This window comes from Photobacterium gaetbulicola (assembly GCF_003025515.1).
GTDB classification, from domain to species: Bacteria; Pseudomonadota; Gammaproteobacteria; order Enterobacterales; family Vibrionaceae; genus Photobacterium; species Photobacterium gaetbulicola.
Map to the genome: position 1 here is coordinate 1 of NZ_PYME01000036.1, position 53,895 is coordinate 53,895.

44 protein-coding genes, 1 tRNA gene, 1 other RNA gene and 1 pseudogene are annotated in these 53,895 nt (G+C 45.9%); 27 read left to right on the plus strand and 20 right to left on the minus strand.

Translation table 11 applies throughout. From position 1 onward, the window contains the following. Positions 1-126 precede the first annotated feature (126 nt). Positions 127-1,500: pseudogene (gene nagE, locus C9J03_RS23065) on the minus strand (N-acetylglucosamine-specific PTS transporter subunit IIBC); the annotation flags it as partial. A 234-nt stretch (positions 1,501-1,734) separates the two neighbouring features. On the opposite strand from nagE, the gene C9J03_RS23070 reads away from it, so the two are divergent. Both C9J03_RS23070 and C9J03_RS23075 read left to right on the plus strand, forming a co-directional pair. Continuing rightward, positions 1,735-2,628: a LysR substrate-binding domain-containing protein gene (locus C9J03_RS23070; protein WP_044621825.1), complete on the plus strand. Its 894-nt coding sequence runs from the start codon at positions 1,735-1,737 to the stop codon at positions 2,626-2,628. Positions 2,629-3,052: 424 nt separating this feature from the next. Beyond that, positions 3,053-4,582 carry a hypothetical protein gene (locus C9J03_RS23075; protein ID WP_044620651.1) on the plus strand — a complete coding sequence of 510 codons (1,530 nt, stop codon included), beginning with the start codon at positions 3,053-3,055 and terminating at the stop codon, positions 4,580-4,582. Positions 4,583-4,723: 141 nt separating this feature from the next. Here the strand turns inward: C9J03_RS23075 and C9J03_RS23080 are convergent, their stop codons facing one another. Beyond that, a complete protein-coding gene (locus C9J03_RS23080; RefSeq protein WP_044620652.1) occupies positions 4,724-5,620 on the minus strand; it encodes a LysR family transcriptional regulator in 897 nt (298 codons plus the stop codon). Between the two features lie 158 nt (positions 5,621-5,778). On the opposite strand from C9J03_RS23080, the gene C9J03_RS23085 reads away from it, so the two are divergent. Then, on the plus strand, positions 5,779-7,035 hold the full coding sequence (locus C9J03_RS23085) for a D-amino acid dehydrogenase (protein WP_044620653.1): 1,257 nt from the start codon (positions 5,779-5,781) through the stop codon (positions 7,033-7,035). Between the two features lie 287 nt (positions 7,036-7,322). Here the strand turns inward: C9J03_RS23085 and C9J03_RS23090 are convergent, their stop codons facing one another. The 3 genes from C9J03_RS23090 to C9J03_RS23100 all read right to left on the minus strand — a co-directional run bounded on the left by C9J03_RS23090 (position 7,323) and on the right by C9J03_RS23100 (position 10,224). Next, positions 7,323-7,505 (minus strand): hypothetical protein, encoded by a 183-nt coding sequence (locus C9J03_RS23090; RefSeq protein ID WP_044620654.1) that lies wholly within the window; start codon positions 7,503-7,505, stop codon positions 7,323-7,325. A gap of 186 nt (positions 7,506-7,691) precedes the next feature. After that, the gene (gene aguA / locus C9J03_RS23095; protein WP_044620655.1) at positions 7,692-8,783 is read right to left on the minus strand and encodes an agmatine deiminase; all 1,092 of its coding nucleotides are present in this window, start codon (positions 8,781-8,783) and stop codon (positions 7,692-7,694) included. Between the two features lie 16 nt (positions 8,784-8,799). After that, positions 8,800-10,224, minus strand: coding sequence for an APC family permease (locus C9J03_RS23100; protein ID WP_044620656.1), 1,425 nt, complete (start codon positions 10,222-10,224; stop codon positions 8,800-8,802). A 276-nt stretch (positions 10,225-10,500) separates the two neighbouring features. Between C9J03_RS23100 and arcC the strand changes: the two genes are divergently transcribed. The 5 genes from arcC (at position 10,501) to C9J03_RS23125 (ending at position 15,474) form a co-directional block, all read left to right on the plus strand. After that, positions 10,501-11,415, plus strand: coding sequence for a carbamate kinase (gene arcC, locus C9J03_RS23105; protein ID WP_044620657.1), 915 nt, complete (start codon positions 10,501-10,503; stop codon positions 11,413-11,415). An 8-nt stretch (positions 11,416-11,423) separates the two neighbouring features. After that, on the plus strand, positions 11,424-12,038 hold the full coding sequence (locus C9J03_RS23110) for a TetR/AcrR family transcriptional regulator (protein WP_044620658.1): 615 nt from the start codon (positions 11,424-11,426) through the stop codon (positions 12,036-12,038). A 285-nt stretch (positions 12,039-12,323) separates the two neighbouring features. Continuing rightward, positions 12,324-13,370: a putrescine carbamoyltransferase gene (ptcA, locus tag C9J03_RS23115; protein ID WP_044620659.1), complete on the plus strand. Its 1,047-nt coding sequence runs from the start codon at positions 12,324-12,326 to the stop codon at positions 13,368-13,370. A gap of 153 nt (positions 13,371-13,523) precedes the next feature. Next, positions 13,524-14,081, plus strand: a complete 558-nt coding sequence (locus C9J03_RS23120; RefSeq protein ID WP_044620660.1) for a hypothetical protein — start codon at positions 13,524-13,526, stop codon at positions 14,079-14,081. A 214-nt stretch (positions 14,082-14,295) separates the two neighbouring features. Next, on the plus strand, positions 14,296-15,474 hold the full coding sequence (locus tag C9J03_RS23125) for a patatin-like phospholipase family protein (RefSeq protein ID WP_052829569.1): 1,179 nt from the start codon (positions 14,296-14,298) through the stop codon (positions 15,472-15,474). Here the strand turns inward: C9J03_RS23125 and C9J03_RS23130 are convergent. From C9J03_RS23130 to C9J03_RS23150, 5 genes are read right to left on the minus strand one after another with little or no spacing between them, the layout of a single operon-like run. Then, a complete protein-coding gene (locus tag C9J03_RS23130) occupies positions 15,471-15,809 on the minus strand; it encodes a cytochrome C oxidase subunit IV family protein (RefSeq protein WP_044620661.1) in 339 nt (112 codons plus the stop codon). The genes C9J03_RS23125 and C9J03_RS23130 overlap by 4 nt on opposite strands. A 25-nt stretch (positions 15,810-15,834) precedes the next feature. Next, the gene (locus C9J03_RS23135; protein ID WP_044620662.1) at positions 15,835-16,533 is read right to left on the minus strand and encodes a heme-copper oxidase subunit III family protein; all 699 of its coding nucleotides are present in this window, start codon (positions 16,531-16,533) and stop codon (positions 15,835-15,837) included. 15 nt (positions 16,534-16,548) lie between these two features. After that, positions 16,549-17,139 (minus strand): cytochrome c oxidase subunit 3, encoded by a 591-nt coding sequence (locus C9J03_RS23140; protein WP_052829570.1) that lies wholly within the window; start codon positions 17,137-17,139, stop codon positions 16,549-16,551. Beyond that, the gene (gene ctaD / locus C9J03_RS23145; protein ID WP_044620663.1) at positions 17,136-18,920 is read right to left on the minus strand and encodes a cytochrome c oxidase subunit I; all 1,785 of its coding nucleotides are present in this window, start codon (positions 18,918-18,920) and stop codon (positions 17,136-17,138) included. Before ctaD ends, C9J03_RS23140 begins: the two co-directional genes overlap by 4 nt. Beyond that, a complete protein-coding gene (locus C9J03_RS23150; RefSeq protein WP_044620664.1) occupies positions 18,920-20,053 on the minus strand; it encodes a cytochrome c oxidase subunit II in 1,134 nt (377 codons plus the stop codon). The genes ctaD and C9J03_RS23150 overlap by 1 nt, the downstream gene beginning before the upstream one ends. Positions 20,054-20,343: 290 nt before the next feature. On the opposite strand from C9J03_RS23150, the gene C9J03_RS23155 reads away from it, so the two are divergent. Continuing rightward, positions 20,344-21,258, plus strand: a complete 915-nt coding sequence (locus C9J03_RS23155; RefSeq protein ID WP_044620665.1) for a DUF808 domain-containing protein — start codon at positions 20,344-20,346, stop codon at positions 21,256-21,258. A 57-nt stretch (positions 21,259-21,315) separates the two neighbouring features. Here the strand turns inward: C9J03_RS23155 and C9J03_RS23160 are convergent, their stop codons facing one another. After that, the gene (locus tag C9J03_RS23160; protein WP_052829571.1) at positions 21,316-24,927 is read right to left on the minus strand and encodes an ImpA family metalloprotease; all 3,612 of its coding nucleotides are present in this window, start codon (positions 24,925-24,927) and stop codon (positions 21,316-21,318) included. Positions 24,928-25,306: 379 nt separating this feature from the next. On the opposite strand from C9J03_RS23160, the gene C9J03_RS23165 reads away from it, so the two are divergent. From C9J03_RS23165 to C9J03_RS23180, 4 genes are all read left to right on the plus strand, one after another. Continuing rightward, positions 25,307-25,397, plus strand: a tRNA-Ser gene (locus tag C9J03_RS23165). Positions 25,398-25,444: 47 nt separating this feature from the next. Continuing rightward, a non-coding RNA gene (locus C9J03_RS23170) (RtT sRNA) lies at positions 25,445-25,574 on the plus strand. A gap of 555 nt (positions 25,575-26,129) precedes the next feature. After that, positions 26,130-26,747, plus strand: coding sequence for a homoserine/homoserine lactone efflux protein (rhtB, locus tag C9J03_RS23175; protein WP_044621829.1), 618 nt, complete (start codon positions 26,130-26,132; stop codon positions 26,745-26,747). A gap of 198 nt (positions 26,748-26,945) precedes the next feature. Further along, positions 26,946-27,272 carry a hypothetical protein gene (locus C9J03_RS23180; RefSeq protein WP_044620666.1) on the plus strand — a complete coding sequence of 109 codons (327 nt, stop codon included), beginning with the start codon at positions 26,946-26,948 and terminating at the stop codon, positions 27,270-27,272. Positions 27,273-27,354: 82 nt separating this feature from the next. Here the strand turns inward: C9J03_RS23180 and C9J03_RS23185 are convergent, their stop codons facing one another. From C9J03_RS23185 to C9J03_RS23195, 3 genes are all read right to left on the minus strand, one after another. Further along, positions 27,355-28,341, minus strand: coding sequence for a sensor domain-containing diguanylate cyclase (locus tag C9J03_RS23185; protein WP_044620667.1), 987 nt, complete (start codon positions 28,339-28,341; stop codon positions 27,355-27,357). 219 nt (positions 28,342-28,560) lie between these two features. Continuing rightward, the gene (locus C9J03_RS23190; protein WP_044620668.1) at positions 28,561-29,409 is read right to left on the minus strand and encodes a hypothetical protein; all 849 of its coding nucleotides are present in this window, start codon (positions 29,407-29,409) and stop codon (positions 28,561-28,563) included. A gap of 176 nt (positions 29,410-29,585) precedes the next feature. Beyond that, positions 29,586-30,194, minus strand: coding sequence for a LysE family translocator (locus tag C9J03_RS23195; protein WP_044620669.1), 609 nt, complete (start codon positions 30,192-30,194; stop codon positions 29,586-29,588). 92 nt (positions 30,195-30,286) lie between these two features. On the opposite strand from C9J03_RS23195, the gene C9J03_RS23200 reads away from it, so the two are divergent. The 3 genes from C9J03_RS23200 to C9J03_RS23210 all read left to right on the plus strand — a co-directional run bounded on the left by C9J03_RS23200 (position 30,287) and on the right by C9J03_RS23210 (position 33,958). Then, positions 30,287-31,348, plus strand: coding sequence for a GlxA family transcriptional regulator (locus tag C9J03_RS23200; protein ID WP_231580614.1), 1,062 nt, complete (start codon positions 30,287-30,289; stop codon positions 31,346-31,348). 537 nt (positions 31,349-31,885) lie between these two features. Then, the gene (locus C9J03_RS23205) at positions 31,886-32,623 is read left to right on the plus strand and encodes a glycerophosphoryl diester phosphodiesterase (protein WP_044620671.1); all 738 of its coding nucleotides are present in this window, start codon (positions 31,886-31,888) and stop codon (positions 32,621-32,623) included. A gap of 39 nt (positions 32,624-32,662) precedes the next feature. After that, the gene (locus C9J03_RS23210; RefSeq protein WP_044620672.1) at positions 32,663-33,958 is read left to right on the plus strand and encodes an MFS transporter; all 1,296 of its coding nucleotides are present in this window, start codon (positions 32,663-32,665) and stop codon (positions 33,956-33,958) included. A gap of 152 nt (positions 33,959-34,110) precedes the next feature. Here C9J03_RS23210 and C9J03_RS26535 read toward each other — a convergent pair whose 3' ends face one another. From C9J03_RS26535 to C9J03_RS23230, 5 genes are all read right to left on the minus strand, one after another. After that, on the minus strand, positions 34,111-34,299 hold the full coding sequence (locus C9J03_RS26535; RefSeq protein ID WP_146149106.1) for a hypothetical protein: 189 nt from the start codon (positions 34,297-34,299) through the stop codon (positions 34,111-34,113). 542 nt (positions 34,300-34,841) lie between these two features. Next, positions 34,842-36,398: a cryptochrome/photolyase family protein gene (locus C9J03_RS23215; protein WP_044621830.1), complete on the minus strand. Its 1,557-nt coding sequence runs from the start codon at positions 36,396-36,398 to the stop codon at positions 34,842-34,844. A gap of 30 nt (positions 36,399-36,428) precedes the next feature. After that, the gene (locus tag C9J03_RS23220) at positions 36,429-37,742 is read right to left on the minus strand and encodes a DASH family cryptochrome (RefSeq protein ID WP_044620673.1); all 1,314 of its coding nucleotides are present in this window, start codon (positions 37,740-37,742) and stop codon (positions 36,429-36,431) included. Between the two features lie 111 nt (positions 37,743-37,853). Further along, positions 37,854-38,399 (minus strand): sugar O-acetyltransferase, encoded by a 546-nt coding sequence (locus tag C9J03_RS23225; RefSeq protein WP_044620674.1) that lies wholly within the window; start codon positions 38,397-38,399, stop codon positions 37,854-37,856. A gap of 19 nt (positions 38,400-38,418) precedes the next feature. Next, entirely contained in the window at positions 38,419-39,141 is a 723-nt protein-coding gene (locus tag C9J03_RS23230; RefSeq protein WP_197078564.1) for a GntR family transcriptional regulator, read from the minus strand. 508 nt (positions 39,142-39,649) lie between these two features. Between C9J03_RS23230 and C9J03_RS27220 the strand changes: the two genes are divergently transcribed. From C9J03_RS27220 to leuA, 9 genes are all read left to right on the plus strand, one after another. Further along, entirely contained in the window at positions 39,650-39,817 is a 168-nt protein-coding gene (locus C9J03_RS27220; RefSeq protein WP_338064708.1) for a hypothetical protein, read from the plus strand. Positions 39,818-40,169: 352 nt separating this feature from the next. After that, positions 40,170-41,324, plus strand: a complete 1,155-nt coding sequence (locus tag C9J03_RS23240) for a pyridoxal-phosphate-dependent aminotransferase family protein (protein ID WP_044620676.1) — start codon at positions 40,170-40,172, stop codon at positions 41,322-41,324. Positions 41,325-41,376: 52 nt separating this feature from the next. Then, entirely contained in the window at positions 41,377-42,276 is a 900-nt protein-coding gene (gene dapA, locus C9J03_RS23245) for a 4-hydroxy-tetrahydrodipicolinate synthase (RefSeq protein WP_044620677.1), read from the plus strand. A gap of 15 nt (positions 42,277-42,291) precedes the next feature. Then, positions 42,292-42,693 (plus strand): cupin domain-containing protein, encoded by a 402-nt coding sequence (locus C9J03_RS23250; protein WP_044620678.1) that lies wholly within the window; start codon positions 42,292-42,294, stop codon positions 42,691-42,693. Further along, complete coding sequence (locus C9J03_RS23255) at positions 42,683-43,948, plus strand: hypothetical protein (RefSeq protein ID WP_044620679.1); 1,266 nt, start codon at positions 42,683-42,685, stop codon at positions 43,946-43,948. The genes C9J03_RS23250 and C9J03_RS23255 overlap by 11 nt, the downstream gene beginning before the upstream one ends. Beyond that, complete coding sequence (locus C9J03_RS23260; RefSeq protein WP_044620680.1) at positions 43,945-44,382, plus strand: VOC family protein; 438 nt, start codon at positions 43,945-43,947, stop codon at positions 44,380-44,382. The genes C9J03_RS23255 and C9J03_RS23260 overlap by 4 nt, the downstream gene beginning before the upstream one ends. A 63-nt stretch (positions 44,383-44,445) precedes the next feature. Beyond that, positions 44,446-45,618, plus strand: a complete 1,173-nt coding sequence (locus tag C9J03_RS23265; RefSeq protein WP_044620681.1) for a hypothetical protein — start codon at positions 44,446-44,448, stop codon at positions 45,616-45,618. Positions 45,619-45,621: 3 nt separating this feature from the next. Further along, a complete protein-coding gene (locus C9J03_RS23270) occupies positions 45,622-46,704 on the plus strand; it encodes an oxidoreductase (protein WP_052829572.1) in 1,083 nt (360 codons plus the stop codon). Positions 46,705-46,847: 143 nt separating this feature from the next. Beyond that, a complete protein-coding gene (gene leuA, locus C9J03_RS23275; protein WP_044621832.1) occupies positions 46,848-48,548 on the plus strand; it encodes a 2-isopropylmalate synthase in 1,701 nt (566 codons plus the stop codon). 89 nt (positions 48,549-48,637) lie between these two features. Here leuA and C9J03_RS23280 read toward each other — a convergent pair whose 3' ends face one another. Beyond that, the gene (locus tag C9J03_RS23280; RefSeq protein WP_044620682.1) at positions 48,638-50,851 is read right to left on the minus strand and encodes a glucosidase family protein; all 2,214 of its coding nucleotides are present in this window, start codon (positions 50,849-50,851) and stop codon (positions 48,638-48,640) included. Between the two features lie 334 nt (positions 50,852-51,185). Between C9J03_RS23280 and C9J03_RS23285 the strand changes: the two genes are divergently transcribed. Both C9J03_RS23285 and C9J03_RS23290 read left to right on the plus strand, forming a co-directional pair. Continuing rightward, complete coding sequence (locus C9J03_RS23285; RefSeq protein ID WP_044620683.1) at positions 51,186-52,736, plus strand: MFS transporter; 1,551 nt, start codon at positions 51,186-51,188, stop codon at positions 52,734-52,736. 184 nt (positions 52,737-52,920) lie between these two features. Then, on the plus strand, positions 52,921-53,895 hold a 975-nt coding region (locus C9J03_RS23290; RefSeq protein WP_107291754.1), incomplete at its 3' end, for a glycoside hydrolase family 117 protein.

The window sequence follows — 53,895 nt, forward strand, 5'->3', positions numbered from 1 at the left end:
CCCCCACTCATCAATCGGATACCTAACCCCCTCTGAATTTGCAGTACTAACACGTTCAGGGCTAAACAACAGCAATGTAACTGACATTACTAAAGAGGTGCTGGATTAGTTATTGGGGGCAGGTCAGATGGTCACCACACCGGCAGCGCCTAGTGCTTTTATGGCTTCTTTGTCCGCAATGGAAGAGTCTTTTACCGTCAAGCGTAGGCGGGTAATGCAGTTATCTACCTCTAGGATATTCTCCTTACCGCCGATAGCCGCGATGTAGGCATTGGCCAGTTCGCCCATATCATCCTTGTTGATACCTGTTTGCTCAACTTCGCCACGTCCCGGTGTCATCAGGTTGAATTTGGTGATAGTCACGCGGAATACGCTGTAGTAAAGACCAAAGAACACAAGACCTTGAACAATCAGCATATACCACTTGGTTGCTAGCGGGTTCTGGCTCGATAGAACCAGGTCGACAAGGCCTGCTGAGAAGCCGAAACCTGCCATCCATTCCATACTTGCTGCGATGTACATCGAGATACCGGTTAGAACTGCATGGATCAGGTAGAGCACAGGGGCAACGAACATGAAGCTGAATTCAAGTGGCTCTGTGATACCAGTAAAGAAGGAGGCCATCGCCGCAGCCAGCATAATAGAGAAGACTTTGTCCTTATTTTGCTTGTCGGCACAGTGATAGATAGCCAATGCAGCACCCGGTAGACCAAACATCATAATAGGGAAGAAGCCCGCTTGGTACATACCGGTTTGGCCGACGACGGCTGTACCATTGGCAATAGATTGTGCACCGCCAAGGAAGTTCGGGATGTCATTGATACCGACAACATCAAACCAGAACACAGGATACAAGGCATGGTGCATGCCAATAGTCAGCATCAGGCGGTTGAAGAAGCCGAACAAGCCTGCGCCCAGCGCACCCATGGATTGAAGTTGGGTACCAAACGCAATTAGCGCATCATAAATAACCGGCCAAACGAATAGCAACACGCTGGCAAGTATGATACCGGCAATAGAGGTGAGGATCGGAACCAGGCGTTTGCCGCTGAAGAAAGCCAGTGCTTTTGGCAGTTCGACTTCATGGAATCGATTATAGATTTCAGCCGAGACGATACCAACAAGGATACCTACAAACTGATTGGCAACCTTATCGAAAGCCGCAGGTACGGTATCGGCAGGGATCCCTTGAAGCTGGGCAACGACTGCCGGGGAAAGTAGGGTTGTAAGCACCATAAAGCAGACATAACCGGACAATGCAGCGGCACCGCTTTTATCTCGACTAAGGCCAAAGGCAACACCAATAGCAAAGAGCACTGCCATGTTATCTATTATGGCTGCGCCTGATTTAATAAGTAATGCTGCCGCGACGCTTTCAGAACCCCAGCCGACAGGGTCCATCCAATAACCAATTCCCATTAGGATAGCAGCAGCAGGTAGGGTTGCTACTGGTACCATCAGGGCCTTACCGACCTTTTGTAGATATCCAAGTATATTCATGATTTACCTTGTTATTTTGTGAGATAAAGAAACTTTTTCAGGCAGCACAATCGCATCCTGCAGTCCACTTGCCAGAGATGAACCGTGAATTTATGGGGTGTAATAGTCGGAAAATTCTGGGCAGCGGACAAACGAAAAGTGCAGTACAATGCATTAAAATATTTAATAGATAGATGTGGCAGGAATGGTGGACGGGTGGAAAAAGTAGAACGAAAACAACAGTTACTGGCCAACATGCATTCATTTAGCGTGGTGGCTAAGTACCTGAGTTTTACCAAAGCGGCCCAGGAGCTGAACTTAACCCAAGGGGCGGTAAGTCATCGGATTAAAAACCTAGAAAAGCAGTTGGGCTTTCCGTTGTTTGTAAGGTTGACCCGCCGAATGGAATTGACGCCGGAAGGGGAAAGGTTGCTTCTGACCTTGAATCAGTCGTTTGAGAGTATTTTCAGCGAACTTGAAGACATCATCAGTAATGATTTGAGTGGTGAGCTCTATATCGGTACATCTCCTGCGTTTGCCACTAGCTGGTTAATGCCGCGAATTGGCAAGTTCCGCGAGCAGTATCCGCAGCTCAATTTGCGGCTGAAGGTAAAAGGCTACCGACCTGATTTTAAGTATGAACCGCTCGATGCCGCTATTTTTTACAGCAGTGGACATTATCCAGACTGTTACAGTTCTCGGTTGTTTGATGAACGACGTATCCCCGTATGCTCGCCTCACTATGCGCGGCAGTTTGAACTGAATAACGGTGATATATCCCAGTTGGAGGAGGTGACCTTTATCCATGGCGAACGCTCGCAAATTTGGTCCCGTTGGTTTGAAAAGATGGGGAAGGATATTAATTGTTACCGTAAGACATGCACCTTTAATCTCTATGAGCACGACATTATGGCGGCGAGGCAGTCACTCGGTGTCGCAATGGGGCGTCTTCGCTTTGTCTTGCCCTATTTGAAATCGGGTGAGCTTGTTGCGCCATTTGAGTCGATAAATAACGGTTTAGGCTATGACTTGGTGTGCCCGGAAGGTATGCAGAGGCGACCTAAATTCCAGGCTTTTGCCCGTTGGCTTGCTGAGGAAGTCGAGCAAGAAAATCACTTTGATCTCGATAGCGCGGACATACCCAGATAAACTGCAATTTGAACATATAAATATGTCCAAATGTTAAATTGATTAGCGCATCACAGATTGTTTCCGTTTGTGAAAGGGGCACACTTACTTGTGAAATTATGCACTAGAAGTCTTTGGTGGGTGGTCAAATTTATTTACTTACTAAAAATAAAGGGCTTTTTCTCAACCTAAGGACAATATCTAACAGGGTGTAGTTTCATATAAATAAAACCTAACCGTTTTTACTTAAACAGTAACGATTGAATTGCACTGTAACACTTTTGATGTAGTGATAGCCGTTTTAGTTATTCCACAATATGCTAGGGCTCCAAACGTTGTTTGGTGCCTTTTTTTTGAGCGCAAGGTTCAATGAGCAAGCAAGGATGCTTACAGGTAAATAAGTCTAATTACCGCTTATTTATGAGCGGCTTTATTTGGAGTTTTGATGGAAAACTTATCCTATCTAGTGGCTTTCAATCACTTGTTTTTCTCCATGGTTGCTGTAGTTATCATGGTTTTACTTGCACGTACCGTCGTTGCGGGCACTAAGTACTCAGCAGTATTGATGATCGTAGTTTTCGGCCTGCTGATGGGTACGCTATTTGTGGAAAGTGGGCTTGCTCAACCTGGTTTGAGTGATTTTCCTGTTATTGTGCTGCTGGGGCAGACCACAGTGATTGCGCTTATTGCGTCCTTCTTTGTGGGGGGACAGGAAATCCGCCGCTTGTTGATGAAGCAACTGGGCTCTGTTGAAAGCTTAGTTGAACCGGGCAAACATGAAGTCTTTGTTGGTACGACGAGTACACAGTTGGTTTATGTGATCCGTGCTTTCGTGCTGCTGATGAGTATCGAAATGGTTTCTGCGCTGATCTCTGGTCGCAGTGGCTCGCACCCTCTCGGTGAGTCTTACATGGCGCTTGCATATGTCGGCATGACGATCTCTCTGATCCTGATTGATAGCAAAGCGAAAATTGCCAACAGGCGCAGTTACCTAACGCGCGGTGTGGTTGAAGTTATTGCCATTATTGCGGTATTGATTGTTTCGCTACGTATTTCGCAGTTGGTTTCGGGCTTTATCGGCCTGCCACAGATTTTCTTTGCGATGGTACTTTCTTCAGGGCTAGGTATGGCAATGCCCAAGTGGAAGTTGGGCCCAACCATGAACGCGCTACTCTTTGCCGGTATTCCAGTGGTGCTAACCGGTAGCTTCCTCGTGGGCGGCTCGCACATGATGGAAGCGTTTAATATCCCTGGCCTACAAAGCGTGATTGTATACGGTTTTGCTGGTCAGATGTTCTGGATGTTCGGTGGTCTGGCTATCCTTATTTTCCTAGCGAAAGCAAATCACGTTCGTAACCTGGCACCAGGTATGGCCGGGGGCCTATCGCACTCAGGTTTGACCGGCGCGTGTACAGCGGGCGACCTTGGTGCCACCGCGGCAGGTCGAGCTCCGATCATGATTAACGTGCCTTTCCTTGGCCATATCTTTGTATTTACTATCCTGGCCGCGAGCGCTGAAAGCGGCGTTCTTCTGGTGCAATGGGTGATACCTCTCGTTCTTGTTGGTCTGGGCTGTGTATATCTTGCAACCAAGAATCTGCGTAAGGCTGATGGCAACGATGAGATGGAAATCAAAGGCTTGATGCAGTTCTCATTCGGCTGGCAGATCACCGCTGTATTCGGTAGCTTTACCATCCTGCACTTTGCGGGTATGCCAATCGAGAATGCCTCAATGGCAGCGGCATCTGGCCTATCTCACTTTGGTTTGTTTGCAGCTACTCAGGGCGGCATGTTCGGTGCCGAAGCGGCTAGCATGATCACATTTATCTTTGCGACGCCATTCCTGGTTCACCCGCTGGTCTTTGGTCTGTTTGGTAAAGCTGCAGAGAACGGTGGTGAGATGGTTAGCAAAGCAGTAATGGCTGTCTTTATCATCGGTACCCTGGGTGTGCTTTATTCTGCTATTTCAGTATAAACACATCCGTTACTTGCTCGCCTTGTAACTTAGCAGCCTTATAACGGAACTAAGTCACCGCCTACCGCTCCCGAGTTGAGCTTATGGCGGTGACTTTTTTTAATCTATTTTTGGGTCTTCTATTTTGATTTTGCTGCCTTTTCAACGATTGGTCTGGATTGTGATGGTTTGACTTAACCACTGGCAAAAGCACTCAACAGCGAATGTATTGTGCTGCCGGTAGAGGAAATAGCCGGCATTGGCCTTAATGGCGGAATAGGGGGCAACTAGGCGATTTTGCTCTATTTCATTCCCTAGTAGCGCCTGCCTAGCAAGGGCGACGCCAAGTCCGGCCTCGGCGGCTGCCATCGCCATATCGGTGCGGTTGAAATAATGCCCCTGCGGTAAATGGGAGAGCTTTAGCCCGATCGAATCGAACCAGACCTGCCATTCCTGATCTTTCTGCGCACCCTGCCACGGCATCGCATCGTGCAGCAAAGTGACTTCTTGCCATATGTTTTCTGATTGCCAATTGAAGTTATTGAAATACATCGGGCTCATGACTGGGATAAGGTGTTCTTCAAGCAACAGTTCACCGTTGTTTGTATCAGCACCGAACTGGCAGTAATCAATCACCAAGTCCACATCATCACATTTGTGATCAACCAGTGCACCATCGGCAAAGGTTTGTACTTTTAGTTCAGGGTATTGGCGGTTGAAGTCATGGAGTTTGGGCACCAACCACTTGAAGGCAAACGAGGGCGTGAGTTTGAGCCGGATCTCCGAGCTGGTTTCCGGTGCTTTTAGCTCTGTTAATACTTGTTTGATTTGCCCAATACTCAGATCAACCACGTTGAACAGCTGCTTGCCACTGTCGGTTAGGGTCAGTCCTCGTGAATGACGATGGAACAAAGTGATATCCAGCCGCTGCTCAAGTTGTTTGATTTGCTGACTTAATGCCCCTGTCGTGAGGTGCAGCTCCTGCGCTGCTTTGGTCAGGCTTTGATGCTTGGCGACCACGGCAAAGGTTGCCAGGCCGGCAAATGTACTTGCTCTCACATTGCACCTCGAACTTGTTGATAGTCGGAGTGTTTAGAATTTCTAAACACAGCCCTTAAATAATATCGATTGTTAGCAGAATGTAAATAAAGGATTCTTGCTCGCACAATAATGCGGTCATAAATCCAGATTGGCTGGAATGATTTACGAGGATTCTGATGAAAGTCATTGTATTGGGTAGTGGGGTGGTGGGGTTGACGTCGGCATGGTATCTGCGCCAGGCTGGCCACGATGTCACGGTAATCGACCGCCAGCCACGCAGCGCAGAGGAAACCAGTTTTGCCAATGCAGGGCAGATTTCTTATGGCTACTCATCGCCTTGGGCAGCGCCTGGCATTCCGGTCAAAGCCATGAAGTGGCTGCTGCAGGAGCACGCGCCACTGAAAATCAAGCCCTCGGTTTCGCCCGAGTTATATCTCTGGGCCAGCAAGATGCTGGCAAACTGCAATACGTCTCGCTATCAGGTCAATAAATCTCGTATGCTGCGTATCGCCAACTACAGCCGGGAGTGCTTAAAGCAATTGCGCAGTGACTTTGATTTGCATTATGAAGGGCGCCAGCAGGGCACACTGCAAGTGTTCCGTACTCACAAGCAATTGGAAGCGGTAGCCAAAGATATTGAATTGCTGGCCGAAAGCGGTACCCGTTACCAGGAGCTCGATGTTGCTGGCTGTATTGCGGCCGAGCCTGCCTTGGCATCGGTAAAAGACAAGCTGGTGGGCGGATTGCGCCTGCCGGATGATGAAACCGGAGATTGCTATCTTTTCTGTCAGCAATTAACAGAGCTGGCCAGGCAAGCGGGGGTGATTTTCAGGTTCGATACCGAAATATCTCGTTTGGTGGTGGAAGATAATCGGATCAGCTCGGTACACACCAGTGTTGGAGAGCTCAGAGCCGATGCTTTCGTGGTGGCGATGGGAAGTTATTCGCCGCAGGTTTTGTCCCAGGCTGGTATTGTGGTGCCGGTATACCCGGTGAAGGGCTACTCGCTAACCATGCCGGTTAAAAACAGCGATGCAGCCCCTATCTCGACGGTAATGGATGAGACCTACAAGGTAGCGATGACTCGATTTGACGATAGGATCCGAGTTGCCGGTACCGCAGAGCTCGCAGGATTTGATTTGGGCTTGGCCGAGAAACGCAAAGCTACTATTGCTATGGTGATTCAGGATTTGTTCCCGCAAGGCGGCGAGATAGAAAAAGCCGAGTACTGGACAGGGCTAAGGCCGATGACGCCTGACGGCACGCCGGTGATAGGTAAAACCCCGATAAAGAACCTGTTTACCAATTCCGGTCACGGGACGCTGGGCTGGACCATGGCGTGTGGTTCGGGCAAGTTGCTGGCCGACATTATTAGTGGTTCAGAAACGGATATCGATAAGACAGGCCTGGATGTGTACCGCTATATCAACTAAGCCGGAACGCTGATTTTGAAAAGATTATAGCTATTTATCTCTGTTTTTGTCTTTGTTGCGGTTCATGAATTTTTCGATGTAGTGTATCGCAATGAAGCAGATAGCCGCTGCGAGCAATAGGATGATTAATATTTGAGTATTGAAATCCATAAGCTCCTCATGAGCCTGTTAGGTAATAGAATTATTATAACCTAGCAGCTTGTCGGATAGCGCTATGTGGGGAGGGAGTGGGTACTTGAACTGTGAAGCCGCTCTATGAAAACGGCTGCACGTTGTATTTTGCTAGCTCAGCAATTGCCTTTTTTGGCTTGGCCTGGTGGGCAGAAGTTACCGTTGCCGTGGCTATGGTGGCCATCTTTGGTTGACGCCTTGATGGTTACACCGTCAAGCTCGCCCTCAACATGGGTGAGTTGGCAACCTGTAAGGGTCACAGAGGTAAATAACGCTAGCAGCAAAGTGATTTTTTTCATCGTCAAAAGAGCTTAAGTAAAACTAGGGCGCGCACTGTATATTTTTCGGGCAGTTGTTGTGTCAGGGGAATGTCAGCGGCAAGTTAGTTTGAACCATAAATGAAAAGCGAGCCTGTACTCACAGGCCCGCTTCAGTATCTATTCATGAAGTTTGGACGGCAGGGACTTCAAATTGAGGCGTGGAGATCAGGCACAGGGAACCTGCTGGGTAATGCAGTGGATGTTGCCGCCCCCCAACAAGATCTCCCGGGCATCAACCCCTGTAATTTTGTAACCCGGATACAGATCGTTGAGCAGATCTTCAACTTCCGAATCTAGCTTCTCATCCAGTAGCGGGTAGACAATTTGATCATTGGTCACCAGATAGTTGGCATAAGATCCGGCCAAACGCTCGCCCGGTGTGCGCTCCATCCCCTCAGATACATCAACACCGCTGGCTTCATTTTCCGAGATGAACAAAGGCCCTGGCATGGGCAACTTATGCACCTTTATTCGGCGGCCTTTGGCATCGGTTTGGGTCTCGAGCACGTCCAGCGCCCGGCGTGAGATGTCATACTGCGGATCATTCTTGTCTTCACACCAGGTCAAAACCACTTCACCGGGGCGGACAACATGGATCAGGTTATCGACATGGCCATTGGTCTCGTCGTTGTACAGGCCGTTTGGGATCCAGACAACTTTTTCTACCGCGAGGTAATCATAAAGCACTTGCTCAATTTCCTCTTTGGAGAGATCTGGGTTACGGCTAGGGTGAAGCAGGCACTCTTCTGTGGTGTAGAGGGTGCCTTCCCCATCTACGTGAATGGAACCGCCTTCGAGAACAATGGGGGCACGGTAGCTGGCATCGCCATGGAACTCACACACTTTCTGCGCAACCGCATCGTCTTTGTCCCAGGGGAAGTAAAGGCCGTCGACCAACCCGCCCCAGGCATTGAAATGCCAGTCGACACCGCGCCTGTGGCCTTGGTTATCAACCACATAAGATGGGCCGATATCCCGCATCCATGAATCGTCAGTGCTCATTTCGATCAAGCGAACATTATCTGGCAGCATCTGGCGGGCGTTTTCAAATTGCTGGGCACTGACCACCATATTCACCGGGGTTGACTGGGAGATGGCTTGTGCGACTTTGACAAAGGTTGATTGGGCCGGTTTACCACCAAAGCGCCAGTTATCGGTGCGCTCTGGCCAAGCCATCCAAACCGCAGCTTGAGGTTCGTGTTCGCCCGGCATTCTGAAGCCGTCTTGTCTTGGTGTTGAATCAATTCGTTTGCTCATGGCTTGACATCCTCTATTAATGGCTATGAGAAGGTTGTTGGCTAGATTGCTCTGCTTGTTCTGCATTCTTTTTGGTAACTGCGAGTTTCAGTAGGTATTCGCCGATACCCACCGTCAGAATGACCCCGATAAGTACTGGTGCACTGTATGTCCAGTTGACGGTCATATCGATAAGTTCAGGGAAGATAAACAGGATCACTGCCTGGGCAATAACGACGAAACAGATGATGCTCAGTACCCACTGCACGCCCAGTCCTCCCGGTACCCGGAAAGGACGCTCTGTTTCTGGGTCGCTGACACGCAGCTTCAGATATGACGGGAACATAAACAGGTAAGGCAGAAGGAAAATACAGCTGGAGAAGGCAAAAACAGACCAGAACAAATCGTCGCTGGTTTGGGCAAAGATGGCGTAGGCCAGGATCACTACGGTCGATAGGATGCCGGTAATGTTGTTGGCACCTACTGGGGTGTCGTGTTTCTCAGACATCTTAGCCACAGCATCAGGGAGTTCACCCTCGTTCGCGGCTTCGGCGGCCGCGCGGCTGGCACCCATGGTCCAGGTCACCATATTGCCGATGAAGGTCAGCAATGCCATGGTGCCAATCAAGTACACCATCATGGTTCCGAAGGTGCCTGTACCAAAGAGCTTGCGTAGCGTGTCGACAATACCGGCAACTAGGCCGATATCCTGTACTGGCAGCGCCATCAGAATGCCTACAGTGCCAAAGACATACAGGAAGGCAGTGATAGCTGCGGCGAGGAAGATAGATTTTGGCATGTCACGCACGTCTTTCATCTCTTTGGTCATGGTCGCGACAAGCTCAAACCCCATCAGGTTGAAAACCAGTGCGGGTAGGAACGCTACCCCGGTATCGAGGCTTGGCATCATGGCAGACAAGGTGAATTCGTTTGCGACACCATGCTCGGCGGCATAGAAGAATCCTCCGAAGCCCAGTACGGCGATAACCGTGACCTTGAGTATGGCCCCGACGTTGGTGACCCATACCCCGACATCAACGGATACATTGCAGATCCAGATGGTTAGCCAGGTCAAGGCAATGCAGATAGCAATCTGCCACATCAGGGAGAGCCCCGGGAAAAAGAGTTCGGCGAACATGCCGGCAAACATGATGTAGACAGCAGGCATCCACAGGCCAACGTTGATCCAGTAAAACCAGGTGGTTCTAACCGCCCATTTATAGCCGAAGGCCTTTTTCACCCAGTCGTAAATACCGCCATCGCCCGGGTAGGTAGTGCCGAGCTCAGAGGTGATTAACCCGTAGGGAATGACGAAAACAATGAGGGTGACCAGCCACCATCCGATAGCACTTACACCAATGGAGGCCGATGCGGTTAAGGTATCGACGACGATAACAGCACATAGGCTAAAGAGGGCGAGACTGCCTACTCCCATCTTTCCGCCTGAGGTTTGTGTTTCCATAATTATATCTCCGTGATTGTTACACGTTATTTATGCTTGATGTCCAATCCTTTATTTCACGGAATAAATCTTATGCCGAAGGTACATCGATATTCGTTATTAGAATCACTTATCGGAGAACATTAATATATGGAAGCCAAAGGCGTGACTCCGACCATAATAAAAATATGGCAATAGAGCGAGGGTGAGAAAATTGATTCTAATCAAATAATGCTGATTATCACTAGCGCTAGATTAATTAACAGCTTCTTGATAATAGATAAGGTGGAATGCGGTATGAAAAATGACAAACCCATTATCGTGGTCGCTGTCGGTGGAAATGCATTGCTACAACGAGGCGAGCAAATGAGCTATGAGAATCAAGCCAACAATATTGATATTGCCTCTGCAGCGTTAGCCAAATTAAGTGAAGACTATAAAGTTGTTATCGTACACGGTAACGGTCCACAAGTTGGATTACTAGCATTACAGAATTTAGCTTATACCGATGCCCCTCCTTATCCGCTTGATGTGTTAGGCGCAGAAACACAAGGGATGATTGGTTATATGATGATGCAGGGTTTGAGGAAATATATGCCCAGCAGAAAGGTGAGTACCATCGTAACCCAAATATCGGTCGATAAAAATGATCCTGCTTTTAGGGATCCCAATAAATTTATTGGGCCGGTTTATGATAAAGAAACCGCGCTGGCGAAATCGACGCAATACGGCTGGCAAATCAAACCGGACGGCGAGTACTGGCGGCGGGTGGTTGCTTCGCCATTCCCCAAGGGAATTGTTGAAATTGATAGTATACGCACATTACTCAATGCCGGTCATACCGTAATATGTTGCGGAGGTGGCGGTTGCCCGGTGATTGACAATGAAGGTGAGATCAATGGGGTGGAAGCCGTGATAGACAAGGACTTTTCTGCCGCAACCCTGGCCAAGCAACTGAGTGCAGAGCACTTTCTTATTCTAACTGATGGCGAGTATGTATGCGTGGACTGGGGGAAACCCACTGAGCAGCCCCTCTATGACGTATCCGTCGATCAAATACAGCAATATACCTTTGCCGCCGGTTCAATGGCCCCTAAGGTTGCAGCCTGTTGTGACTTTGCCAGCCATACATCAGGAATTGGGCATATCGGTTCATTACACAAAGCTTCAGAAATTATGGCAAGTCGTTCTGGTACACATATACACGGATAGGTTATTCAATGCGAAAAGAGTCGACAGAGAAAAGACTTGAGAGGATCCATTCAGCAGCAATTCGTTTGGCATCACAACGGGAGGTGAACGCCATTTCTATTTATGATGTGGCCAAGGAAGCGGCGATCGCAGCATCAACGGTTTACCATCATTACCCGAATATAGAAGCATTGATCTGCGAGTTGATGAACTCGGTATTTGATGACTTTGAAAGAGTGCTGGATAACGCGGTTGTGGCTGAGAATGTCCATCATTGGTCAGATATCAATAGAATGATAGAGCAGAGCTTTGTTGATTATTATCGTTTGGCACCACTGGCCCAGCACACTTTACTGGGGCAGCATACCTATTCATCGGTCAGGCACGCGGATGCCCAAAATGACTTGGTACTGGGAAAGAAAGTCGAACAGATTTACCGGCGGTATTTTTCGCTTCCTGAATTGCCAACAGACGTCAATATATTTGCCATAGCCTTGCAGGTTGCTGATAAGGTCTACTCGATGAATTACCGGGAAAATGGCGATATTGCTCCGGAAATGGCGCGAGAGGCGATTGTGATCACCGAAGCCTATTTGGGAACGTATTTGCCCAAGCAATTGCCAAGGGCGATAACGCTTAATTAAGATAAATTTTTAGTCACTGAATTGAAAACCCACTGTAGTCAATATTGCAGTGGGTTTTTATCGTCTGGAATAAAGATTAAAAAAGAATATCGAAAATCGAACTGATAAAAATATAATTGATGTGACTTGTGTCAATGTAGATGTTCAACTAAAAATAACTATCCCGATTAGTGATTCTAATTTTAGAATCCATTGTTCTTTTTCTAGATACTGATTTCAACCAAGCAAGACACCCCATCGTGATTGCTGGATGAATATATTAACTCTGGTAAAAAGGATACGAAAATGAGACTTCCATCTTCTAGTGCAACCGAACTAAACAAACCAAACCTGCGCCATTTTCTGAAAACTCAGGATTTTACCAAGCAAGAACTTGAAGATATTTTAGAACTGATGGCGATGCTGAAGCAGGCGCGCCGAGACAACGCCGTTCCTCAGCTATTCAAAGGCAAATCGGTCGCGATGATTTTCGAGCAGCCTTCTACTCGTACCCGGGTTTCTTTCGAAACCGCTGCGACAATTTTGGGGGGCCACGCACTGTTCCTATCACCGAAGGATATCCACCTAGGGGCGAAAGAGTCTCTGGAAGATACAGGCCGGGTTCTGTCACGTATGGTGGATGTGATCATGGCCCGCGTTGATGAGCATGATACGGTGGCCGGGCTTGCGAAAAACGCCAGCGTACCAGTTATCAATGGCCTGTGTGATTGGCTGCACCCAACCCAAATCATGGCCGACTTGTTCACCATGAAAGAGCACTTACCAGAAGGCAAAGCGCTGAGTGATTTGACTGTCGCTTTCGTGGGCGATGCGACTAACGTAGCGTCTTCACTGATGTTTGCATGCACTAAGTTTGGTATGACCTTCAAGCACATCTGCCCAGAGCGCTTCAAAGCGCCACAGGAGTGGGTCGAAATTGCGCTGGGTAACTGTGAAACGTCAGGTGGCAAATTGGTTATTACTGACAATACCGATGAAGTCGCAGGCTGCGATATCATTGTCGCTGACAGCTTCTACTGGTTTGGTCAGGAAGAAGAAAAAGAGATCCGCCTATCGACCTTCATTCCTGAATATGTAGTGACGGAAGAGATGATGGCGAAAGCCGGACCCAATGCCATGTTCATGCACTGCCTGCCAGCCAATGATCAGCGCGAATGTACTCGCGGGGTGATGGAGGCGGATAATTCGCTGATTTTCGATGAGGCTGAGAACCGTCTAACCGCCCAAATGGCCTTGTTGGTGTACTTCACCCACAAAGACATGACCATCCCAACTCCTGAGGTTGAAGCGGCCCACAAAGAGAGAATTGACCGTTTTCTCTCTGCTTTATAACGTTTGCTAGCTAACGATAAACAGCCCGGTGCCTGCACTGGGCTGTTTATCGTTTATATCCATCAGGCAGCAGCAGTTAAACTCCTCACGAATGTGAAAGATGGTTTAAAATTTAATAACAACCCCGTCGAATCGAAATGTCAGGAGGCCCTTATGGTTAGGGTTTTTTACATTAGCGATGACTTAGACGACCTAGAGCTGGTGGAATACGAGTTGGAGCTCAGTGGGCTCGGCCCGTCGCAAATCCATGTGCTCACCGACAATGATGCCGAGGTTGCCAGCCATCAACATCTCCACCCGGTGAAATCCTTTATGCGCAATGACGTTATCCACTCTACTGAGATAGGTGCCGTGATAGGTGTGGTGGTTGCTGCGTTGGTGCTGTTCTTTGCTTATGTGACCGGGGTGGCCGGAAGCGTAGGCTGGTTACCCTTTATCATGCTGGCGATCGTCATGATGGGGTTTATTACCTGGGAAGGGGGGCTGTTTGGCTTCCAGGAGCTGCATTATCAATTCCGGCGCTTCAAGCAGGTACTTCAATCGGGTCGCCATGTGCTGATGGTCGATGTCGAACCTGAGCAAGAAATCATGCTAGCCAATGTGACCTTAGCTCATGATAAGCTCAAACCGGCAGGAACAGGTAAAGCGCCACCGCGTTGGTTGGTTGCCTTCCAAAACCGTTGGGACCGGATGATGCACAGTCTGCCGTAAAGGGTTCGTCGCATTCTAGGATGATCAAAGCCGGCACATGTGTCGGCTTTGATTTGTGTTTTTTCTATATTTTAAGTGCTTTTATGTTCGATGTTTGATTCAGCCATCAGACAGCCAGAGCCAATACAATAATGGCAAGCTACCAAGTAATTATTGCAGCATACAGCCTTTCGGCGTTACTTGGATCGAGTAACGATAAAGAGTGGAGCAAAAAGTGCAGCGCTGGAAATACTTGTTGTTGGTTGTCTTACTCTCTGCCTGCAGTAGCACAGAGCGCAGTGCTGATCCTATCACCTATACCATGATGCCTTTGTCCATTGAGGGTATCCGGATGTGGGATGAGTTTAATCCCGAAGGGTTGAATGCCATGATCCAAGCCAATACTGACAGTTGGATCGAGGAGCATCAGGATAGGCAAAGTCTTAACTACTTGGCATTATCAGGCGGCGGGTTCAATGGGGCATTTTCGGCGGGTATTTTGACCGCATGGACCGAGCGAGGCGATAGACCGCAGTTTGATATAGTAACCGGGATTTCGACAGGAGCCATTGTCTCGGTGTTTGCCTTTCTTGGTAGTGAATACGATGATGTGCTGACTGAGCTTTATACGGAAACAAACTTTTATGATCTGTTTCGTTACAGAAATATTTTTTCCCTCGTGAAGCACCAGTCCGTTCTCGATACCTCGCCGTTTGAGCAAAAAGTCCGCCAAATAGTGACTGATGATTTGGTGGCAGAAATTGCCAACCAGAGTAAAACCGGACGGAGCCTGATCATTGGTACAGCAAACATCGATAACCAGCGCCTAGCCTTGTGGAATATCGGTCGGATAGCCGAGCATGGCTCCCCGCAAGCGACCGCTTTGATCCAAGAGTTGATTATTGCCAGTAGTTCCATACCGGGAGCGTTTCCGGCACGGAAAATTGAGTTCGACCTAGACGGGCAGCAGTTTGATGAGCTGCATGTTGATGGTGGGGTAGTGCGCCAAGTTTTTTTTGCCCCCTCTTGGGTTGATCTGCGCGATATAAAAGTCGAACAAAATATTTATGTAATCCGTAACGGTAGTCTTAAGTCAGAGTTTCAGCCTGTTTCTTATCGGCTGAGTCGGATTAGCGAAAGGGCAATCAGTACCTTAATGCTTAATCAGGGTATCGGCGATGTTGAGCATATCTACCATAATGCCCTTCAGCAGGGCATCAAGTTTAACTTGGCGTACATTGATGAGGACTTCCAGGCTCCGGAGGAGGCATCGCCTTATAGTGGCGAGTTCATGACTGAGTTATATGAATATAGCTACAAAAAAATGCAACAGGGAAACGCCTGGCAGGCGATTCCCCCATCCTTGCCTGAGTTTTACCGTGATGAAGCCGGCGCTTTTTCAGCGAGCGACTAGCTGAAGAACCTTTCTCTAAGCGCGAAGATATAATCAGCTTCGCTGGCCATCAGGCCGATAAGGACGATGAGCACGAGAGGTGGCAGGAATATGGTGCATACCAATGCCATTCGCTCCCACAACATGTGCATGAAAATGCTGGCAATCAGCCCGGCCTTGAGGGCCATAAACAGTATGATCAAACTCCAGCGCAGCAGTCCTTCTAGCTGGTAGTAGTCCACCATATAAGACAGGGCGCTGAGCACAAAAAGCAGTAGCCAAATTCCTAGGTATAGGCTGATAGGGTGTTTCTGCTGTGTTTTAGTTTTAGTATTAGATTTCGCTGAGCTAGCCATATGCGTGTCCTCCTTCAGGAGTTCGCTACCAAAGATAGAAAAACGCAAAGATGAAGACCCAAACAAGGTCGACGAAGTGCCAGTACAAGCCGGCAATTTCAACGATTTCGTAATTTCCTTTTGACTTGTTACCTCGCCGCTCGTAGTCCCCTCGCCATACTTTCCAAGCAACGATGAGCAGATAGATAACACCGACCGTCACGTGTAGGCCATGGAAACCGGTGATCATGAAAAAGCAGGCGCCAAACTGCGCGGCACCGTCTTCGTTACCCCATGGGCGGAAGCCATCTTCTATCAGTTTGCTCCATTCGAATGCCTGCATTCCGACAAAGCTGAGGCCGAACAAGGCGGTGATCAGCATCAGCAATGCGGTGGCGCCGCGCTTTTGCTGGTAGCCACAATTTACGGCCATTGCCATGGTGCCGCTGCTGGTGATGAGGATGAAGGTCATGATGGCGATCAGTACCAGCGGAATAGATTGCCCGGCAATGGTAAGGGCAAAGACTTCACTGGGTATAGGCCAAGGTTCAGTGGTGGTCATTCTTACCGCCATGTAGCCGACGAGGAAACAGCCGAAAACGAATATATCGCTGAGCAGGAATATCCACATCATGGTTTTGTTGCTTGATACATTGAACACTGCCTTGTCGGCAGAGTAGTCATTAACTATCGATGCCCACGCATGGTGGGTGGGATGGTCATCAGAATAAGCAGAACGAGGCATGGGGAACACCTCCTATTACGTTAAACGTAGAAGGCCGAGTAAGAACAGCCAGACAAACAACAAGAAATGCCAGTAGCGGGTGCATAGTCGCAGTGCTGGATAGAGCTGGTTGCGATGGCCGCTTCTGGCGTGGAATACCACCCAGCTAAGCGCAATAAGTCCGCCCAAAACATGCAGAGCATGCAGTCCGGTCAGCAAGTAGAAAAAGCTGGCAGCAGGTGTGCTACCGACATCCAGATTGACCGCTAGTAAGGCTTGCCATGCCCACAATTGGCTAAATACGAAGCCAAGCGTGAAAGCAACCGTCCAAATCAGCAGTGTATGGCTGGCGCGTAGTGAAGGCAGTAGCGCGGCTTTCCGGTAGCACAAATGCATGGTGACACAGCTCATCACCAACATCACAGTACTGACCGCGAGTTGCCAAGGCTCATTGACAGGCTGCCAGTCGGGCAATGACATTCTGATCCGGTAAGCGACGGCAAACAGGAAAAAGAACATGGTGATAACCGCAATTATCAACCAGACTGCAGTTGATGTCGGAGACTGCAGTTGGCTTCTGTAGCGAGCGCCAGGATCTTGGGTCAATGTTTGGACTGGTTTACTCATGAGCGTTCCTTATTGGCTTTTGCTGTCGATTCTCCGCCACTGCCGCCAGAAGGATCGGATGCAGGCTCTTGGGCCGAAGGCTGTGTCTGTGGAATGAAGTCTTTGTCATGGCCGGGTACACTGAAATCATAAGCCCAGCGGTATACGACAGGGAGCGTCTCACCCCAGTTACCGTGCTTCGGTGGTGTGTCGGGCGTAAACCATTCAAGCGATGTCGCTTTCCATGGGTTGCTATCAGCCACCTGGCCAAATTTCCAGCTCCAGAATAGGTTGATCAGGAAGATGATCTGAGCAGCCCCAACCACCAACGCTGCGATAGTGATAAAGGCATTCATGGACTGTGCCGATTCAGGAATGAAACTGTAATCATCCCAGTTGTAATAACGCCTTGGCATCCCGAGGATGCCGAGATAGTGCATCGGGAAGTAAATGGCATAGGTGCCAAGGAAGGTGATCCAAAAGTGAATATGGCCCATGGCCTGGTTCATCATTCTGCCGGTTACTTTCGGGTACCAATGATAGATCCCACCGAAGATAACCAATATTGGCGAGACGCCCATTACCATGTGGAAGTGAGCCACTACGAAGTAGGTATCGGAAAGCGGGATATCAACAATCACGTTGCCGAGGAACAAGCCGGTTAGCCCGCCGATGATAAAGCTGCTCATGAAGGCGATAGCGAAAAGCATCGGCAGGCTGAGGTGAATATCGCCACGCCAGAGGGTGAACAGCCAGTTGTAGACCTTGATGGCCGTGGGTACTGCAATCACCAAGGTGGTGGTGGCAAAGAAGAAGCCAAAATACGGGTTCATGCCACTGACATACATATGGTGGGCCCAAACGATGAAGCTCAGGGCTGCGATGCCCAGTATCGCCCAGACCATCATTTTGTAGCCAAAGATATTCTTCCTGGCATGGATACTGATGAGGTCAGAGACAATACCGAACGCGGGCAGGGCCACGATATACACTTCAGGGTGGCCGAAGAACCAGAACAGGTGCTGGAACAGGATTGGGCTACCGCCGTCATATCCGGCCTGCTGACCCATGGAATAAATGGCGGGCATGAAAAAGCTTGAGCCCAGCAGCTTATCGAACAGCATCATAATCGCGCTGACAAGTAGCGCTGGAAAAGCCAGTAAAGCCATGGCAGAAGCAGTGAAAATACCCCATACCGTCAGCGGCATGCGCAATAGGGTCATGCCCTCAGTGCGGGCTTGCAGCACGGTGGTGACATAATTCAGTCCCCCCATGGTGGCGGCTACAATAAACACCGCCAGCGAGATCAACATCAGCACAATCCCCCAATCAGTTCCGGGGGTGCCGGGCATAATGGCTTGTGGCGGATAGAGGGTCCAGCCTGCTCCTGTCGGGCCGCCAGTGACGAAAAAGCTGGCGACTAAAATGAGTGATGCTAGAAAGTAGAACCAGAAGCTGAGCATATTGAGATAGGGGAAAACCATATCTCGAGCGCCGACCATTAAGGGAATGAGGTAATTACCGAATCCTCCCAAGAATAGGGCGGTAAGTAGGTAGACCACCATGATCATGCCGTGCAGGGTCATCGACTGGTAATAAAGGTTGACGTCAATAAAGTCGAACTTACCGGGGAAACCGAGCTGCAGACGCATAATCCAAGACAACACAAGGGCTATCATCCCCATGGCAATGGCCGTCAGCGTGTACTGGATGGCAATAACCTTATGGTCTTGGCTCCAGACATATTTGGTCCAGAAAGATTGTGGACGCTTCTTCACTGCGTAGGGGCTGGTTTCAAACATTATTGTGCTCCCTCGTTATCGCCTTTGGGTGATGATACCGCCTTGATATAGGCGATGATGGCGTCCACTTCCTCATCGTTAAATTGGTAGACCGGCATGATAGCCGGATAGCCTTTTACAATTTCCGCGTTGGCGTTGAGAATCGCGACTTTGAGATATTCATCGTCAACCAGCACTTTCGTATCATCAGACAGGATTTCGGTTTTGCCATAGAGGCCGAGCCATGTTGGGCCGACACCCGGTTTGCCGTCTATGCTGTGGCATCCGATACAGCCATTCACTTCAGAGAGGGTTTTGCCATGCTCGACAGGATCGGTAACTGGCCCATCCCTTTCTGAAGCAGGCTGCTGGGTTTGGGAAAAGGTCGGTTGTTTGGCTAGCCAGCGGCCAAATTGGGCATCGTCTTCGACCACCACCCTGCCGCGCATATTGAAGTGGCCAACACCGCACAGCTCTGCGCATAAAATATCAAAGGTGCCGCGTTGGGTGGGGGTGAGCCAAAAATAGCTGACGCTGCCGGGCACCATATCCATCTTGGCGCGAAATTGCGGGACGTTGAAATCATGCAGGACATCTTTGGATCTCAGCAGCACCTTGTAGGGTGAGTAGAGTGGTAAGTGCAATTCAGGGCTTAAGATGATTTTGTCATCGCTGGAGGCGGGATCATCAGGATCCAGTCCTAACGGGTTCGTTGGGCTGATAAAGCGCACGTCCGACTTCCCCAACTGGTTATCCTCTCCCGGGAAGCGAAAGCTCCATTTCCATTGTTCGCCGACCACTTCTACTTCTTTGGCGTCATCTGGCACAGCGACGAATTTGCCATAAACCACTAAGCCGGGTGCCAACAGCCCGATAATCGCAACAGTGGTCAAACCGATAAGCCAAGCTTCAAGGCGTTTGTTGTCGGGCTGGTAAGTGGATTTGTGCCCTTTGCGGTGGCGATACTTGAACACAAACCAGGCAATCATCAGGTTAATGACAATGAAGAATGCACCGGTGATCACCAAAGTCAGGTTGAAGGCATTGTCTATCTCGCCCCAGTTGGAGGCGGCAGGGGTCAGCCACCACGGGCTGAGAAAATGAAAGGCAATGGATGCCACAACTATCACTATCAAGACAATGGCAATCGCCATGAGCTTTTCACCTCGCAAATCGGTAAGCTCGCTTCCATGATAATGAAATGTGACTGAAAGAGTTCCCAAAGCAGCGACGGGTTGGGTTATCGCTGAATAATATCTATCTCGCCAAGAGGCTGATTAATGGTAATATCTTGTTACATTCTAGCGGGGGATCCTCAAAGCCGCGAGATCTTCAATGAATTTCTTATTCTGAAGCTGTTTCATGTTCGCTTCATCGCGGTGGCTAGAACCCATAATTTTTCACTACAGTTAATCTGAACGATAAAGACAAAAAGAGGTGCTTAGTGGCCGGAGCGAGCTTATTAACCCTGTTAGATGATATTGCCACTGTGCTCGATGATGTGGCTATCATGAGTAAAGTGGCAGCCCGCAAAACCGCCGGGGTGCTGGGAGATGACTTGGCATTGAATGCCCAGCAGGTATCGGGGGTACGTGCCGAGCGTGAAATCCCCGTGGTGTGGGCCGTCGCCAAGGGATCGTTTCGCAATAAGTTGATTCTGGTGCCTGCGGCATTGTTGATCAGTGCCTTTGCGCCCTGGCTGATCACTCCGATGCTACTGGTCGGCGGCCTGTTCCTCTGTTTTGAAGGGTTCGAAAAAGTGATGGAGAAGGTGTTTCATCCGCATCGGCCAGAGGACAGTGACGAGTTCGAGCAGATGGATGCGGCAGAGGATCTGGTCGAGTTTGAGAAAAAGAAAATACAAGGGGCTATAAGGACTGATTTTATTCTCTCGGCCGAGATTATTGTGATCGCCCTTGGTACGGTGCAGGAGTCGGCTATGCTGACCCAGGTGCTGGTGGTTAGTGTGATTGCCCTGCTTATGACCATTGGTGTTTATGGCCTAGTGGCCGGTATCGTCAAGCTTGATGATCTTGGCTTGTACCTTGCCCGAACGAGTGAGGCGGGTTCCTTCAAACGCGGAATCGGTGAATCGCTGATCAAGGCGGCCCCTTATCTGATGAAGAGTCTGGCGGTTGTCGGCACGATTGCCATGTTCTTGGTGGGGGGAGGGATCGTGGTGCACAGTGTGCCGCACTCCCATTTCTTGATAGAGCACCTGACGCACCAAGCTTCAGAAGTCCCTGGTGGTGCCTTGATGCTTCCTGCGTTTGTCAATGCGGCGATTGGCCTGTTCAGTGGGGCCGTGGTGTTATTTGTGGTAACCATTTACCGCAGGATCAGAGACGCGGTGGCTTAAAGATCATAAAGAAACCGCCGCACTCATTTTGAGTGCGGCGGTTTTTTGTTGCAGTGGCTATGGCTGGCTATAGGCCATAATGCCACTGATATTAATATATTGATTGTTAGACTCTAGCCGTATATAGCGGATCTGAGATGTTGGCAGATCATGGCGGTCATCGAATATCCACTCATCTTGAATTCCCAGCGGACCTGAGTTCCAAACTGAATTTCTCGAGCCGTCGAGCAATTGCAGCGTGATATTTTCTGTGCGGGACTGACAACAATCCGAGCGGTTGGTCAGGATGATTGCGCTAATTGGCAAGCTTGCTTCGAGATCCACTTCAAGCCATTCTGAACTGCCACGCTGTGAGTGGACGAAAGTGGATGACTTGCCGTCGACGGCATGGCTTGCAGGGAAGCGGCTTTCATCGTAATAACTGGATATCGTCACCGGTTTACCAAAAGCCACATCTGTCCCTTCGCCAGGATCGATACCAGACCATCTCATGGTGCCATTGACAGGCAGCACAGGTTTATCTAGGCCGTAGCAGTAATCATTGCCGTCAGCTTGGTAGTATTGAAGCATGGCTTGGGCAAAGTCATGTTCGGCCAATTGCAACCGCGCCTTCTCGGAGACTGAGATCCCCCACATGTTCAAATAGTCACCATAGTCGAGGCGGGTAACATAGGAAATGCCAATTGCGAGCCAGTCGTTATTGCTGATGGATTTTATTTCATCATAAGAATACTGGCTGAATCCCAAGTTATCTCTGCGGAGCAACCATTCGGACTCATTCTTTTTGGCCCGGTTAAATTCACGTTCCAAGATATGAAGTCGTGCCAGTAGGTGCCAGCCGTCTTGAAGCACGCCTTGGGCTTGGGCGGCCATCATCATCTGGATATAGATGGCAACACCATGATTCCATTTTGTTAAGTTGGCTTGCTGCATATAGGCAAAAGGATCTGGCTGATTCTGTGCTGTCTGCAGCGTTTCATACATGGATTTAAAAGGAAGTTTCTGGCAGCTTGGGGCTTCTCCTGTTTGCTTGAAGAATTGGGTTTTTGAATAGTACGAATAAGGGTTGGTACTGGCATGGCCTTCCCAGCCACTGAAGCGGAAACGTCCTTTTTCTAAGCCGTGGCCGAGTTCGTGGATATCACCATGGCCGGTTGGGCTAAAGGCCCAGCCCGCATCATAGGGGTTGCCCGAGCAGCCATAGCCGCAAGTCGGCTGATCCGCATTCATATGCTTGACGATGGCATGGCTGTCGATTGTCCAACCCTTCTGGGCCGCAAAATCATGAATTTCTGGGATCTGGGTGATACCGTCTCCCTGGAAACCTGCCAGTACGTGTGGGTAGTCATGAATGTATGCATCAATTGCGCTGGCTAAGTTTTCCGCGGTTGTCCAGTTGGCATCTGACAAAGTGGACTTCATCTTCGACATGGTCGAGTGCACTTCAAAGTAGGGAGTGGCCACCTCAGCCCAATCAAATTGCTCTTGCTCCATTGCCTGGGCAAAGCTGATGTTGTCTTCGCTGCTTCGCCAATGAGGGTGGCGGCCAATTTGCTTGAACGCCAGCTCAACGGGTAATCCTGCCTCACCACTAAATCCGACTTGCACCGGCCCGCCGTAAGGCGACGTTAGCTTGAGGGTTTCACCCGGCAGTAAGCTAATTTTCACTGACTGGAGGTACTTCGGCCGTTTGTAGCCCCCGGAGGAGAATGGCTTCGAAGCTGATGAGCGCAACGAATTGACAAACACTGTGGTATTGGCTGCGGCATTATCATCAAGGCGCGTTACTTCAAATGTTTGTCCCGGCAGGGCGTAAACACCGGCAGACTGGAAATGAGCCTTGCTTGTCAGTGTTACAGTCCGGTCGCTTGGTGTGATATGGCTGAAGTCACCGCGGCTAAAGTTGCCAAGATCCGGCTGTGCAGGGCTGAGGTCACGGTAATTGTATTGAACGTGGTCGGCATAATAGGCTTCCAGGAAGCGGGTGGTATCGCTCGAGGCCATGTCCATTGGAAATGAAACGGACTGGCGGAAATAATCGGCGAGCAAGATCAGCAGTTTCTGGTACTTATATCCTTCTAGTGAGAATAAGTCGGTCTTGTTGCTGTCTAGGCCGTTGGCCATGTTCCTGACAAGGGTCGCTGCGTCTTGGAATTCAGTTTTGAAGCTGTCGACGTTTGAACAACTTGAATCACATTGGCTTAAATCACTGGTAAAGCTTTGATCGCGGAAATGCGAGACCATGGTTTTGACTTTTTCGACATCGTCAGGCAGTAGTCCTTGTCTAGCTGTAATATCAAAACCTTTCAGCCCTAGCTTTTTCCAGTAATTATCCCATTCGTAACTGACATTGAAGAGCTGGAATAGCAGTTTGCCCAGTGCGGTCTGGTTGCCGTCATGATGGAGATACATAACGGGGATCCCTTGTGCCTGCGCAGCTTGCACTTGCTCAGCAATGATCTCGGCGTCTTCCCCGCTGCGAAGGTACTGGGAAACGATCAATAAATCAGTTTCTGGGGTGATACAGCCGTTAAGTGCCGTGCCATTGCAACTTCTGGCCGGATTGTAAGTGACGCTATCGGGAAAGCGGTGATCTAGCCAGTTACGCGTCGCACTTTCATCGGGGAAGTAATAGCCATTCTCCATCTGTGCAATAACAATGTTCAGCCCGCCAGAAAGAATATCACTGGGTGTTTTACCGGTTAGCCACTGAATACTGTTTTCAACAAAAGCCTCTGTTTGTTCATTGGTTTCAAAACCACGCTGCCAAGTTCGCATGGGGTTGGAGCCGAGCACTAAATAGCGGCTGTTGTCTGTTTCACCAACAATACCGATGGCTTTTTCATACACCGTCTTACCCGACACATAGACATCGTTGGTGTACAAAATGGCTTCGTTGACTCCATAGGTAGGAATAAACGTGCTGGCATCGTGAGTTGGGTCCCATGATAGGTTGGTTAAGCTGCTGCCGTCTTCTTTGGCATGCCCATCAGGCGTGAGGTTGAAAATGGCATTTTTTGCCTCTTGATATTGCGTGCTGTTAGCTTCAATGACATTGAGGATCGCTTGCAGCACCGATTCCCTATCTGGAATGAGAAGGGCATTTCCAGATTCAACGGCGGCGTCCACGGGATCAGGGCAGCCTGATGTCACGGCATAGAAGCTTGCTTGAGGGGCGTAGCTATTGACAGGTTGGTAGGCCAGGAAGCATCCACTATGCGATTTTTGTGCCTGTTGGGTGAAGTCTGACGGCAAGCTTTTATCAACGAAGAAGTCAGGCCATTTGTCCAGCTGAACAACACCGGTATGGTAATTGTCGATATCGATGCCAGCCAGTTGGCTGAAGAAGTTAGTTTGGCCGCCTTCATTGCGATAAATGGGGGTAGAAAAGCGGACTGGGGCGCCATAACGAACATATACCTTGGTATCGTTTACGTTGACAAAATAGTACCCAGCGATTGGGTCCCAGTTTGGGTGCCCTCCGCAGCTGTAGGAGCAATCGCCTAATTCGGTGATACCAGCACTTTGAGAAGCCATATAGACCTCGCTCAGCGCTTGATTTGCCTGTACAGCAAGTTGTTCAAGTTCAATGGTGAGAGGGGCGGCAAGGGCTGACGAGCAGCCTATCGCCCAAACCCCAAGCGTAAGCTGGCAGAGTTGTTTTTTCATGGATAATTCCCTTATCGATTTAAAGAGGGGGGGGGTAATGTAAAATAATTATGTTTTTATTCAGTGGTTTACAGTGAGAGAAAATATCTCCTAGGCTTAAGGCAAAGGTGTATGTTGCTTTTATTTATAATGTTAATGGAATGGTGTGAGTAAACCAGTGCTATTCTGTGAGCTTGCTTCATAGACTGATTGATTGTATGGATAATTGGGCGAAATGTTATTTGTTGAGGTTTGTTTTTGGGCTCGGTGAGAAGGTTGCCAGAAAAGAACATAATCATACCGGGACTCTCTTGGTCAGATAAATTGTACAGACATTGAGCTGTCGAACTCGTGAGGCTTTACAACAAGAAAGTCCTACTTTACTATACGCCGCACTTACGGAGAGATGGCTGAGTGGTTGAAAGCACCGGTCTTGAAAACCGGCATACGTTAATAGCGTATCTAGGGTTCAAATCCCTATCTCTCCGCCACATTCAAAAAAAGCCAGCTTAACTGCTGGCTTTTTTACATCTGTCACTTGGCAATGAAAGTGATAGGGTGAAGAACGCTAGACAGGGTTCAGCCGAGCTAAGCGAGACAACGTTGCTAGCCGAAGGCGTTTTAAAGCAACGGCCCGAAGGGCGAAGTAAATCCCTATCTCTCCGCTACATTCAAAGGCCTTGACTAGGCGTCCCCGACGCAGACAAGGCCTTTTTCGTATCTACGCTGTCAATAATCTTCTTGCTCACAAAAGAAGCACCGATGTACTTATTGAGATTCCCAAATAGCGTGTACTTCACTCGTATCGCCATTCCATTTTCAAAGTGTTAAATTGGCTATCCCAACGAATTCACATTCTTACTACTGACCCGTGAGCGTAAGACCGATTATCTGCGAATATTGTTCAAGTGCAATTGCTTCACGAGTTGTTTGATAAAGCCATTGCCACATCATTGAGCCTCATGATGTTTAAAGCAAGGCATATCCAATACCATTAATGGGTGTCATAGGTATACAAGTATCAACCACAAACCTAAACTAATGCACCTTTGCTTAGTACTGCCCTGAACAAATGCAAGGTTAAGGTTTGTATCGACCCATAAACATTAGATGAGTAAACAGCTTTTTCGAGTATAAAAAATAACTGTATTCAAACTAGGTTACATAGGATAATGCGTTCTTTAATTCCCATGCTTTTGTTATGGTTATGTTTGGGTTTGTTTGTGAATATTGAAATTTGGATTACGTATCTTAGTGCAACTTTTATATACAGCGTGATTCCTGGCTCTGGTACAATTAATACCATTAATAATGGGATGGTATATGGTTTTAGTAAATCGCTGATATCTATCATAGGTTTGCAACTTGGTCTTGCATTCTACATCATCCTTATTGGTATGGGGTTAGGTGTTCTTGTTTCGCAGTCGTTGATGGCATTTATAGTAATCAAGTGGGTGGGAGTAGCTTACTTAATCTGGCTTGGAATACAAAAATTTCAAGAAACCACTACGATCAATTCTACAGATATATTAGTTGAAACTTCCGAATGGAAACTGTTTAGAAAAGCTGTTTTTGTCAACCTGACGAATCCTAAAACAGTAATCTTCTTTGCTGCTCTATTGCCACAGTTTCTTGATGCAACTTCTTCACATTATCTACAAATCATTCAGATGGGGGCAACCACAATCATAGTAGATACTTGTGTAATGTTAATTTATGTCATATTGGCTGCAAAGCTTGCTTATTACATCAGGTCTCCAATGGTCTTAAAAAGACTTAATCGTATTTTTGGAACAATGTTCATAGGTTGCGGAGCGCTGTTAGCTAGCGCCAAAGCATAACTTGCTGTTAAAGCCTCTTTTCACTGAAGGGGCTTTTTCGTATGTGCTGAATTACTGCTTTCTCCTCGCCTGTCGCCATATGGTAATTAAAGCCGCATGGGGTTTGTTACTTTGTTGTTGGCTCGTTGCATATTTAACACCTTGTACTGGTGTTTTGCATAAGGGCTTTAATATGAATGAAGTGCTATTGGAGGACAAATGAACAAAGTAAAGATGGCTATCGTTGCTGGCTGTTTGATGTTGGCTACCGGCCATGCCTATGCCGTTTCTGATGCTGCCAAAGTTGGTGCAAATGCCGGTGCGATGATTTATTGTTATGAGCATGTCGCGAGTCCAAGTCAGCACTCAAAATATAAGCTGCTTAAGCTTAATACTTACGATGAATATAAAAAATTACCAGATGGTGCGCGAGCAAAAGCGCTGGTAGTGAAAAAAGCAGCAGAGGATGGTGATTATTTAGGTGATCGTCTAGACAAAGGCCGATGCGATAGTCTGCGTAAAATGTTATACATAAAATATAACTAAATAGTCAAAGTAAGGGTAAGTTTAATCGGTTACCAAAAATATAAGGTGAGCATTAATTCCAAGAACTCGGTGTTATCGTCTGTTAGCCGCTTCTTTTGCTCATCTTGTTGGCATACATTAGTTTGTCCGCTTGGATACATAGATCTGAAAGCTCAATACCGTCATTGGTATCTACGCATAAGCAACCATAACTGACGCTAAAACCATTGGTGTACAGTTCAAATTCTTTTCGCTTGGAGAGGTTGGTGCGGTAGTTATCTTCAATTAACCGACATATTTGTCGCAGTCTAGGCTCATTGATGTTGTTTAGTACTGCAACAAATTCATCGCCTCCTACGCGTGCTAAGATATCAGTTGAACGAGTTGATTTTTTTATTTCAACAGCTAGGGCTTGAATAGCAATATCACCACAGTCATGGCCTAATTGATTGTTTATCTCCTTGAGATTATCAGAGTCAAAATAAGCAATGGCAATAGAGTTAATGGTGTTGTTATTATTCTGTAGCGTTTTCTGAACCATGGCCGAAAGACCACGTCGGTTATACAAACCGGTTAGCTCATCGGTCAGGGCAAGTTTTTTGACATTCTCGTAAGCATCGATAAGTTTCAGGTCGGCGGTAATTAATTCTCTAAGTTGATAAAGGAGTTGATACAAGGTGTCATTGTATTCAGTCGGCTTGGTGTCTATCGCACAGATAGTGCCGAACACGGAGTTATCAGGCCAGTATATAGGTACACCAAAATAAGATCGAATCGGGCCATCTTTTACAAATGGAATTTGGCTCCAATGTGGATCGTTGGCAGGATCGGCGACATACAGCGCGCTTCCTTTTTCGATAACATGGCGACAAAAGCTGTTCATTTCATAGGGCCAAGCATCACCGGTTTTGAGAAAGTTATCCCTATTCTGGCTAGAGCGAACAGTATAGAACTCATTATCACGTAACTGTACGATGGCCCCGCAAGCACAGTTGAACAATTGGGCAATCAAATCGACCGTTTTTTGCCACTTTTCCAAATCCAATTCAGGGTGACTATTTGAAGCTAAGCATTTTGTGCGAACAAACATTTCTAATCTCCACCTTTGCATTAGGAGTATATGTAAGCTGGTAGGCATCAATGGTGGATTAGTTGTATTTTGTGATGTTGCTGTGATTTTTTTTGATAATTGCTCAGGGGCGTAAGTGTAATTTGCAACCTCAAACCATTAATGCCTTGATAGCTAGACAGGTTGTCGAGGCGGGAAAAAATGCTAGGGAGAGCATTCCTCCCCTACTTAATGTTTGTGTTATGAGCAAACAAACCATGAGTTGGCCGGGGCTGTGATATATGAAGTACGGTGCCAGTTAACCTTTTCTCGCATCGGTGCTGTTCTGATATCGCCCTTGAACTTTTCTTTTACCGAAACTTTGACCAGACCATCGTTGACACTGAATACCTGTCCTCGATAGGTGTGACCGAGGTTGGTTTGATGCGGATGATCATAGAGGCATACCGTGGCGCCGACATGAGAGTAAATATACTGGCTTTCATCGCCCCAAGGTGCAGTAGGCGGCGATGCCGGTTGGTTGATTGCCTGCGTGATCGCAGTTCCGGGGGCTAGTTCGCGCAGCGGGGAATAGGGCTCATAACCCAGAACTTGAGCGCTTTCATACCACTGGCTTTGACTCGCTTGGGTATTTTCGTTTAACCGTAACGTGACAAAAGGCCCGTCCAAACATAAATCAGCCCATAATGCGGTGCTGGTGATTTTCGCAGAGAACAGTGGCTGTTCATTGGGAGTATTGGCAGCGAGTACGCACCAAGCGCCACTGGCTTGACTGATCAGCTGTCCTCCGTTGGTATCACAGACCCTTTTGGCCAGAGCTTGATATTCCGCAATATCATTTGCAGCCTGTCGGGGGTTATCTGAGCAATAGCGATAGGTATAAGCAAATGTATTTTTGGGGTAGAACACCCCTTTATCGACAACGGCTCCGTTACGGCGGGTATCCGTTAGTGCGATGAAACTCTGGGTCGAATCATAAAAACTGTATTCTCCACTGCGCCTTACCCCGTCAGGCCCGGAGCTGCAGCCACTGAGCAACAGCGAGATGAATACGGAGAATGGAACGATCTTTTGAGTCAATGAAAACATTGCGCACCTACCTCCAACGCCTACGACATGACAGATTCCGTAACCTAATCAAAAACGTTACCTGTGTCACAAAACAAGCTTGGGTATAAGTATATCGGATTTGTATCGAACTGCTTGCGATGTCTGGATGCTGGGCACCTATCGCTATTGTATGTAGTGCCCAGGAATATGAGAGCTTATTGGCTAAGTGGCAGACTGGCTCCAAGCAGGGCAAATACCGAGCCGCATCCTCGGTTGAAGCGCTGGCCACTTTTTTTCAGCCAAGGGCGCAGCTGATGGGCAATGCAGGCAACAAAAAACTCAACACAGAACTCCACCACTGCGAATGTCGCCGCCAGAATGAAAAACTGGGTGAGCAGTGGTTCATTGGGCGTCATAAATTGCGGCAAGAACGCGCCAAAAAATAAAATAACCTTTGGGTTTGAAACTGCCGCCAGAAGCCCCTGGCGAAAGCGGGCCAATTGCCCATTGTCAACAACGGTCTTGTTTTCCAATGTGATGGCTGGAGCTCGCCATAATTGGATCCCGAGGTAGACGAGGTAGGCGCCACCGAGCCATTTCAGCACAGAAAGCACATGTGCCGAGGCCATCATGAGCGAGCCGATCCCAAACATCGAAATGGCAATTACGCCAATAAAGCCAGTTACTCCTCCCAGAATGGTTGGGAGTGTTTTTCGGCGGCCATAAAGGGCGCCGTGACTTAAGGCCAGTAAGCCATTTGGGCCTGGAGCAAAAGCTAATCCAATGACGGCTACCAAATAGAGCAACCAAGTTTGCAGTTCCATAATATACCTTATAGAGGAGAAGGGGCTGGCTGGCAGTATACGAGTGAGCGGTACAAAAGTTATGGTTATATCTGGACTAACTGAGGTAATATTTGGACATTATCAGCGTTTCACGGATCCCCATGTCTACTCATCTGCCTTCATCTTCAGCCCCGGAACCGCCAATGAATGAGCCGGATGTACGTTTCTTGCTGGTCCCGTTGCCCACTTTTAATATGCTGCCGTTTGGCAGCTTTCTCGATAAATTACGTTTTTCTGCCGATGATGAGGATTACAGCCGGCAGAAATACTGTGCTTGGGATGTGGCAGGATTGTCTGAAGGCGAAGTGGTATCAAGCAGTGGTGTGCAGCTCTCGATTCCGCTGTCATTCAAACATGTTGATTTGGCTCAATATGATTATGTCGTAGTGTTTGGTGGCCGCAGCGCCGGCGAGATGAAAGCTATGGCTGCTCTGTACCAGTCCTTTTTCAAGCAAGCCGTTGCCAGAGGCACTACTTTGGTGGCGGTGGACAATGCCAGCTTTTTACTAGCTGAATTGGGATTGTTTGCCGGTTGTGAAGTAGCTGTACACTGGCGTCACCAGCAGGAGTTTGAGACCGCTTTTCCGACGTTGAAGGTGAGCTCTGACCAACTTTATTGTTTAGATGGTAAGCGGATCAGCTGTGTTGGAGGTTCTGCCGTTATCGAATTGGCCATCGAGCTGTTAGCTCAAAAGTGTGGCCGTGAGAGGGCGTTGAAAGGGTTGGCGGATATGCTGGTGGATGAAACCCGAAATAGACAACATTATTTGAAATCACTGGGACACGAGAGCAACCAAGCGCATCGACATAATCGCCATATTTCACGAGCGATCTCACTCATGCGCCAGAATTTATCGGTATCACTGAGTATTGAGGCATTGGCCGTGCAGTTGGGGTTAAGTCGTAGGCAACTCGACCGGGTTTTTAAAACAGAATTGGCAATTAGTCCTCGCGAATACTGGGCTGAAATGCGGATGGATCATGCGCATTGGCGCTTGCAAAATTCCTTCTTCAGTCTTTCTGATATCGCCAATGAAGTCAGCTTCTCTGATGTAAGTTATTTTTGCAAAGTGTTCAAGAAACACTTTGGATATAGCCCAACCCAATTGAAGAAAGATGGCAAGGTACATTAGTATCCGGGTTGTTATATCTACAGAAAAACAGCGTACTAGTGAGTGCGTATTAATTGCGTTGTTGTTATTGCTGTTTTTTGTACTTTGTCATCGGTTTTTTAAGACGGATTTGTATTCTTGAGTAACAGGCATTCCACAACATATCAGAATCTATTCTATTGAATAAACCTTGGAGGTAATTGCTATGTTTCATAGCAATGCGTTATTTTGTATTGCTATCTATAATTAATATTTATTAATGAGGTGGCTCATATTCTTGTATGGCTTCATGCACAGGAAGTGGGTTTGCGATAATTCGTGTTCCATTTGGAAAGTGATGAAGTATTATCTTGCTTTGTTTCTTTTTGGGGAGGCTAAATGTTGAATTTGGCGTCTATTGAGTGTATTCCAGAATTTTCTTTTGATTTTATTTACTTTCTGCTGAGCAGGTCACATTAGCGCTTGCTCTTATTGCATATACATCACATTTTCCATTCCCTGCCTTCTGTATATTTTCGACCACGACAATGCTCGTTCGAAAATAATATAGGTAACGAAATGAAAAAAGTATTTGCTCACCGTGGTATGTCTGCACTTGCTCCTGAAAATACGCTGGCAGCATTTTCCATGTGCAAGCAATATGGAATTCAATGGATTGAATGTGATGTCGACATCCTGGCCGATGGAACGGTCGTTTTATCTCACGACGATACGCTGGATCGTTGTACTGACCGCTGTGGAAGTTTATATGACCTTACCTTAAGCGATTTATCTGATATTGATGCAGGTAGCTGGTTCCATGATGATTTTATCGGCGAAAGAATCCCCACCTTTGAACAACTCGTTACACTAGCTAATGAACATGAGCTTAACCTAAATGTTGAGATCAAGTCTTGTACTGCCGGCTGGGAGATGACCGATAAGCTACTTACGAATGTCATCCGTGATTTAGAAAAGTTAAACCCAGAACGTGAGCTGATTGTGTCGAGCTTTAATCATTTAGCGCTTGTCGAGTTCAAGCGCCGTCGACCTGAAACTGCAGTGGCTTGCTTATTTGAAGATGCAAATCTATGGGATGACTGGTGTTCGATCCTAGAGGCTTGCCAGGCAGAGTATATCCACCCTGAAGATGTCAATCTAACCAAAGAAAAAGTACAAAAGTTCAAGGCCGCTGGTTACAAAATTAATGTGTATACAGTGAATGATCTTACTCGTGCCAACCAGCTATTTAATTGGGGAGTTGATGGTGTTTTCACCGATATCGCCAACCAATTTCCGTCAAAGTATAAAAAGTAACAACTACGTCCAATAACAACAAATAGAAGAAACTAAGTTATGAAACGAATGATTGAAAAAATAGGTTTTGACTCTAACAAGCGGTTTTACGGCTTCTTGTCGGTAGTCATGTCAGGCCAGATCATCTACTCAGCTTTTGAAGCGTTTAAAGGCACGTTCTACAACTTATTATTGGATGTGCTTCAAATCGACAATACCCAAATGGGTATCTTGTTTACCTTGATCGGCTCAGCAATGTTCTTCTACATTCCTGCGGGCTGGGTTAATAACCGATTTTCTGTTCGTTCTATTTTGATGAGCAGCCTAGCCGTTCGCTTTGTCAGTATGATGTTTATCATCCTATTCCAGCCGGAATTCACCGTACTGGCTATCATTGCCGGTATCTGGGGTATTACTGATGCTATCTTCTGGCCTGCGGTAGTTAACGGTGTCAACCTAATGTCGGGAGACAAGAATAAAGGGATGGCCTTTGGTTTACTTGAGTCTATCCGCCGTGCGATGGAAATGAGCATGAACGCCGCTATTGTTGGTATCATGGCATTGATCGGTGGTTCTATTCTGGTATTCAAAGGCGCGATTCTGTTCTATACCTTGCTAATTATCCCGATGATCTTCCTTGTCTGGAAATATGTACCTAATAACCAATTGGAGGTTAAAGAGGGCGAATCCAAGAATAAAGCGGCACTGCAGGGGCTTATTCACGTTCTGAAAATGCCAACAGTATGGTTGGCGGCATTAACGTCGATGACGGTATACTGGACATACATTACCCTAATTTACACCGTCCCTTACCTGCAAGCAGTATTTGGCTTGACTACGTCTCAGGCGGCAATGTTCGGGATCATCAATACCGGTGCTATGGGGGTTATCGCGGGACTTGTCGCTGGTACATTGTCTGATTTTCTATTCAAGTCATCGACTAAGATGATGATGTTTGCCCTTGGTTTAACTGCACTATGCTTATTGGCTACTATTCTGATGCCGAAAGGTGAAGGTATGCTGATGATGAATATCATCCTGCTGATGTGCTTCTCGTTCTCTATCTTCTTAGCAAAAGGTATCATCTTGGCGCCGGTTGCTGAAGCGGGTGTACCTGCTCAGTGTAGCGGTGCGGCAATGAGTGTTGGTTCGTTTGCAGCTTACGCGTCTGTTTTCTGGGCATATGCGCTGAACGGCTGGATCATTGATACCTTCGACAAGATCGAGGCCTATCAAATGATCTTCGGTATCGGCCTAACGGTGTCATCGGTAGGCATGCTATGTGCAGGTGTGTTGCTGATAGTGAAGCGTCGACAGCAAAACCAAGAAGTGAGTCCGGAACCCGTCGCATCATAACTTATGAGGCATCCAATCACTTTCGTGATTATATAAGCTAGGATGAGCGGTGCGAACCGCTCATCCTTTTTGATGTTAAACGCCAAGCATAAATTTGAGGCCAAACGTGTTTAGCGGTATCAGTGCATCGAAGTTGCTTGATGCAAGAGGAATTATAATATAATCAATTCAATCGGTTTCTTTATCTTAAGCTGGCTGCGGCTGCAGGCGAGAACAATACGGTAATTGGGGCAACCTAAAGATTTCGGTGAGCTAGGTATACCGGTACCCGCTTGGCTCAAGTCATTGAGTAAGCCTGTTTCTTTAAGATGAGGTGTTTTTGTTAAGTATTCAAAAAACATACTTGAAATGATCCTGTGTAGCTTCGATAAAAATAGAGTGAAAAACTACATTTAATAAATTTTTGATGATTTATTGTTGGGTGTAAACTTTTTTTTGGTCAATGTTTTTCTAGTATCACTCAATTCATAAAGCTACTAGTAGTTGTCATTTGCTTTGAAACTGTTGATGATAAAAGTAATTATTCGTTACTAACTATAGTTTAATTTTTCTTCTGCAGTTTTTACATTTGTAAACAGCATTATAGAAAAACTTTTGAATAAGACTTCTTTTTATTTGGATAGCCGCTGGATTGTCACAGCACTTCATACAAATATCCTTTTGAAGATTGATTTTTTCGGCATGGTATACATATTGTCAGACACTGAATGTGATCTTGCTCACAAAAGGAGAGGGTGGTTAGCCTTGATTTTATAAATAATGTCAATACTATGTGTTTCTGAAATAAATGGTTAATATGTTTTTCTTGGTATTTCAAATCATTAACTAAATTGGCGATAAATTGCTTTGGTATGGCGGGATGATTTTTTGATAGCATGTTCATCTAAAGAGTGTTTATATTTGCTAATAAGCTATTAGCCTTGCTTAAGGTAGATGTTCGTCCTTCTTCAGACATATTATCCCAACTTCGGTAAATCATCCTGGTTCTGGGATTTTTTGCTAGCCAGGTATCATTCTTATGAAGAAAATTCCAATATAAACTATTTAATGGGCATGAATTTGCTTCTGTTTTTGTTTTGACATCATAAAAGCAGTGTTTGCAATGGTCGCTCATTTTGTTGATATAGTTTCCACTGGCCGCATAAGGTTTAGTGGCAATGATGCCATTGTCGGCAAAGAGTGCCATACCGCGCGTATTGGGCATTTCAACCCACTCGATGGCATCGATGTATATCCCCAGGTACCACTGCTCTACTTCATCAGGGGCTATGCCAGCCAATAAACAAAAATTACCCGTTACCATTAAGCGCTGAATGTGGTGGGCATAGGCATAGTCCAAAGATTGTGTAATTGCTGCTTTCATACAAGCCATTTTGGTTTTCCCTGTCCAGAAAAAATCCGGTAGGCGGCGGGTGGCCTTTAAGGCATTTGTTTGGCTGTAGTTGGGCATATTGCCCCAATAGATGCCACGAACATACTCTCGCCAGCCCAAAATCTGCCTGACGAAGCCTTCTATCTGGGCAATGTTTATCGCGCTATTCAGCTCGTAGGCGTTAATTGCCTGTTCGATAACGTCTTTGGGAGAGATAAGCTTGCAGTTCAAAGCGAATGATAGTCGTGAGTGGTACAAGCTCCAACTGTGCGGGCTATTCTCCGTCATGGCATCTTGGAAGTAGCCAAATCGCGCTAAGCAGTGGCGGCAAAAGAAATCCAACAGTGCTTTGGCTTGGCTGGCGGTGACTGGCCAGAGTAATTGCGGTTGGGCATGGCCGATAGTGGCGATATGGTGCGATTCAATCCTGCTTAAGATGGCGCTAACGTCATTGGCAAAACAGAGCGGAGCAGGGATGTCTTTTAGCTCATTGGCTTTGAGTTTGTTACGGTTGCTTTGATCAAAATTCCACTTTCCCCCGAGCGGCTGGTTATCCTCCATCAGGAGGTTAAATCTTTTTCTCATACGACGGTAAAAATGCTCCATTAATATGTGCTTTCCTGCTGGGAAATCAGCTTCAATCTCACTGAAAGGCAAGAGGAAATGTTCGGTGTCCCATTCCCTGCAATAAAAGCCAGTTTGGCTAAGGGTGCCGGCAAGTGAATGTAATTGTTCATACAATCTGTACTCGTCGGGGCGCTGGAATTCGAAATGTGTACATTGATGCTGCTTCAGTAGACTGACAATGAGATTGGGTAGATCCGCAAACTGTGCGGATTGGTCGAGGCTAAGATAAGTGACTTGATGTCCCTTCAGCTTCAGATGGTTAGCAAAATGCTCCATGGCAGCAAAAAAAGCAGATACTTTCTGTATATGATGAGTGACATAGCCTGTTTCTTGATGAAGTTCGGCGATTAGATATAGGGTAGTTTCATCGGCGCGGCTATACCAAGAGTGCTCTGCGTTTAATTGGTCGCCGAGGATTAATCTGAGTGTTTTAAATCGCACTGCTGACATCTGGCACCTGTCTCTGCGTTGTTATCGAATAGGCCAATCAGCAGCATCGACAGAGTCGATATTACCGTCATAGTTGTTCCCTTCCCACCTACGGATAAATTCGCCATTTGGATCATAGAGTTCAGTTTGTTTGTTCAAATTGAAGTGGCGGCCTTGCTGCGGGTCAGATCCGACGCCAGTGATGTATTGCCAATTTCCCCAGTTTGATGCGGTATCGTAGTCAATAAGATGTTCTTCAAAAAACGCGGCACCGTACCGCCAATCTAGGCTGAGCTCATTAACCATGCAGCTAGCAGCAATTTGCCTGCCACGGTTAGACATATAACCGGTTCGCCTTAGCTGGTTCATTAAGGCATTGACCAGGGGATAAGGGGTGTTTCCTTCACTCCATCGGCGGAAGCGCTCTGGATAAAATGCGGTATGGGGTGGGGTCGATTTGATACCGCCAAAAGTAAAGAGTTTTGGTCCGTGGTGGTGGGCATACCACTGGAAGTATTCCCGCCACAACAGCTCAAACTTAATCCATTGGGTGGATTCATTGCACTCGATGTTATGTTCATAGTTCTGCAGGCGTTGGATCAGCTTGTTGGCAGAAAGACAGCCTAAGGCCAACCAAGGCGAAAATTTGGTGGAGTTTTCCCAGCCATCCAGTTCATTTCTGGTCAATTTGTAGCGGCTTGCAGCTCGGGAAGAAAAGTAGCTTTCAAGGTGTCGAAGGGCTGCGGTTTCGCCACCATCAAAATGGCCCAGAAGCTTTGGGTTGATCATGGCACTGGTAATGTCAAAGGCCTTTAATCTACCTGGTGGAGTCGGCATTTTAGCAATGCTGGTTAAGGGGGGACGAATCTCAAGGTGTTCAACCTGCTTACGAAACTGGCTGAAGGTATCGGGAAGTGTCTCTGTTATATCAAAAGGCAGATCAGTTTTATCAAACAGGGTATGTGTAGCAATGTTTCGGAAAGTGATGTAGGGATACCTTCCTTTTAGGGTGTACCAGTTACGTTGTTCATACACACCAGCATGCTCGCTGGTATAAATCATAGAGACATTGTACTGACCGATTAATTCCGGCAACACGTTGAGTGGGTGATCCAGCATCACGTGCAAACTCTGACCGCATTCGCTGAGTTGCTCGGCCAGGTTGTGGAGTGATTGTAAGAGAAACTGGTGACGGTAGGTTCCAGGCTTACCAATATGGTAAGGGTAACGGTTGAGGTGATCGACGGGCAAACAGTAGACGCAGATGAGGTGATCGGCCTCTTGAGTGGCTAGGGCGAGTGCAGGGTTGTCGTGTAGTCTAAGATCATTTTGGAAAAGAAATAAACCTGTTGCCATTGAAGATCCCTCTAAGCCAATCTTATAGCTTAACTATAGGCGTAATATCATAATTATTTGGGGTTTTATGAGCCTAAGTTATAAGGGATCGTATCAATAGTAACGGCTTACCTATTTAAGAAAGCGGATGATTTTAGCTGGAGAGCCACCCACCAAGGTGTCGGATGGGACATCTTCGGTGACCGTAGAGTTAGCGGCAACCACCGAGCGGGCACCGATTGTGACACCTTGGCACACCACAACATGGCCACCAATCCATACATCATCTTCTATCACAATGGGCTTGGCAAAGGTTTCCCAGCGACGGCGACTATGGTGATCGAGTGAGTGGCTTGGAGTATAAAGCTGGACGTTGGGACCAATCAGAACGTTATTGCCAATATGGATCTCGGCATTGTCCAGCATAGTGGCGCCCATATTGATGAAGGTGTGGGAGCCAATATGAATGGTTTTGCCAAATTCGCACAGAAAAGGGGGGAGGATATGGCTATCTTCGCCAAATGATCCCAGCAGTTGCTCGAGCAACTTGCGAGGGGCATCTCCGGGATGCTGGTTAATGGCCACTTTGAGTCTGTAGGCGTTGTCTCTGATGGCAAGGATCTCCGGGTCTTCCCCGTCGAAATCCATGCCATTTACCATTTTTTCTAATTCAGTCATTGTGGGTACTGCATAATAATTAGTAATGATGATTACGTTTGGCGACCAAGGTGAACTTGTAGTCAGATGATTTGAAGTAGTTACGACTATACTCAAACACCGTACCATCGACCAAGTAGCCTTTGGTGACTTTTTCAATGATTGGCTGGTCAGCCGGAATACCCAGTTGATTCACCACTTCTTGCGGCGGCAGCACCGGGATGATTTCCTGCTCACTTCGGTCGATAACCATTTTCTTGGTCCCTTTGATGAACACGTACTTCGAGCCCTGCATCACTTCATAGGTGAGATCCGGGAATAGCGAAAGCGGCATCCAAGTCTCTTCAAGGGTCACTGGGTTCTCATCGATAAAGCGGACGCGCTTAACGTAAAAGATCCTGTCTTCTTCATTGATCTCCAGTGCCTCGGCAATGGCCGGAGCTGGCGTGGTGATTTCAAATGCAAGAATTTCACTGTGGGTTTTGACATCAAGGTGACTCAGCTTTTCATAGAAGCTTGAGTATTCGTACATGTCGTAGTTGACCTTGTTCTCTTTCACATAGGTCCCACTTCCTTGGATGCTTTCCAGCACATTTTGCTCTACGAGTAGTTTTAAGGCTTGTCGAACCGTCACCCGGCTCACGGAGAAGGCTTCTCGTAGTTGTGCTTCAGTCGGCAAAGCCTCACCCGGTTTGTATTCACCGGATTGGATCTTCTCCTTTATTGCGTCAGCGATCTGACGATACATAGGAAGGCGTGCCACATCGTTCTCCTCTGGAAGGCAAGTTTTTAAGCTACCAAAGCTAACTGAGGTCAATTGGGTGTATTACATCTATAGTTTTATACCTGTATTTTATTTGTCTTTACAGCATCATTCAAAGTTGTCATATACAAGCTGGCGTTGAAAACAATACAATGATAATACCTATTTTCGGGTTTAGTGAATACAATCTCAGAGCGTGTCGCCACAATACATACCATATTTATATCAATATAACTAAGGGCGAATCACGCCCACCAGGATGACGGTACAGAGGACGATGATGAAACTGACTACCCTACCAATAAGTCGCTGATTTCAATCCAACCGACATTTGACAGGCGTGAGGCAGCGTTTAATGCTCTGGCAGACAAGCTGCCTCCTTGCCAGGCTAAGACGTTCCGACTACGTTTCTAATAAGCTATTTATCCGAATAACGATGATATGTATAAGCGAGGTAATGTAATTCAAAACTATGCGTGGGGCAGTAAAATCGCAATGATGGCCTTGTTTGGCATCTGTAACCCAAATTACCAGCCACAAGCCTGAGATGGTTTACGCCTTGACCAACTACAAGGCAATGAACGGCTTCCGTGTGATTAACGAGATGGTTGAGCTGTTCGAGCAAGCCTATCCTGTTCTCTTTCTCTTTCAAACCATATACTCTCACTTTAAATAGAGATTGTTTTTCCCATAATTTTCGACTTTATTCAGACGAAGCAGTCGAGGGATTGCTCATCGCAGTATCGAATAAAATCGTCATCGTCGTTTTTCATAGGCCGTTAAATATTATTTCTTTCGACTAAAAGGCCTTCAGGTAGCTAGTGTGTTGATAAAATAGATAATAGAATATTGAGGAATTGGTTAATAATTTCGCCCGACTTAATAACGAGTCTTTGTGAATAATTATGAGTTGTTGATCGCATAAATTTTCAGCTTTTGGTTATATCTCTTGAATACATATTTGGGATTAGATAGAAAGATTAAGCATTCAGTGACTACTTTCTTAGTAATTTAATCAAGGTTGATTTATGTCAGAAACAAAGATGTTTACTCCAGGTCCAGGGAATGTACCACTAGGAGTACATTTAGCATCAATTAAATCATCTACACATCATAGAACAAAAGAATTTAAAGAGCTCTTTGATAGGATACAGAGGAAACTACAATACGTATTTCAAACCAAAAACGATGTATTGTTGCTGTCATCTTCTGGATCTGGCGCAATGGAGTCTGTTGTATCAAGCCTTATTAATGAAGGTGATGATATTGTTGTTCTAAGTGCAGGAAAGTATGGTGATAGATGGATTCATCTTTGTGATGCATATAAGGCAAAAACAAGATCAATTGTTGCTGATGGGGAGGGGACTTTTGATTTGGAAAGTGTTGAAGAAGTTATTTCACACTTGAGGCCAAAGTATGTTTTTGTTACTCATTGCGAAACTTCAACCGGTATAACACATGATATTCGTTCTATAAGTAAAATATGCAAGAAATATGGTTCTTTGATTATTGTCGATGCGATGACAACTGTGGGCGTAGAGCCGGTTTTAACTGATGAATGGTCCCTAGATGTGGTGATTTCGAGTTCCCAGAAAGGGTTTATGAATCCACCTGGCCTATCATTTATTACCCTTAGCGACAAAGCATGGAAAAATGTAAAGCCTAAAGATCATTATTCATATTGGAATCTGAACATTATCCGTGAAAGTAGTAAAGACTTAACAACGCCAAATACTCCGCCATTTAGTCTTTTATTTGGGTTAGATTATGCCTTAGATAAGATGGAAACCGAAGGATTAAATGAGATCTGGAAAAGACATCTTATTTGTGCTGAGTGTTGTAGGGTGGGAATTGAAAAGTTAGGCTTTGACTTGTTCCATAAAAAAAATCTCAGTAGTGCTTTAACTGCTGTGAAACTTCCTGAAGGAGATCAAATGTCAGATTTGCTGGTTAATTTAAAAAGCAAATTTGATTTTATGGTTGCGTCTGGTCAGGGGGAATTGAAGAATAAAATAATACGAGTTGGACATATAGGCTCAACAAAACCTATAGATATTATAACTCTACTATCAGCCATGGAACTTGTTTTGGCTGAGTTAGGTCACCCAATTCGTTTAGGTGAGTCCGTTACTGCAGCATTAGAAGTAATAGCAAGATATGAGAGAAATAATCTCATTCAGTAAAGTTTGTTGATAATTAATTTCGCCTTAAAAGTATAGAAAGTTGGAGATGGAAATGATAAGTAATAGTACTAAGCGGTTTATTGGTGCATACACAACGATAATTACACCATTTGATGAAAAAAATAATATTGACGAGGTTTCATTGAGAAAGCTGGTTGAGTTTCAAATCTCCTCTGGGGTCAAGAGGATATGTCCAAATGGTGTCACGGGTGAAGCCGCAGCGTTAACTGATGAAGAAAAAATACGAGTGACTGAAATCGTATTTGATCAATCCCGTGGTCGTGCAATGGTAATTCCGGATATAGGAACTGAATGCCTGCAGAGAACGATAGACTTAGCTCAAAGAGTTGAAAAAATTGGTGTTGAAGCTGTGTTAGCTTTCACGCCATACTTAGATCCACCGACAACACGAGGTATGAAGGAATACTTCTTAGCACTGGCTGATTCAATTTCTATCCCTTTGATGATACATAATCTGCCGGGCCGGACCACAATTGATATTAGCCCCCAAACGGTGAATGAGTTGGCAGAGCACCCAAGAATAATAGGCATTAAAGAAGGGAATCAAGATATGGTTAGAATGGGTAATCTAATCTCCCTTGTTAAAAATAAAGATTTTGTCGTTTTAAGCGGAAATGATTTCATGGCTTTATTAACGCTCTTACTCGGTGGCCATGGGCACATATCAGTAGCCGCAAATGTTATTCCTAGGCAAAGTATTGCTATTGTTGATGCTGCACTCAACAACGATTTTGTTACTGCGAGAGATTTATATACTAAATATCATGACTTCTTCAAAGGGATCTATTTGTCAACAAACCCTATTGCATTGAAGTCAGCCTTCAGCTTGATCCATTTTGACGTTGGGAACCCACGCCTGCCTCTGACACCACTGGAAGAGAGTAAAGAGGATGAACTACGTCATCTTTTGACGCAGTGCGAGTTAATCTAACCGGAGGAACGTATTGTGGGTTATAAAGAAATTAACAGGGAAATTGATGTAAAAAGCGTTTATGATGGAAATGTTGTTCGCGCTCTTTTGTTTTCAAGCGAAAATGAGCCTAATCGCCATATTGTAAGAAGTGCCTTAGCTATTGCGAAATCACAAAAGGGTGGAGAGTATCATTTTCATCCAGATACAGATGAAGTCTACTATATTATAGATGGTGAAGGTGTCGTTGAGTTAGAAGATAAATCTATTTCGGTATCTCCGGATAATTGCATAAATATCCCCAGAAATACAAAACACAGAATTAGGTCGATCGGTAGAAGTGATCTTAAGTATATCGCTTTTCATATTGCTGATGCTGACTTTTATGGGGCTGTTGTTCATCAACCTATAGATAATGATGTATCAGATGGAAAATAGTATTGTTATATTAGGCGCAGGAAAAGCTGGTTATTTACACTTCAACTCATATTATAAGCTTTATAAGTCAAATGTATTAAATATATCAAAAGTTATAATTATTGATCCTAAGGGAGAGCCTGGTATTGATTTGCATAACCTTTTTACTAAGGAAAATATCAGTCCTAAAATATATAAAAGCTTAGAGCTCGTCGAAAAAGATATTGAGAGACTCGATCGAAGTAATACCATTATTGATTTATGCTTACCAAGCGGTGTTTTATCTGATGAATTTCTGAATTGGTATGATTATGGTTTTAGACGTTTTATACTTGAAAAGCCGTTTGTCAATTTGAACAATGATGACCAACTAGTTTCGGATAGAATAAATAACGCAAAGGTTATTATGATGAAGAACTATCTTCATTCAAAAGTTCATCATACGGTTAAAGATATTATCAATAAATTTTCCTTAGACCCATTAGTTAGTGTCACTAATTTTTCAAAAGACAGGCGTTTCGATTCGTCATCAGGAAGAGCTTTTTCAAATTCAAGAACTCCCTCTGTTTTTGAAATTGAAATTCCTCATCAAATATATCTCTCTGAAGATTTATTTGGTGATACAGATAACTTTTTACTCGTGAAAAGTGAAGATATGCTTGTTGGCCATGAGAAAATACCTAACCATGGTGTAGGTGTTGTGGTAGGAAAACATGAATGTGGGAGTATTAGTATAAACTACTCAAACTTGCAATATCACCGCGTAACTAGGAGTCTTGATATTATATTTAAGGATCAATTTTACTTACACGCAATTTATGCTCCAATATGTGATGAACTATCAGATGTCAAAGCTGGTGTTATTTTAAGTAAGGCGAGTAATGTGTTAGAAAAGCACCTTTTTGTAGGTGGTGACGATAATATGCTGGAAATGCTAAAGTTTGCATATCTTTCTCAAGTGCATGATGATATTTATGCATTTTCTACAGGTGCAGATGTTATATATTCATCAGATAAAATGAAAGAAGTTATCCAAAAAGGATGCGACGTTTACCAACCGGATAGAGTAGATAATATCTCTGACTTAGATTTACTACAGCGTTGGGTTATAGATTCATTTAGAAATGACTTTGAGCCCTCAAGTAATAGTTTTATTTCATTCATTGAAGATATTAAGGTTGAACATTTTTCTAATCTTCTTCCTGCTATGGCATTAACGAATGGTGAACTGGATACCTTTTCAAATGTGAAGTTTAAAAGGAGAGAAATAGCTTGAAGTTTAAACATGTAGCTATCATATGCGAAGATATTGATTTAGTCCTTCAATTTTATGTTGATGTGTTTGATATGAATGTTGTGAAAGATATTTTTCTTGATTCGAAGGAATTTTCAAAGGGGATTGGTGTAAAAGGTGCTCAAGCTCGTACAGTACATTTATCTTTGCAAGATGATGACTTTATTTTAGAGTTGACCCAGTACCAAGAAAGCATCTCCAGTGGTGTGGATAGCTATGCAAATATGTTTGGTATTCGTCATATTGCCTTTTCCGTGGAGGATATTTATTCATTATGGATAAAACTTGAGGCTCTGGGGGCCGAGCTGATATCTGAAGAGCCTGTCTTTATAAAGTCTTCATCAGAGAGTTCAGGTCTTTACTTTGGTTATTGCAAAGATCCCGAAGGGAACATTATTGAGTTCATTGAAAATTAATATGACTGATATTTATTATAGTCGTATTAAGTTCAATATGACTAAAGTGAAAAGGAATTAAAAATGAGCAAAATGGAAATTTGGCCACTGGATTGGTACGAAGAAAATGATCGGGTTATTATCAGTGCAAACGTTGTGACAGAGGGTCAAGGCGAAGAGAAGCTATGGTTTAGTGTCCCAACTAAATTTTCTAATTATGTTACTAAAAAAGCGGACCCTTTGTTGTTGGCTACACTCTTTGTGGCCATGAGAAGAAAATCAGATCTGATCGTACATGGAGATGTTTCTTCAGACTTAATTGATAACTTGGAACTGTTCCAGTCGGCATGGGTTCATTGGCGCCCAGAAAGATACAGCAAAGTATCGATTCAAGCAGATAATGAAGTCAAACAGTCGCTACTAGCCAAACCTGCTCGGGCTATTCAAACTTTTTCTGGTGGTGTCGATAGTGCATTTACAACATTAAGACATGTTCGAAATCAAGCGGGGCGTGCAAGTAAGAACTTACAAGCGGCTGTTATGATCCATGGCTTTGATATCCCCCTGGATGAAGTTGATGTATTTGAGACGATATATCAGCGTAGTGCGCCAGTACTGAGTGGTGTTGATGTCGAGCTAATTAGCCTTAAGACAAACTTTAGGCAGTTATGGCATTCTGACCTAAAGTATTGGGAAGATGCTTTCGGTACCGGAATGGCATCGAGCCTGATGCTATTTTCTGGCCGTTTTGACTGTGGGTTGATTGCTAGCTCGGAACCTTATAATAGCTTGCTCCTTCCTTGGGGATCTAATCCTGTCACTGATTGGATGATGTCGAGTGACAGTTTTCAATTGATGCATGATGCTACAGAATATACAAGGAATGAAAAAGTCGCGGCAGTTGCAGAATGGACTGAAGGTGCGAATAACTTACGTGTGTGCTGGCAAGGGGAGAATAAAAGCCAAAACTGTTGCCGTTGTGAAAAGTGTATTAGGACAATTCTCAACTTCAGAACTGTCGGAGCGGAGCTGCCTAAAAGTTTTAGTCGTGATGTGACAGATGATCAGCTGCGTTCGCTACATGGGTTGGCTGAAGCTCATATCAATCCATTGCGCCAAATTCGAGAATATGCTCTCAACAATGGGGTCTCTGCATCGTGGGTAGAGGCTTTATCGGACTGTATTAGTAAGAATGAAGCAGCAATTGCTAAAGGCCTCAATCAACCTGGTGCGATGCCTTCAGTATTAAGTGAGTAAGTTATGAATAGCCCAAATAGCGAAGTGAAATGTTTTAACGAAGGTATATGGGTAAAAGGGCATTACTTTAGAAACCGGTTAGGCTTTGCTCCAATGAGCCGATTATCCTCACTGGAGGGGATCCCAAGGCAGGATACACTAGACTTGCTCATCAGACGTGCCTCGTCTGGTATTTCAGTTGTCTATACGGAAGCTATTTTATCCGATCAATGCTCAGCCCAAGGATTGCCTGGTCAGTCATTGATTTCGACGTCTGAGCAGGTAATGCTCTGGAAAAAAACGGTCAATGCTGTTCATGACGCCGGGGCTATTGCAATCGCCCAACTCAACCATTGTGGTAGGCTTGCATTACCCGAATTCAATCCTGCGGGAAAGGTTATCGGGCCTAGCTCAATTGCTGCTCCACAGATTGAAAGAACGTCTGGAAGACCTTATCCCCCCCCTGTCGAAATGAGCCTGAGTGATATTGAACAGGTGATTGAGGGGTTTGTAAAATCGGCCAAGGCCGCGGTACAAGCTGGCTTTGATGGAGTAGAGGTTCATGGTGCGCATGGCTATTTGCTCCATCAGTTTCTGTCTAAACAATCGAATCAGCGTGAAGATCAGTTTGGGGGGAATATTGTTAACCGGTGCCGAATGATTCGACATATCCTTGCCGCACTAAAGCAGGCAATTCCAGATAGTTGTTTGTTATCTTTCAGACTCTCAGACTGTATTGGGGCTGATAATAGCGATAGTGCTTTTACCGATATCGAAGAATATCAGTCAATAATTAATGAGCTATCAAAAGAAAGTGTTGATGTATTATCTTTAGCAACTCACAATTTTAATGCCAAGGCATGGAACAGTGACCACTCTCTATTAGAGATCACTCGCAAATTATGGAAGGGCCCTTTGTTTGTCGCCGGAGGCGTTTATGATAAAGAAACGGCTAATGCTGCATTGCAGAATGCTGATCTTGTATTGGTAGGGAAGTCATTACTGCTTAACCCCAATTGGTACCATTTTGCAAATGCGGGTTGGCCGCTAAAAAAGCTTACAAGGGAAAATTCAAAAGTGGCGTATGGTGAACTAATACTAATTTAGAATGTTATATAAACCTTGCGTTATAGACTGAAACTTAATCCTTGCTTATGTGATTACGAAAACGAAAATATCGTCTTTTTGATAAACGAAATCTTCCATAAGAAATTAGTAATAGAAAGTCAGTTCAGGGAAGTATGATAGATATGAATATGTATAAAAAACCACAGGTTAAATACCGGCAATTTCCACCAGTTAACTTACCTGATAGACAATGGCCAAACAAGGTATTCACTAATGCGCCAGCATGGTGTAGCGTTGACCTGAGAGATGGAAACCAAGCATTGATCAACCCCATGGATTCAGATCGTAAAATGCAGCTTTATGATGTGTTGATTCGCTGTGGTTTTAAAGAAATAGAAGTGGGCTTTCCATCTGCATCAAAAATAGATTATGACTTTATTCGAACAGTAATAGATGAAGGTCTTGTTCCAGAGGATGTTTCTCTGCAGGTGCTTACACCTGCGCGAAATGAACACTTGGATAAGACCTTTCAATCTCTGCGCGGAAGTAAAAGATCGATCGTCCACCTATATAATTCAACATCTACTGTTCAGCGCAAGATTGTTTTCAAAAAAGACAGGAAAAGTATTATTCAGCTAGCGCTGGATGGTGTGTACCGTGTTCTAGACAATGTCAGTAAGTATCCTGAAACGGACTGGGTGTTAGAATATTCTCCTGAGAGTTTTTCCGGGACCGAATTGGACTTTGCGCTTGATATTTGCGATGCGGTATCAGATGTCTGGTTGTCTGAGTTTGGCTCAAACATTATCGTTAATCTTCCTGCTACCGTTGAACTTTCTTCTCCAAATATCTTCGCAGATCAAATCGAATGGATGAGCCGTAATTTGGCTTTTCGAGATAAGACGTGTTTGAGTATTCATACCCATAATGACAGGGGAACCGCCGTCGCCGCAGCCGAATTAGGCCTGCTTGCAGGTGCCGATAGAGTGGAAGGGACGTTGTTTGGCAACGGTGAACGAACAGGTAATGTTGACCTTGTTACTTTGGCGTTGAATCTATATTCGCAGGGTATTTCCCCGAATCTTGATTTTTCTGATATTGAAGCAATATCACGTTCGGTTGAACACTGTAATCAGATGCAAGTGCACCCTAGGCACCCGTATGCAGGAGAGCTAGTTTTCACGGCCTTTTCCGGTTCTCATCAAGACGCGATCAAGAAAGGCTTCACGAGCCAGCAAAGTGACAGTCTTTGGGAGGTGCCTTATTTGCCAATTGACCCTGCGGATATCGGCAGGAATTACGAAAAGATCATTCGCGTGAATAGTCAGTCTGGGAAAGGGGGCATTTCTTACATATTACGCAGCGAGTATGGACTTCAGCTGCCAAGAGGGCTTGAGATAGAATTCAGCGCACACGTACAAGATATTGCCGATACGTATAAGACAGAGCTTACAGCAGACAATATCTGGGAGGCATTTAACACTGAATACCTTGAAGCAAGCACCCCGTTTTCTTTATTTGGTTATATGGAAAGGCAGAACGCGGATGGCTCTTGCCGGATTGAAGCGACTTTGCAACACAATGGTCAGGAGGTCATGATATATGGGGAAGGCAATGGGCCTCTTGCTGCATTTGTCCATGGTATGAACAGCACATTCGGGCAGAACCTATCTATTGTTGATTACAGTGAGCATGCGACAGACAGCGGATCAGAAGCCACGGCAATTGCTTATGTTGAGGTCAAACAAGGTAATGAGAAACAATTGTTTGGTGTAGGAAGTCACTCGAATATCACAAAAGCTTCACTGCTGGCTGTCGTCAGTGCAGCAAACCGCTTGTCAGGCGCCTCTGCTTGCTATTTGCGACACGAACAAGGTGGCTAGATGCAGTTTGATTAGCGTTTAATGCGAAGAGCCAGGGAGGTGATTAGACTTCCTGGCTCTCAATTTGGAACAAAGACGGAGATTGGTAGTTATCTGATGGATAGTGTTGCTGTAGCTTTTCCGTTTGCAGGCACGTTCACGATGACATAGCTCAAGATAACACCGTTGACCTTTTTCTTCTTCGCTTTCATTACTGTACCGTTCACTGTAATAGTGTCATGTTTGTCGTAGAAGCGCGCTTCCCACTCAAGAGGTTGCTCTGACGTGTTGGTCAAGCTGGTTTCTATTAACCCTTCATGTCGGATTGCCAGTTCGTGCTCACCCATTGGTAGGTATTCAACTTCTAGCCACTCGACATCTTGTGGCAAGTGAGAGGCCGTCACGACACGGTTTTGCGGCGCATTCGGCTCAATACCCATCAGTCCTTCAATGGTGTTGGAAATGAAGGTGAAGGAAATTTCCGGATAGTCGCCATTGGTGCCCTGGGTTGGGCGCTCGTGAGGCAGATCTTTCTGGTTGATGATGTAGTTCATCCATTTCCAGGCTTCCTCATTGCGATTATACGGGAAGTAGGTTTCTGGGATATAGGTGTAGGCCTCGATGTTGTATGGCGCTTCAGGCGTCGAGCCGATCCCCTCGCCGAGGTTATAGGAAATAAAATCGAGGTAGTTATTGTTGCGCTCTCCTGGTTCTGTGATGAGCTTCATCGGCATGAACCAGCTGTTTTCCTTGCCGAAATCGTTCAGGCGCAGGCCATCTTTTTGAATAATGTTGACGTAATTATCCAGTGGGTTGGCAGGGTCTTTAATGCTCCACTCTTCGTTGAAGAAGCGTTTGAGCTCAACGGCTTTTTCTTGCCATTCAGCAGCCAAGTCCGTTTCGCCTCGGGCTTCAAGCATGGCTGCGTAAGCAACTGTTGCCTGGTACTGCGAGCCAATGCCGTCACCCGCTTCGATTGGGAACTCACCGCGCTCGTTATAGGTGGCTGAGCCTTCAAAAATCCCGCCATAGCCTTCTGCGATCCCATTTGGCTCTTGGTCATCATGAAGCGCGATATAGTCAGTCAGTACCTTGGTGTAGAACTGCCAAAGATCAGGGTCGTAGATATAGCGATCATCACCAGTCCAGCGGTATTGTTCGAGGGCTTTTTCGACAAATTCGAATTGGGCTGGAACTTCACGAACAAAATAGTCGTCGTGGTGGTAATCGATAGTGTGCGGCGTACCATCGAAGTTGATCGCCCACAAGGTATACCACTTGCGCGGCTCGGTAGAGTGGCGGGCAAAGGTCTGGAACATAGATAGATTCTCTGCACCTAAACCTGCTAGCCAGCCACCGCTTGCTTGGTGAAGAAAATCTCTTGAATAGAAGGCGGTACGGTCGAAATACCCTGCCCAGTAAGAGGGGATATAGTTAGCGGTGCCGCTACCGTCGTTGTTGTTTTCGTCCCGGTTAACGAGGCCGCTTTGCCCGGTCATGACAAACTGCTTGGTCTTATCAATGGCCCAATTGAAGGAATCTTCCAGTGCTGTGTTAGATGAAGCGATAGTGACTTCTTTCTCACTTTCAATCGCGGTGACTGTCCACTTTTCTGCTTTGCCTTTTTCATTGATCACATGCACAGAAACTGGCTTGGTGAAGTCAACAATATCACCTTGTCGTATGCTGGTTTGGCTCTCTGGCGAAGCCAGTAAGTTGCTGATGGTTAGCTGGCTGAGATCCGTAGCAAAAGGGACGGTAAATTCTATCCGCTGTGTGTTGCGGTTGATTGTGGTGGTGCCAGATTGTTCCGTCACGTTAAACTGGACAATCTGATTGAATTTCGGTTGTTTGCCTTTCTTCGACTTGGTCAGTGAAACGTTATCAATGCTGACTGCACTTTTATCTGATCCCGAGAAAAATACCGATAGGATCTCACCTTGTTCCAGGGCGATATTTTTGATTTTGTTCAGAGAGTATTGTTTATTAGCCCCAACCTGTTTTGATAGCAGCACCTCTCCGTCCAAGTTTTTTAAGCCAAACTGACCGCCTTGCTTGTCGTTCTTGATGAAAGCTGACAAATCATAATAAGCCGTTTCTGGAACGGTAATGACTTGGCTGATGTGATGATCGGCACCAATTGCTATACGGCCACGGTAGGTGCCTTCGAAAGCGCCATCACTGCGAATATTTGAAAACCAATAACTCCAGCCCAGCCCTTTATCTTCAAAGCCCGGATTATGGATGACATTGTGTTCGCCGGCGTTAGCCAAGCCGCCCAGAAGGATACCTGAGAGTACTACTGCCAAAGATGTAGGTTTCATATTGACCTCATGTCTCGTTGTTGTCGTTTTGTTTTGGTTGGTCGCTATCTTGGCATGGTGATCTAGCTGAAATCGTCACGAATAATCACTCAGGTATCCCACATCCTAAGATCCTGTGAGCGGGTTAACGCTATCGGTTTCTGTGACAAGCTGCTCAGTTCTTGTTGGCAATTTATTCCTTTAACTCATCTTTAAAGCAAATGTGACTTGTATCGATGTTTTCTACTAATAGCTATGTCAGCATTTGCACTAAATATTACTAATATTATTAGTTGACGGTGATTAATTGCAGCTGATTAGTAACGGGTTTAGAAAATAGGTATCGAGGGGATGTATGAAAATGAGTCATGACCGACGAGTGACCCAATATGCGCTGATAAGTGCTTTCGGGGGATTTGTCTTCGGGTTAGATGCTGCCAATATCTCGGGAGTCGTACGTTATGTGACTGCCCAATTTGGTCTCAACAGTATGCAGGTGGGAAGTGTTGTTGGTATAGCGGGGATTGGTGCGATTGTTGCGCTGATGATCACTGGGACACTGTGCGATAAATATGGGCGAAAAAACGTCCTGCTTGGATTGGCGGCGCTTTACACCTTGTCATCAAGTATTTCTTCGCTGGCAGGTAGCTATGAGGTGCTGTTGCTGGGACGGTTTATTGGTGGATTGGCGTTTTGTTCGCTGTCAATTTCATCGATGTATATTGGCGAAATAGCGCCGGCTGACAAGCGCGGCAAATTTGTCTCTATAAACCAGCTGTTGATTACCATTGGTAGCCTTGTCGCTTTTATCGTCAACTACTTACTGGTAAAGAGCATAGGAGTGGTAGACCTTATTACTCCCGAGACAGTTTGGCGTTACATGTTGGGTTTTGAGCTTATTCCAAATGTCATTTGGATTGTGTTGCTGGTTAAAGTGCCGAAATCGCCTCGATGGCTGATTTCCAAAGGACGCATCACTGAGGCTCGTGAAGTGTTTAAAAAGATTGTCCCTGCCAATGAGGTAGAGCCTCTCATCATGAACGTTAGGCAAACAGTCGCTGGCGATAACAATAACTTATTTCAACAGGTAAAAGACTTGTTTAGTCGTCGTATGCGACTTGTACTGTTTATTGCTGTTACCTTTGCCATTACTCAGCAGGTCATTGGTATTAACGCGGTTCTTTTTTATGCACCAGTGGTATTTGAACAGATAGGAATGAGCGTCGAAAGCAGCTTCATGCAAACAATTTATGTTGGTATCGTTAATGTCAGCTTTACTATCGTCGCAATCTTGTTCATTGAAAAGCTTGGTCGCCGCAAATTAACTCTGGCAGGTTTAGCGCTTATTGTTATTGCCCATGGCTCATCCTGGTACGGTTTCCATAGCGCTACCTATCAGCTAAATGAACAGTCAGTTGTAAGCTTGCAACAGCAACAAATAGCAACAGAGCCTTTGTCAGTATTGGTGGATAAGCGTTATTCGTCCGATGTAGAGTTTAAAGCCGATCTTGCCAAACTTTATAGCCCGAATGAACTTCCCTTGGTAACAGGGCCGATTATCGAGGCAGCGATTAACATCAATGCAGCCTACGTGCTGTTTGGCATTTTTCTCTTCCTAGGCGCGTTCCATTTCTCTATTGGACCAATCATGTGGGTAATATTCTCCGAAATATTTCCAAATAAAATCAGAAGCATCGCAATTCCGTTTGCAGCCCTTATCACCAGCTTGACCAGCTATTTTGTTCAGCAGTTTTTCCCATGGCAGCTTGAACAATTCGGAGCAGGCAATACCTTTCTAAGTTACGGAGCTGTTGGTTTGGTCAGTTTGGTGGTTATGGTGAAAGTTTTGCCGGAGACCAAGAATAAAAGTATCGAGGATATCGAGGCCGATTTGGTAACCAATTAAGTCATCATGACAAATCCCTGCTTTTATGTAGCCGATGAGAGGGGAAAATGGGGGAGACTAACTGCGAAAGTGTGATCAATCTCAATGTAAGCTAATAATATTAGTGTATCATTTGGCTAATATTATTAGTAAATAAATTAATTAAACTCAGACATTCTGAGTTGCAGTAAAACGAGGAACAAACATGGCGAAAAAACTGAGTCTTGCTAGTCAGCGGGCTATCGAGCGGGGTTATGACCAGCGCGGGCCGGAGTGGTTGATTGAGTTTGATGTAGAACCACTAAAAGGAGACTTTGCTTTTGAACAAGGCGTAATTCGTCGTGACCCATCTGCGGTGATCAAGGTTGAGGGGCTTTATCATTGCTGGTACACCAAAGGTGAAGGTGAAACTGTGGGGTTTGGTTCGGCCAACAAAGAGGACAAAGTATTCCCGTGGGATCTGACTGAAGTCTGGCATGCAATTTCAGAAGATGGCGAGTACTGGCAAGAGCAAGGGGTTGCCATTGAACGCGGGCCGGAAGGATCTTATGACGACCGTTCATGTTTCACCCCAGAAGTTTTGGCCTATGACGGGCGATACTATTTGGTTTACCAAACGGTTCAGTATCCGTACCTAAATCGACAATTTGAACATATCGCAATTGCTGAGGCGGATTCTCCGTTTGGCCCATGGAAAAAATCTGATGCCCCAATTTTGTCACCGACAATGGATGGCGAATGGGATGGCGAGGAGGACAACCGTTTTATCGTTAAGAAGAAAGGCAGCTTTGACAGCCACAAAGTGCATGATCCATGTCTGATGTTCTTCAACGGTCAGTTTTACCTTTACTACAAAGGGGAAGCGATGGGCGAAGGAATGAACATGGGGGGCCGAGAGATCAAACACGGTGTTGCAATTGCTGACAATATCTGGGGGCCATATGAGCGTTCAGAGCTGAACCCTATCAGCAACAGCGGCCATGAAGTGGCGGTGTGGCATTACAAGGGCGGTATTGCTTCGCTTATCACCACCGACGGGCCAGAGAAAAATACTATCCAGTTCGCAGAAGATGGTCAAAATTTTCAAATTATGTCCCATATCAAGGGGGCTCCTGAGGCGGTCGGTATTTATCGCGATCCGAATCATGAAAATACTCAGCAGTCTCCGGGGTTGGGGGGG

Excerpts from the sequence above, each read along its gene's own strand:
- C9J03_RS23070 (WP_044621825.1), top strand. The coding sequence starts at position 1,735 with ATGCATTCATTTAGCGTGGTGGCTAAGTACCTGAGTTTTACCAAAGCG.
- C9J03_RS23075 (WP_044620651.1), top strand. The coding sequence starts at position 3,053 with ATGGAAAACTTATCCTATCTAGTGGCTTTCAATCACTTGTTTTTCTCC.
- C9J03_RS23085 (WP_044620653.1), top strand. The coding sequence starts at position 5,779 with ATGAAAGTCATTGTATTGGGTAGTGGGGTGGTGGGGTTGACGTCGGCA.
- C9J03_RS23090 (WP_044620654.1), bottom strand. The coding sequence starts at position 7,505 with ATGAAAAAAATCACTTTGCTGCTAGCGTTATTTACCTCTGTGACCCTT.
- aguA (WP_044620655.1), bottom strand. The coding sequence starts at position 8,783 with ATGAGCAAACGAATTGATTCAACACCAAGACAAGACGGCTTCAGAATG.
- C9J03_RS23100 (WP_044620656.1), bottom strand. The coding sequence starts at position 10,224 with ATGGAAACACAAACCTCAGGCGGAAAGATGGGAGTAGGCAGTCTCGCC.
- arcC (WP_044620657.1), top strand. The coding sequence starts at position 10,501 with ATGAAAAATGACAAACCCATTATCGTGGTCGCTGTCGGTGGAAATGCA.
- C9J03_RS23110 (WP_044620658.1), top strand. The coding sequence starts at position 11,424 with ATGCGAAAAGAGTCGACAGAGAAAAGACTTGAGAGGATCCATTCAGCA.
- ptcA (WP_044620659.1), top strand. The coding sequence starts at position 12,324 with ATGAGACTTCCATCTTCTAGTGCAACCGAACTAAACAAACCAAACCTG.
- C9J03_RS23120 (WP_044620660.1), top strand. The coding sequence starts at position 13,524 with ATGGTTAGGGTTTTTTACATTAGCGATGACTTAGACGACCTAGAGCTG.
- C9J03_RS23130 (WP_044620661.1), bottom strand. The coding sequence starts at position 15,809 with ATGGCTAGCTCAGCGAAATCTAATACTAAAACTAAAACACAGCAGAAA.
- C9J03_RS23135 (WP_044620662.1), bottom strand. The coding sequence starts at position 16,533 with ATGCCTCGTTCTGCTTATTCTGATGACCATCCCACCCACCATGCGTGG.
- C9J03_RS23140 (WP_052829570.1), bottom strand. The coding sequence starts at position 17,139 with ATGAGTAAACCAGTCCAAACATTGACCCAAGATCCTGGCGCTCGCTAC.
- ctaD (WP_044620663.1), bottom strand. The coding sequence starts at position 18,920 with ATGTTTGAAACCAGCCCCTACGCAGTGAAGAAGCGTCCACAATCTTTC.
- C9J03_RS23150 (WP_044620664.1), bottom strand. The coding sequence starts at position 20,053 with ATGGCGATTGCCATTGTCTTGATAGTGATAGTTGTGGCATCCATTGCC.
- C9J03_RS23160 (WP_052829571.1), bottom strand. The coding sequence starts at position 24,927 with ATGAAAAAACAACTCTGCCAGCTTACGCTTGGGGTTTGGGCGATAGGC.
- C9J03_RS23180 (WP_044620666.1), top strand. The coding sequence starts at position 26,946 with ATGAACAAAGTAAAGATGGCTATCGTTGCTGGCTGTTTGATGTTGGCT.
- C9J03_RS23185 (WP_044620667.1), bottom strand. The coding sequence starts at position 28,341 with ATGTTTGTTCGCACAAAATGCTTAGCTTCAAATAGTCACCCTGAATTG.
- C9J03_RS23190 (WP_044620668.1), bottom strand. The coding sequence starts at position 29,409 with ATGTTTTCATTGACTCAAAAGATCGTTCCATTCTCCGTATTCATCTCG.
- C9J03_RS23195 (WP_044620669.1), bottom strand. The coding sequence starts at position 30,194 with ATGGAACTGCAAACTTGGTTGCTCTATTTGGTAGCCGTCATTGGATTA.
- C9J03_RS23205 (WP_044620671.1), top strand. The coding sequence starts at position 31,886 with ATGAAAAAAGTATTTGCTCACCGTGGTATGTCTGCACTTGCTCCTGAA.
- C9J03_RS23210 (WP_044620672.1), top strand. The coding sequence starts at position 32,663 with ATGAAACGAATGATTGAAAAAATAGGTTTTGACTCTAACAAGCGGTTT.
- C9J03_RS26535 (WP_146149106.1), bottom strand. The coding sequence starts at position 34,299 with ATGTTTTTTGAATACTTAACAAAAACACCTCATCTTAAAGAAACAGGC.
- C9J03_RS23220 (WP_044620673.1), bottom strand. The coding sequence starts at position 37,742 with ATGGCAACAGGTTTATTTCTTTTCCAAAATGATCTTAGACTACACGAC.
- C9J03_RS23225 (WP_044620674.1), bottom strand. The coding sequence starts at position 38,399 with ATGACTGAATTAGAAAAAATGGTAAATGGCATGGATTTCGACGGGGAA.
- C9J03_RS23240 (WP_044620676.1), top strand. The coding sequence starts at position 40,170 with ATGTCAGAAACAAAGATGTTTACTCCAGGTCCAGGGAATGTACCACTA.
- dapA (WP_044620677.1), top strand. The coding sequence starts at position 41,377 with ATGATAAGTAATAGTACTAAGCGGTTTATTGGTGCATACACAACGATA.
- C9J03_RS23255 (WP_044620679.1), top strand. The coding sequence starts at position 42,683 with ATGGAAAATAGTATTGTTATATTAGGCGCAGGAAAAGCTGGTTATTTA.
- C9J03_RS23265 (WP_044620681.1), top strand. The coding sequence starts at position 44,446 with ATGAGCAAAATGGAAATTTGGCCACTGGATTGGTACGAAGAAAATGAT.
- C9J03_RS23270 (WP_052829572.1), top strand. The coding sequence starts at position 45,622 with ATGAATAGCCCAAATAGCGAAGTGAAATGTTTTAACGAAGGTATATGG.
- leuA (WP_044621832.1), top strand. The coding sequence starts at position 46,848 with ATGAATATGTATAAAAAACCACAGGTTAAATACCGGCAATTTCCACCA.
- C9J03_RS23280 (WP_044620682.1), bottom strand. The coding sequence starts at position 50,851 with ATGAAACCTACATCTTTGGCAGTAGTACTCTCAGGTATCCTTCTGGGC.
- C9J03_RS23285 (WP_044620683.1), top strand. The coding sequence starts at position 51,186 with ATGAAAATGAGTCATGACCGACGAGTGACCCAATATGCGCTGATAAGT.